Here is a 56,381-nt window from a genome sequence, read left to right as displayed (position 1 = left end):
TGGTGGACGCGGTCGGCGGGCACGCCGAGGCCGGCCAGGACCTGCTGGGCGGCGCGGACCATGCCGTGCGGGCCGCACAGCCACCAGTGGTCGGCGGAGTCCACGTCCACCAGCGCGTCGACGAGAGCCGACAGCCGGTCGGCGTCGAGGCGGCCGGAGAGCACCTCGGCCTCGCGGGGCTCGCGGGAGAGGACATGGGCGAGCTGGAACCGCGTCGGGTGGAGGTCCTTCAGGTCGGCCAGTTCGTCGGCGAACATCACGGTGCCGGTGCGGCGGTTGCCGTAGAGGAGGGTGACCGTCGAGCGGGAGTCGGCGGCCAGGACGGACTCGGCGATGGAGACCATGGGCGTGATGCCGGAGCCGGCCGCGATCAGGACGTGGTGGCCGGGGGTGGTGAGGTCGGGTGTGAAGGCGCCGGTGGGTGCCATCACCTCGACGGTGTCGCCGGGGCGTACGTCGCGCACCAGCCAGGAGGAGAACAGGCCGCCCGGTACGACCCGGACGCCGATGCGCGGGGCGGTGCCGGCGGGTGAGCAGATCGAGTACGAACGGCGCTCGTCCCGGCCGTCGATCTCGCGCCGCAGGGTGAGCGACTGGCCCGGCTCGAAGGCGAACTCCTCGGCCAGTTCGGCCGGGATGTCGAAGCTGACGGCCGCCGCGTCCTCGCACAGCGGCCGCACGGCGGCGACCCGCAGGCGGTGGAAGACCGGACGCCGACGGGCCCGCGCGCGTGCCGCCGGGACGGGGGCCGGCTCCATCAGGTCGTCCATCAGATCTCCTTGACGTACTCGAACGGCTCGCGGCAGGCGAGGCAGCGCCACAGGGACTTGCAGGACGTGGCGGCGAAGCGGGAGGTCTCCTCGGTGTCGTGGAACCCGCAGCGCGGGCAGGGCACCGAGCGGCGGGTCGGCGACAGCACGAGCGGGACCGGGCCGGTGGTGCGCGCGGGCGCCGCCCCGGGCGGGGCGATGCCGTGCTCGGCGAGCTTGCGCCGGCCGTCCGGCGTAATCCAGTCGCTGGTCCAGGGCGGGTCGAGGACGGTGCGGATCTCCACGCGCGCGTAGCCCGCGTCCCGGAGCCGGGCGGCCACGCCTGCGCGCATCTCCGCCATCGCCGGGCAGCCCGAGTAGGTCGGGGTCAAACTCGCGACCACCGTCCCGTCCGGGGTCAGGGCCACGTCGCGCAACACTCCGAGGTCGGCCAGGGTGAGCATGGGCAGCTCGGGGTCGGGCACCTGCTCGGCGATGCGCCGGGCCCGCCGCGCGTCCAGGAGCGTCGTCACCATGTCGCCTCCGGGTGGGCGCGGGCGATGCCCTGCAACTCGGCCAGCAGCGGGGCGAGATGCTCGGTGTGCTCCCCGGTGCGGCCCGAGCCGGGCAGCGGCCGGTACACGGGCATGGGCAGTCCGGCCGCGTCTGTGACCTGGCGCAGGACGGCAACGACCTCGTCCCGTACGTCGTACGCCGTGAACAGCTCGCCCAGGTAGGGCGCCGCCTGTTCCAGCGCCCTGCGCGTCCGGCGGTGCGACTCCTCGGTGCCGTCGCCGAGGCGCACCACCCACTCGGCCGCGTACTGCCGGTGGTACGCCAGCTCCTTCACGCCCTTGGCGGCGATCGCCGCGAGCACCGGGTCCGGGTGGGCGGTGAGCCGCTCGAAGTACGCGAGTCGCCAGGTGGCGAACACCAGCAGCCGTACGGTCGAGAACGCGAAGTCGCCGTTGGGCAGTTCGGCCAGGCGTACGTTGCGGAAGTCGCCGGCGTCCCGGAAGTAGGCGTAGGCGTCCTCGCCGCGGCCGGTGCCGTCGACCTGGCCCGCGCGGGCGTAGAGCAGACGGGCCTGGCCGAGCAGATCGAGTCCGATGTTGGCCAGGGCCACCTCCTCCTCCAGCTCGGGGGCCCGGGTGGTCCACTCGGCGAGGCGCTGGGCCGAGACCAGGGCGTCGTCGGCCAGGGTGACGCAGAGGGCGGCCAGCTCACCGGCGTCGACGCCGTCGGGCACGGCCGTGTCCACGCCGTGCAGGGGGTCCTCGAAGCCGGTGCCGTAAGCCCAGCGGGTGTCGTCCTCGTGTCCCTCGGCGAGGGTCATGTAGACGTGGTCGTCGCTCATGCCCTCTCCTTCAGATGTGGGGGACGTCGTCGGGGATGTCGTAGAAGGTCGGGTGCCGGTAGACCTTGTCGGCGCTGGGCGCGAAGAACGGGTCCTTCTCGTCGCGGGTGGAGGCGGCGATGTGCTCCGAGCGCACCACCCAGATGCTCACGCCCTCGTTGCGCCGGGTGTACAGGTCGCGGGCGTGGGTGAGGGCCATGCGGTCGTCGGCGGCGTGCAGCGAGCCCACGTGGACGTGGTTCAGGCCGCGCTTGCCGCGCACGAACACCTCGTACAGCGGCCAGTCCTGCTTGCCGGACGGTTGCCCGGAAAGCTTCTCGGGGGTCATGCCACCGCTCCCTTCTCCGCACGGGCGGCCTGCTTGGCCGCGTGGGCGGTGGCCGCCTCGCGGACCCAGGCGCCCTCTTCGTGGGCGCTTCTGCGCCGCTCCATCCGCTGGTCGTTGCACGGACCGTCGCCCTTGATGACCCGCATCAGCTCGTCCCAGTCGGGGGTGCCGAAGTCATGGCGTCCCCGCTCGTCGTTCCAGCGCAGCTCCGGGTCCGGGAGCGTCACGCCGAGCTTCTCGGCCTGCGGGACGGTCATATCGACGAAACGCTGACGCAGTTCGTCGTTGCTGTGCCGCTTGATCTTCCAGGCCATCGACTGCGCGGAGTTGGGCGAGGCGTCGTCGGGCGGGCCGAACATCATCAGGGACGGCCACCACCAGCGGTCCACGGCGTCCTGCACCATCTCGCGCTGTGCCGCCGTGCCGCGCATCATCGTCATCAGCAGCTCGTAGCCCTGCCGCTGGTGGAACGACTCCTCCTTGCAGATCCGCACCATCGCGCGCGCGTACGGCCCGTACGAGGACCTGCACAGCGGCACCTGGTTGCAGATGGCGGCACCGTCCACGAACCAGCCGATCACCCCGACGTCCGCGAAGCTCAGCGTGGGGTAGTTGAAGATCGACGAGTACTTCTGGCGGCCCTCGATGAGCCGGTCCGTGAGATCCGCGCGGTCCGCGCCCAGCGTCTCCGCCGCCGAGTACAGATACAGCCCGTGCCCGGCCTCGTCCTGGACCTTCGCGAACAGAATGGCCTTGCGGCGCAGCGACGGCGCGCGCGTGATCCACTCGCCCTCCGGCTGCATGCCGATGATCTCCGAGTGCGCGTGCTGCGCGATCTGACGGATCAGTGTCTTCCGGTAGCCCTCTGGCATCCAGTCGCGCGGCTCGATCCGCTGGTCCCGCGCGATCGTCGCGTCGAAGTGCTGCTGGAGAACCGGCTCGGCGCCGTCCGCCCCCGCGGGGCTGGAGCGTGTCGTATCCATCCGTCCCACTTCCCAACCGACCATTCGTTCGGTCCATCATAGGACAGGCCCGGGCGCCTTGGTAAGCCCTCGACCCTTGACATGCGCGGAGCGGATGGGATTACTTGGCAACGCCGAAGCTAACCGAATGTTCGGTCGGTAGACAAGGTGGTGCGAGAGGTGACCCATACCGCTGACGCGATGCCGGCCGCGGAGGCGATGTTCGCCGCGGACCAGGCCTCACGCGGGCTCGGTGTCGAGCTGCTCGAGCAGGGCGAAGGAACCGCCGTGCTCCGGATGACCGTGACCCCGGGGATGGTGAACGGGCACGGCATCGCCCACGGGGGCTACCTCTTCCTGCTCGCCGACAGCGCCTTCGCCTGCGCCTGCAACAGCCACGGCCCGGTGACCGTCGCGGCCGGGGCCGACGTCACCTTCGTGGCCCCGGCGTACGAGGGCGATGTGCTCGTGGCGCGGGCCGAGGAACGCACCCGGTTCGGCCGCAGCGGCCTCTACGACGTGAGCGTCCTGCGGGGCGACGAGGTGATCGCGGAGTTCCGGGGCCGCAGCCGGACCCTCGGGAGCGCGGGTACGACGTCGAAGGAGTCGCGATGACCGGCGAGCCCCTCCCCCAGGATCTTTTGGACGACGATCTGCTGGACGCCGAGCGCCTCACCCGCGAGGAGCTGCGCGTGCTCCAGCTGGACCGGCTGCGCCGGAGCCTGCGGCACGCCTACGACAACGTGGAGACGTACCGGAAGAAGTTCGACGCCGCCGGGGTCACGCCCGAGGACTGCCGGTCGCTGGAGGACCTCTCCCGGTTCCCCTTCACGACCAAGGCCGATCTGCGCGACACCTACCCGTTCGGCATGTTCGCCGTCCCCATGGACCAGGTCCGCCGGGTCCACGCCTCCAGCGGCACCACGGGCCGCCCCACGGTCGTCGGCTACACCGAGAACGACATCTCGATGTGGGCGGACCTCGTCGCCCGCTCGATCCGCGCCGCCGGCGGGCGACCGGGACACAAGGTGCACATCTCCTACGGCTACGGGCTGTTCACCGGAGGCCTCGGCGCGCACTACGGCGCCGAGCGCGCCGGCTGTCTGGTGATCCCGGCCTCCGGGGGCATGACCGCCCGCCAGGTGCAGATCATCCAGGACTTCGAGCCCGAGATCATCATGGTCACGCCGTCCTACATGCTGACGCTCCTGGACGAGTTCGAGCGTCAGGGCGTCGACCCGCGCTCCACCTCGCTGAGGGTCGGAATCTTCGGTGCCGAGCCGTGGACGGAGGAGATGCGCCGCGAGATCGAGGAGCGCATGGACATCCACGCGGTCGACATATACGGCCTGTCCGAGGTGATCGGCCCGGGAGTCGCGCAGGAGTGTGTGGAGACCAAGGACGGGCTGCACGTATGGGAGGACCATTTCCTTCCCGAGGTCGTCGACCCGATCACGGGTGAGGTGCTGCCCGAGGGCGAGGAGGGCGAGCTGGTCTTCACGTCCCTGACCAAGGAGGCGTTGCCGGTCGTCCGCTACCGCACCCGCGACCTGACCCGGCTGCTGCCCGGCACGGCCCGGCCCGCCTTCCGCCGCATCCAGAAGATCACCGGCCGCTGCGACGACATGATCATCCTGCGCGGGGTGAACGTCTTCCCCAGCCAGATCGAGGAGATCGTCCTGCGCACGCCCGGCGTCGCCCCGCACTTCCAGATCCAGCTGACCCGGCGCGGCCGCATGGACCACATGACCGTCCACATCGAGAGCCGCCCGGGCACACCCACCGACCGACGTGAGGCCGCCGCCCGCTCAATCGCCCAGGACGTCAAGGACGGCGTCGGCGTCACGGTCGACGTGACGATCGTCGAACCGGAGACGCTGGAGCGGTCGGTCGGCAAGCTCCGGCGGGTGAAGGATCTGCGGTGAAGTCCTATCGCCCGGCCGCGGGGCAGCCGGTTTCAGCGTCCTGGTCAGGCAGATAGCGGGACCGTTCCAGCGGGGTGAGCGTGGTGTCGACGGCCCCGCAGATGTCGCGGATCGCGCGGGCCGGGTCGGGGAGGTCGATGTTCCACAGCTCGACGGAGGGGCCCGTGCTGACGGCAAGGGTGTGCCCGTCCGGGCTGAACGTCACCGCCGCTGCGCGCGAGCGGGTCGGCAGGGTTCTTCTGATCTGGCTGGTGGAGAGGTCCCAGAGGTGGACTCCTTTTGCATGGCTCGCGGCCAGGGTGCGTCCATCGGTGCTGAAGGCCAGCGCCGCCACTTCACCGCTGACGTTGAAGCTGTCTTGGAGCTGACCGGTGCGTGCGTTCCACGTCTTCACGGTTCCCTTGGGGCTGCCTGCAGTGGCCAGAGTGTGGCCGTTCGGGCTGAACACGAGGGACAGCAGGTCCCCGGCGCTCGGCTTGATGGTGCGATGGGTCCGGCCAGTGGCTGCGTCGAGCAGCTTGACCTGTTCGTGGCCTTCCCTGATGTGCGCGACGGCGAGTGTGCGGCCGTCCGGGGCGAACGCCAGCGTCCTGACGGGTTCGCCGTGGCCCGGGTAGGCGGTGCGCAGTGCGCCGGTCGACAGGTTCCAGATCCGTACCGATCCGTCGTGGCCGACGACGGCGAGCCGTCTCCCATCGGGGCTGAAGACCGCCGTGTCGATGTTGCGCAGGGCACGGCTTTGAAGAAGGCGGCCTGTGGTGACCTCCCGGACTTCGATCACCTCGTTCTTGGTGGCCCGTGCGGCCAGGGCGCGTCCGGCCGGGCTGAATCCCACAGCTCCGAAGCGGTGAACCGTGTCTGACAGCTGCTTTCCCCGGGGAGCCGGTTCGGTGTCGAGCGTCAGTGTGCCGTCGCGATCGCCGGTCCTGGCCTCCCAGAGCTGTACCGCCCCACGGCCGGGCGGTGCTTGACGAACCGCGGTCACCGTGTTTCCGTCCGGACTGAATGCGATGTCGGTGATGAACGTACCGGCATGGCCTGGCAGCGTGCGTTGCGGGTGATCGGCGGACAGGCGGTGGATACGGATGCCGGGGTCCCGTCTGCTACGGGTCACCACAGTGCGGCCGTCCGCGCCGAGGGCCACGTTCGTCAACCACCGTCCACGATGTCCTGCGGTCATGGTGCCAAGCGCCGCGCCGGACGCGATATCCCACAGTCGCACTGTGTCCTCACCGCCCCTGATGGCGAGTGTGCGCCCGTCCGGACCGAAGGCCACCTCGTTCACGCCGATGGGACCGTCATTGATGGTGCGCCGGACTCTGCCGGTGACCACGTCCCGCAGTTGCACCGACCTGTCGGTGCGGACTACAGCGTAGGTCCGGCCGTCAGGGCTGACGGCCACGGCAGAGCCATCGATTGGGCTCTCGTGGGCGGTCCGAGCGCGTCCGGTGACCACGTCCCATGTCCGCACCTGTCCGCTGTAGCTTGCCGCCACGACAGTGTGTCCGTCGGAGCCGAAGGCGACCGCCTTTGGGGAGTCGCTGGTGAAGCTGTGCCGCGAGCGGCCGGTGGCCACGTCCCACGTCCGTACCGCCGTCGCGGATGCGGCTGCCACGATACGCCCGTCAGGGCTGAACACCATGTGGCCTACGGTCTCGTCGAGGACGGTGAACGTACTGATTCTCCTGCCGGTGGCCGGATCCCACAGACCGATCACCGTGTCGGCGCCACTGAGGGTCGCGACGGCGAGCGTGCGTCCGTCGGAGCTGAGCGCCACGACTTCACTGCTGCCGGGGCCAGTGAACGTATGTCTGAGCCGCCCCCCGGGCAGTTCCCAGATCCGCACTTTGCCGTCCTTGCTGTGAGTGGCGACGGCACGTCCGTCCGTGCTGACGGCGAGCGAATGCACGGGTTCGTTGCCGCTGACGAGGCGCTTGCGCAACGGTAACGCCGCGGCGTCATACAGAGCGGCGACTGCTTCCCGCGTCGGACTGGTGCGGTAGGCATGGACAGCAAGAAGCGAGGCGCGATCGGGGTCAGAGTCCAGCAGAGCACCGGACTCGGCAGCCAACTGCCGTGACTGCGCCACATGCTGCGCACTCACCGCACTCTCCCACTGCCCCACGGCGAGCCCCGCGGCGACGAGCGCAAAGCACAGCGCGGCGGTGACCGCGCCAAGCACCAACCGGTACCGGCGACGGCCCTTCTGCTCATGCACACGACTGGCGTCGAAGAAGGCCTGCTCCAGGTCGGTCAGATCCTCGCGCTGCGCATCACCAAAGTGCTCCCGGGCGGCGGCGAGCCGGCTGCCCCGGCACAACGCGCCCTCTTCGCGACCCAGTTCCTGCCAGGCGTGGGCCGCTTCGGTCAGGTCCCGGTGCACACGCAGGCGTTCGCGGTCATCCCCGATCCAGGCCCGCAGTCGGGGCCAGGCCGTGATCAGGGCCTCGTGGGCCATCTCGACCGTGTCGCCGTCCAGGGTGAGCAGCCGCGCCCCGGCCAGTGCGTCGACCACCCTGGCCGTGTCGTCCCGGCCGGTGCCAAGCAGTTCCGCGCGGTCGACGGGACGGCGGGTGTCGGGGGTGTCGTCACCGGGGGCAACCAGACGCAGCAACACCCGGCGGGCGGCAGCCGCCTGGCGTTCGGTGAACCGGCCGTAGATCTCCTCGGCCGTCCTGGCGATCGCACCGTCCAGGCATCCGGCCGCCTCGTACCCCGCCAGGGTCAGCGTCTTGCCGCGGCGGCGGCGCCAGGTCTCCAGCAACGCGTGGGACAGCAGCGGCAGTCCGCCCGGCGCGTCGGCGACCTGCTCGACCAGCCGGGCGGTGAGGGCGCGTTCCACGGTCAGTCCGGCGGCCTTGGCCGGCTTGACGACAGCGGCCCGCAGTTCGGTCCGGCTCATCGCTCCGGCCAGGAGATTGGCATCGCGCAGCGCGTCGGACAGGTCGCGGTGCTCGGCGCAGCGGCCGTAGAAGTCGCCGCGCACCGCCAGCAGCACCCGCAGGCGGCTCTCCGGCTGCCGGGCCCTCAGCAGCAGGTCGATGAAGCGCGCGCGTTCGGCCGGGTCGTGGCAGAGCGTGAAGACCTCCTCGAACTGGTCGACGATCACGAACGTGTCCGCTACGGCGCTGCCGTCGTGGGGCGGTGCGGGAGTCAACAGGGTCGCGTGGCTGCGCGCGGGGCGTTCGCCCGGGGTCAGGATCCGGATCGCGGCCGGGCGCAGCTCCGGCTCCTGGGCGTGCCGGAGCACGGGTATCAGGCCGGCCCGCAACAGAGAGGATTTGCCGCTGCCGGAGGGGCCGAAGACCGCGGCGAACCGCCGTCGGCGCAACAGCTCGACCAGGTCGGCGGTGAGCTGTTCCCGGCCGAAGAACAGGCCGCTGTCCCCGGGCTCGAACCGTGCCAGCCCCCGGTACGGGGTGAGGGATCGGTCGTCGTCCTGGGAGTCGTCACGGGCGGACTCCTCCACCGCCTCCTTCCACCGGGCCTCCCATTCCGCCAGGTCTCCGCCGCACGCCTGCGCATAGGCGAGGGCCACCGGCAGCGTCGGCAGCCGCTCACCTCCTGCCGCCTGGGACAGCGTGGTCACCGAGTAGCCCGCCCGCCGGGCCAGCGCCCGGTAGGTGATGCCGTCCGCCTCCGCCCGAAGCTTGCGCAACTCGAACGCGAACCGCTGCACCGGACCCGCCGCCGGATCCACCGGCACCTCATGCCGCCCCGCCACGCCCACACCCCCTCCGGCCCGCTCATTGTCAGGCCGCCAGAACGGTACTGCCGAACAATGATCCAGCCGCTGAACTCGGCCGCATGGAATCCCCACCCCTCGTCCCCGCCGTCCCGACGCATCCCTCGCGGTTGGGCTGGCTGGACGCGTTGCGCGGCATCGCCGCACTCGTCGTGGTGTTCGACCACTCGTCGTACACCTTCATGCCGGAGCTCCGGCGGGAGCTGATGCCCGAGTTCAACACCAGCCGCTACGGGATCATGGTGTTCTTCCTGGTGAGCGGCTACATCATCCCCGCCTCGCTGGAGCGCCGGGGCTGTGTCCGGACGTTCTGGATCGGACGGATCTTCCGCGTGTATCCGCTGTGGGCAGCCGTCGTCGCCGTGCTTTTCGCCCTCGGCCTCATAGGCGTCGCGGAGTTGCGTGACTTCGGTGAGCAGGGCGCCGTCGCCGTGGCGGTCGCCCACACCACGATGCTCCAGGAGTTGCTGGGGACGCCCAATCTCCTGCTCGTCCTGTGGACGCTCTCGTACGAGATGTCCTTCTACCTGCTGGTCGTCGCCCTGTTCACGGTCCGTCTGCACCAGCGGTCCTCGGCGGTCTCGGTCGTCCTGGCCGGGCTCGCCGCCGTGAGCGTGGCGGCGGGGGTCGTACTGCCGGTCTCCGCCCTGTCCGGCGTCGTAGGCACCGGCCCACTGATCGCGTTTGTCTCGATCGCCATGGTGGTCGCCATCGGCTGCGCGAGTTCCGGCTCACCCGCACTGCGGGTGCTCGGGGGTGTGCTGGGCGGGGTCCTGGCGTTCGTCCTGGTCCTGTTCAACGGCACGGTCCCGCTGTGGGAGGGTCTGGTGATTCTCGCCGTGATGTTCCTCGGCACCGCCGTCCACCGTGCCGAGCATGGTCGGAGCACCTGGCGCGCTGCGGCCGTTACTGCCGTCCTCGTGGTCGCTTGTGCCGTGGGGAGTGCCCACCGCTACGGCGACGGCAACCACTTCACGCGGCGCGGCTGGATCGTCGCGTTCCTGCTGGCCGTGCTCACCTTCGGCGCCGGACTGTGGTCGCGCCGCCGGCGCGTACCCCGGATACTGACCGTCTTGGGAACGATCAGCTACTCGGTCTATCTGGTGCACCCCGTGCTGCTGGCGGTGATCGACGGCACGATGGGCCGACGGCGGCAGGACAGTCTCGCGTTGGAGATGGCGTTCTTCGCCGTGCTGCTGCCCCTGTGCCTGCTGACCCACCGTTGCGTCGAAGTGCCCGGCCAGACCTGGGGCCGTCAGCAGGCACGCCGCCTCCGGTCACGCGACGAGCGTCACCGGCACCCCGCCTCGCACACCGGAACCTGAGCCGTATTGCCCGGCTCGATCGCCGCCGCGACGTCCGCCTCGGACGCGGTCGGCTTGCGGATCAGGAGCAGGGCCGCGTCGTCGTGGAGCCGTCCGCCGACGTGGGCCAGCAGTTCGTCGTGGAGTGCGCCGAGGGTGCGGGCCGGCTCGTGGGAGACATGGCGCTCCAGCCCTTCGGCGAGCGGGTAGAAGGTCCGGCCGTGGTCGCGGGCCTCGGTGACGCCGTCGGTGTAGAGGAGCAGCTGGTCGCCGTCGGCGAACGGGAGCGACTGGAGGCCGGGTGCGTGGCCGGCGAGGGCGCGCAGTCCGAGGGGCGGGGACGGCAGGTCGGGCTCGACGGGTGTGACGCTCCCCGAGGCGCTCACCAGCAGCGGGGGCGTGTGCCCGCAGTTCACGACCTCCAGCTGTCCGGGCTCCGGGTATCCGGCGACGATGGCGGTCACGAAGTCGTCGTGGCCGAGATTGCGCGCCAGGCTGCGCTCGATCCTCTCGACCACGGCGAGCAGGTCGGCCTCGTCATGGGCGGCCTCACGGAAGACACCCAGCACCAGCGCGGCCGTCCCCACGGCGGGCAGTCCCTTGCCGCGCACATCGCCGACGATCAGCCGCACCCCGTGCCGGGTGGGTATCAGGGCGTAGAGGTCGCCGCCGATGCGGGCCTCGGCGGCCGCTGCGCTGTAGCGGACGGCCACCTGAAAGGGACCGACGTTCGCCGGTACGGGCCTGAGCAGCGCGTGCTGGGCGGTCTCCGCGACCGAGCGGACGGCCGCGAGCACCCGTTCGCGGCGCCCGCGCAGAACACTGGCCAGGCCGCTCGCGAGCGTGACGGCCATCAGGGCCGACAGCACCGCGGCCAGCTCACGGCTCGGAACGCCGTCCCGGACGCCGAGCAGCGCGCCGAGCACCGCGGCGAGGACGCCCACGCAGACGACACCGCGGGGCCCGTTGGTCGTGGCCGCGAGGGCGGGACCGGCGGCGAGCAGGGGCAGCCAGATCATCCCGGCGCCGACGGCGAGATCGGCGAGCAGGACGGCTGTGACGACCAGTACGGGCAGCACGGGCATACCGGCGGCCAGCTGCGCCAGGGCGCGCCTGCGGGCCGAATCCCCGGCACCGGCCACTCGGCTGCTGGACGGCCCCGCAGGCCGGTGGTCGGCACCAAGGTCACGCGCATGGCTCATGTTTGTATCCGGGTCCCTCACCTGTGCGCGGGGCGCGGGTCTGGAAGCGCACCCCTGAAATGTCTGTTTCATCCAGAAAAAGGGGTGGCCTGGGGCACCGGCAAGAAGCGGATTTTCAGATAGTGAGCGAGAGGCTCCGGGTCACCCGGCTCGCGGTCGGCAGCAGCCGCTCCCGGGCCTCCGACAGCCGGGAGAGCCGGTTCACCGGGAGTGAGACGCCGAGGGAACCGATGGTGTCGCCGCTGTAGACCGGGACGGCGACACAGACCGTGCCGAGGGAGTACTCCTCCAGGTCCGTGACGGCCGGGGCCATGGGGGCGGTTTCCAGCCGCCGGAGCAGCTCCGGCAGGCTGGTGATCGTCCGTGGCGTGAGGTCGGCGAGCTGGTGGCGGGAGAGGTAGTCCTTGCGGGCCTCGACGTCCAGTTCCCGCAGCACGGACTTGCCGAGCGCGGTCGCGTGCCCCGCGTCCTCGAAGCCCACCCAGAGGTCGACACGGGGCGTCCCGGGGCCGTCGACGATCTCGGCGACCCGGATCTCGCCGTCCTCGTAGAAGGTGAGGTAGGCGGCGGACGTGAGCTCGTCCCGCAGCGCGGCGAGCGTGGGCCGGACCCGGTTCAGCAGCGCCTGGGCACGGCCGGTGGACTTCAGCGTCTGCAGCTTGTCGCCGAGGACGAACCCGCCGTCGTCCAGTTTCCGCACGTACCCGTCGTGGACCAGTGTCCGCAGCAGGTGATAGGCGGTGGCCAGGGGCAGGCCCGTCTCCCGCGCCAGCTGCTTCGCCGGGGCGCCGTTCTCGTGCGCGCTGACCGCCTCCAGCAGACGCATGGCCCGCTGGACGGACGTGATCAGCGTAGGGCCGGCTTGCTCAGCCATAGGACCAGCCTGCGTCAGGCACACGGAGGGGGCAAGGCGGCCGGACATCCGGCCCGGCTCACCCCGCCCCCCGGGGCCGCCGTTGCGTTTGTAACGACTTCTTCACAGCCGAAGGGTTGGCCTGAAACCGCCTGCTCGCTATCGTTCACGGAATTCACTCAATCGTTCAGCGTACGAATAGCGACAGGGAAGGTCGGTTCATGTCCGGCACGCATCACCCAGGGCGCCGCTCGGTGCTAGCCGCGGGCACCGCCTGTGCGGCCTCGCTCGGCGCGTCCTGGCTGCTGACCGGCTGCTCGGGCGCCACCGCCGCACCCGTCCTGCCGGCCGTCGCCCAGCGCGGCGCGCCCGACCGCGGCGGGACCCTGCGGATCGCCCGTCCGCCCGCCTCCGACGCGGAGACCCTCGACCCGGCGAGCTCCCTGTCCGCCTACGAATACCTGGGCGCCCTCTACAACCGGCTGGTCCGCATCGGCACGGACGGCGAGGTGGCTCCCGACCTCGCCGAGTCCTGGGAACCGGACGGCGCGGCGCGCACCTGGACCTTCCGGCTCCGCAAGGGCGTCACCTTCCACGACGGCCGGGTCTTCACCTCCGCCGACGCCGCCTACACGCTGCGGCACATCCTGGACAAGGCGACGGCGTCCCCGCAGGCCGGCGTCCTCGCCCCGCTCGTCGACCCCGGGCGGCTGCGCACCCCCGACGCACACACCCTCGTGGTGCCGCTGAAGTCGCCGAACGCCGAGTTCCCGAGCCTGCTCACGCACTACAACTGCTACGTCGTCCCCGAGGGCAGCGGGAAGTCCATCGGCCGCACCGGCATCGGCACCGGCCCCTTCAAGCTGGAGTCCTTCGCACCGGCCGGCCCCGGCCGCGTCACCGCGTACCGGGACCACTGGGCGGGCCGTCCGGTGCTCGACGCGATCGCCTTCTACTCGGTCGCGGACATGTCCGCCCGCTCCAACGCCCTGCTCGCCGGGCAGGTCGACCTGCTGTCCCAGACCAATCTGGACTTCGCGACCGCCCGGGTCGTGGCCGCCTCCGACCGCGCCACCATCGCCCGGGTGAAGAACGGCCAGTGGTACGTGCTGCCGATGCTCACCACCGACAAGCCCTTCACCGACGTCCGGGTCCGCCGGGCCATGAAGCTCGCCTACGACCCCGAGCACATCGTGAAGGCCGCGCTGCAGGGCGCGGGCAGGCCCGGCTGGGACAACCCGGTGCCTCCGGACGACCCGGCGCACATCGCCGCGCACCCCGAGCACGATCCGGAGCAGGCCCGGTACCTGCTGCGGAAGGCGGGCCACGAGGACCTGGCCGTCGACCTGTACACCTCCGCGTACGACCCCCTCTTCACGCCCATGGCGCTCGCCTACCAGGAGTCGGCGAAGCGGGCCGGCATCCGGATCCGCGTCAAGACGGCGTCGGCGGACTCGTACTACACACAGATCTGGATGAAGCAGCCGCTGATGGCCACCTACTGGTACACCGGCCGGCCCGTCGACCAGCTCTTCAACCAGGTCTTCCGCAGCGGGTCCTCGTACAACGAGACCGCCTGGTCCGACCAGGGCTTCGACGCGCTGCTCGACCGGGCGCGGGCCGAGACCGACGACGCCAGGCGCCGTGACCTCTACGGCGAGGCGCAGACCTGGGTGATCGACAAGGGCGGTGCGATGACCCCGATGTTCGCCGACCGGCTCGTGGGCATCTCGCGCAAGGTGCGCGGCTACGCCGAGCACGGCTTCGAGTTCGACTACCTCGGCATCGGCCTGAAGGGGGCCTGACCATGCTCTCTTTCGTCGCCCGCCGGATCGCGGCCGCGCTCGGCACGCTGCTGCTCTCCTCGCTGCTGGTCTTCCTCGCCGTCCAGGCCCTGCCCGGGGACGTCGCCACCCAGGTCCTCGGCAAGGACGCGACCCCGGAGGCGGTGGCCGAGCTGCGCGGCAGCCTCGGCCTCGACCGGCCCGCCTTCGAACGCTACGGCGACTGGATGTGGGGTGCCCTGCACGGCGACTTCGGCACGTCCCTGGTCTCCGGGACGGCTGTCGGCGGTGAAGTCACCCAGTATCTGGGCAACTCCATGCTCATCGCCGGCCTCACGATCCTGTTCGCGGTGACCGGCTCACTGCTGCTGGGCATCGTCGCCGGGCTCTACCGCGACCGCTGGCCCGACCACCTCATCTCGACGGTCAGTCTCGTCGGCATGAGCGTCCCCGAGTTCGTCGTGGCCACCGTCCTCGTGCTGTGCTTCTCGGTCGCGCTGCCGTGGTTCCCCGCGGTCGTCCTCTACGGCCCCGACGCCACGGTCGGCCAGCTGCTGCCCGCCGTGTGGCTCCCGGCCCTCGCCCTCGCGGTGGTGATGGCCGCCTACATCGTCCGCATGGCCCGCACCTCGGTGATCGACGTGATGGCGAGCGAGTACGTCACCACCGCACGCCTCAAGGGCCTGTCCACCTGGCGGGTCGTCACCCGGCACGCCCTGCCCAGCGCCCTGCTGCCGGTCCTGCACGTGATCGCGCTCAACGTGGCCTGGCTGCTGGGCGGCGTCGCCGTCGTCGAGAACGTCTTCAACTATCCGGGCATCGGCAAGCTGATGCTCTCCTCGGTGCAGAACCGGGACCTGCCCGTCATCCAGGCCATCGCCCTGATCAGCGCCGTCGTCTACGTCGCGTGCAACCTCGCCGCCGACCTCGGCGCCATGGCCCTCGATCCCAGGCTCCGCACCCGAGGGAGGACCCGATGACCACGGTCGACACCGTCCGGGCCGACGCCCCGGCCCCGCGCGCCGCCCGTGCGTGGCGCACCCTGCGCTCCTCGCGCGCGGCCGTCGTGGGGCTCGCGATCGTCGCCGTCCATGTCGTGATCGCGCTGCTGGCCCCGCTGCTCACCTCCTACGACCCGATCGCGGGCAACGCCTCGCAGGCCCTGCTCGGTGCGGGCGGGGAGCACTGGGCGGGCACCGACCAGTACGGCCGCGACGTCCTCGCGCGTGTCCTGTACGGCGGCCGGTACGCGCTCGGCGTGTCCGTCGCCGCCACCGTCGTGAGCGTCGCCCTCGGCACGGTCATCGGCTGCGGGACCGCCTTGCGCGGCGGCTGGTTCGACGACCTGATCGGGCGGGTGCTGGACGCCGTGCTGGCCATACCGGCGGTGCTGGCGCTGCTCGTGGTCGTGACCGCGCTCGGCACCGGACCTGCCGTCATCGTCCTCGCCGTCGCCGTCGTGTTCGTCCCGCAGGTGGTGCGGGTGGTGCGCGGGGCCGCCCTCGCGGTGGTGCCCGCCGATTATGTGACCGCCGCCCGGGCCCGCGGGGAGGGCACCTGGTCGATCCTGCGCCGGGAGGTCCTGCCGAACATCGTGGACGTCGTGTGCGTCGAGTTCGCGATGCGTGCCTCCTGGGTCGTGCTGCTGATCTCCTCGCTGTCCTTCCTGGGCTTCGGAGCCGACCCGCCGACGCCGGACTGGGGACTGATGGTCGCCGAGAACCGCACCGCCATCACCGTCGTGCCGATGGCGAGCGTCGCGCCGATCATCGCCCTGGCCACGCTCGTGATCGGACTCAACCTCGCGGCCGACGGCCTCTCCAAGGCCTGGGGCGTCGACCGGATCAGGGAGGGCTCCTGATGACCCCGCTCGTCTCCGTGAACTCCCTGTCCGTGGCCTACCGCTCCGGGGGCCGTCAGGTACCCGTGGTGCACGAGGTGTCGGTCGAGGCCGCAGCGGGCCGGACCCTCGCGCTGGTCGGCGAGTCCGGCAGCGGCAAGTCGACCCTCGCCGCGGCCCTGCTCGGGCATCTGCGGCACGGCTCCGAGGTCACCGGCGGTTCGGTGACGGTGGACGGACAGGACGTCTTCGCCCTGTCCGCTCCCGAGCTGCGGCGGCTGCGCGGCCGGACGGTCGCCATGGTCGCCCAGAACGCGGGCCAGGCGCTGACCCCGTCCATGCGCGTCGGCCGGCAGATCGCGGAGGCGGGCGGCGACATCCCCGTCACCGATCTGCTCGACCAGGTCCGGCTGCCGCGCCCCGCCGAGCTGGCCCGCCGCTATCCGCACGAGCTGTCCGGCGGCCAGCAGCAGCGCGTCGCCCTCGCCATGGCGATCGCCGCCCGTCCCAAGGTGCTGGTCCTCGACGAGCCGACGACCGGCCTGGACGTCGTCACCCAGCGGGGCGTGCTGGACCTGATCGCCGCCCTGCGCGACGAACTGGGCCTGGCGGCCGTGCTGGTGAGTCACGATCTTGGCGTCGTGGCGCACCTGGCCGACGAGGTGTGTGTGCTCAAGTCGGGCCGGGTGGTGGAGTCGGCGCCCACGCGGGAGTTGTTCGCGCTGCCCCGGGAGCCGTACACGAAGCGGCTGCTGGCGAGCGTGCCGCGGCTGGACGACGCCGGTCTCGCCCTCGTCAGGGAGACGGGCGAGCGCGAGATCCGCCCGAGAGCCGTGGTGCCCGAGGACGCGCGGGTCGCCGTCTCGGCCCGGGACGTCACCGTCGACTACGGCAGCTCCCGTGCCGTGGACGGAGTCTCCTTCGAGGTCCGGCGCGGTGAGGTCCTGGCTCTCGTAGGCGAGTCGGGCAGCGGCAAGTCCACGCTGGCCTGGACCCTCGCGGGGCTGCGGGCCCCGTCCGGTGGCACCATGACCCACGAGTCGGGCGATCTGGCCCGGCCCGCGCAGCGGCGGCCGATGTCCCTGCGGCGGCGGGTGCAACTGGTCTTCCAGAACGCGGACACCTCGCTCAACCCCCGGCGCTCGGTCGGTGACGCCATCCGGCGTCCGCTGCGGTTCTTCGGCACGGCCGGCGGCCGGGCGGAGTCGGCCGAGCGGGCCCGGCGGCTCATCGCCGACGTACGGCTGGACCCGGCCTTCGCCGACCGGCTGCCCGCCCAGCTCTCCGGCGGTCAGCGGCAGCGCATCGGCATCGCACGGGCGCTGGCGGGCGAACCGGACGTCCTCATCGCCGACGAGATCACCACCGCGCTGGACGTCTCCGTCCAGGCCGATGTGCTGCACCTGGTCGACGACCTGCGCCGGGAACGCGACCTGGCCTGTCTGTTCATCAGCCATGACCTGGCCGTCGTGCGCGGCATCGCGGACCGCGTCGTCGTCCTGCGCGGCGGTGTCGTCGTCGAGGAGGGCCCGACGGAAGCCGTCTTCTCGGATCCCCGGCACCCGTACACACGGCAGCTGATGGCGGCCGCCCTCGAACCCGACCCCGACGCACAACCGCCGGTCGAGGCGGCCCCCGACTGGGCCGACACGGCCCAGGAGGGCGAGATGTGGACCGACCACGGCGCCGGCCACCGCGTCCGCCGCTGGCGGCCCGCCGGCACCCCCGACGACAACCCGACCGCCCCCGTCGCAGAAGGAGTTTCGTGAAGTACCGCGACCGGTTCGAACGCCAGGTCGTCCGCGAGGACGTGTGGATCCCCACCCGGGACGGCACGACCCGCCTGCACGCCCGGATCTGGCGCCCGGCCGACGCCGAGTCGGACCCCGTGCCCGCGCTGCTCGAGTACCTGCCGTACCGCAAGAGCGACTGGACCGCTCCGCGCGACGCCCAGCGCCACCCCTGGTACGCCGGTCACGGCTACGCCTCCGTCCGGGTCGACGTCCGCGGCCACGGCGACAGCGAGGGCAGGCCCGGCGACGAGTACGACGCCCAGGAACTCGCGGACGGCGTGGACGTCGTCAACTGGCTTGCCGCGCAGCCCTGGTGCACCGGCAAGGTCGGGATGTTCGGCATCTCCTGGGGCGGCTTCAACTCCCTCCAGATCGCCGCCCTCGCCCCCGAACCGCTCAAGGCGGTCGTGACGGTCTGCTCCACGGACGACCGCTACGACAACGACGTGCACTACACGGGCGGCGCCGTCCTCGGCATCGACATGCTCGCCTGGGCCGGCACCATGCTCGCCTTCACCGCACGCCCGCCGGACCCCTCGAACGTCGGCGCGGACCGCTGGCTGCCGATGTGGCGCGAGCGCCTCGACTCGCTCGAACCCTTTCTGCACACCTGGCTGGAGCACCAGCAGCGGGACGACTACTGGCGGCACGGCAGCGTCTGCGAGGACTACACGGCGATCGACGCGGCCGTCCTCGCGGTCGGCGGCTGGAACGACCCGTACCGGGACACCGTGCTGCGACTCGTGGAGCACCTCCCCGGCGAACGGGTGCGGGGGATCATCGGCCCCTGGTCGCACCAGTACCCCGACCGCGGACTGCCGCCCGGCCCGGCCATCGGGTTCCTCCAGGAGACCCTGCGCTGGTGGGACCAGCACCTCAAGGACACCGACACGGGCGTCATGGCGGAGCCGCTGCTGCGCGCCTGGCTGAACGACCCCGTACCGCCCTCCCCCAGGCACGAGGAGATGCCCGGCCGCTGGGTGAGCGACGCCGAGTGGCCCAGCCCGGACGTCACCTGGGACACCCGGCCGCTCGGCGAGGGCCGTGACCCGGTCCTCGTGCGCTCCCCGCAGCACACCGGCCTCGACGCCGGCCGCTTCTTCCCGTTCGGCAACGCCGCCGACCTGCCGCCCGACCAGCGCGAGGAGGACGGCAGGTCCGTCTGCTTCGACTCCGCGCCCCTGGACCGGCGCGTGGAGATCCTCGGCCGGCCGCGTGTCCGGCTCCGCCTCGACAGCGACACCCCGCGGGCCCATGTCATCGCGCGCGTGTGCGATGTCGCTCCCGACGGCTCGTCCACGCTCGTCACCCGGGGCGTGCTCAACCTGCTCAGCAGGAAGGGCCGCGAACACGCCGTCGAATGGACTCCGGGGACGTACGAGGACGTCGAGTTCGAGCTCAACGGCATCGGCTACGCCTTCCCGCCCGGCCACCGCGTCCGTGTCGCCGTCTCCGACACGTACTGGCCCTGGGTGTGGCCGCACGGCGAACGCGGGGCGCTGTATGTCGTCCCGGCCGGCAGCGCGGTCCTGCTGCCCGTGCGCGAGGGCGCCGACGAGGTCGCCGTCCGCTTCGAGGAGCCGGAGCAGGCGGTACCGATGCCGGTCACGTACGACACTCCCCCGGACCCCCGCCCCGAGCGGCTGGTCACGCACGACGTCGCCAAGGGCGAGTGGACCCTGGAGGTCGACCCCGGCTACGGGGGGTCCCGGACTTACCCGGACGGGCTGCGCTACGAGGAGAGCGCCCGCGAGACCTACACCATCCGCACCGACGACCCGCTGTCGGCGCGAGCCGTCTCCGAGTGGCGCATCCGGCTGCGGCGCGGGGACGACTGGGACGCTGAGATCATGGCCCGGACCGAGCTGCGCGCCACGGCCGCGGAGTTCATCATGGACAGCCGTATCGAGGCACGGGGGAACGGAGAGACAGTGGCCGAGCGCGCATGGCACCGCACCACCCCGAGGACGTCGGGATGACGGGCGCCGAGCAGCCGCGGCAGGGCGCGAAGAGCCCGCGCCGTGCCGTCGCCGCCCGCGACCGGACCCGGCAGCCCACCGAGGTGCGGCGGCGTCTCATCGTCGACGCGGCCGTGCCGCTGATCGCGGAGCGCGGCTACAAGTCGGTCGGCGTGCGCGACGTGGCGGCCGCGGCCGGGGTGTCCGTCGGCACGGTCACCTACCACTTCGACAGTGTGCAGGAGGTCCTCTCCGAGGCCATGGTGCTGCACATCGAGCAGTACTACGCGGCGCTCAGCGAGGCCGCCGAGCACGCGACCAGCGGGGCCGAGGCGCTCAGACTGCTCGTCGACGCGCTGTTCACCGAGGACACCGACCGGCACTGGCGGATGTGGTTCGACTTCTGGCACGTGGGCGAGCAGAGCACGGACGAGGCATTCGCTCGGGGGCAGGCCGACCGGTACGCGGCCTGGCACCGGCAGATCCGTGCCCTGGCCGAACGGGGCGTCGCCGACGGCGAGTTCAGCGGTGACGACCTCGACGGTTTCACGGCCCGCTTCGCCGCCCTCGCCGACGGCCTCGCCCTGCAACGCCTGCGCCAGGCACCGCCCCTGACCACTCAGCAGGCACGGCACCACCTCAACCGGTTCATCGAACGGGAACTCGTTCCCCGATCACCCGCGTGAGGGTGCCCCCAGCCGGCCCACAGAGGGAGCGGATCTGTCCGTCCTCGATGTGCTCGGCGTGCTGGGCCACCCCTCGTCGTCCACGGTGACGTACAGGTACACACTGGGCATGACCAGAGCACAGAAGTTCACCTGGAACGCCGACCGTACGCCGAACTTCGGCACTCCGGTGGGCCTGGGGGTCCCGCTGACGGCACCGTCGGGAGAGTAGCCCGGAAGCGGACGAGGGCCGCGAAACGCCGCGGTGGTCCTTCTCGGCCCTCGTCCGAGCGGCGAGCATGCCATGTCATGGACATCTTGCTCGTCGTCAGCGCGTTCAACAGCCTGTCCCAGCGTGTGTACGCGGAACTGTCGGATGAGGGACACCGGGTCGACGTCGTCCTCGCCTCGCACGGCGCCGACGCGGTCCGGGCCGCCGTACAGGAGGTGCGCCCGGACCTGGTCGTCGCCCCGATGCTGAAGTCGGCCCTGCCGGAGGATGTGTGGCAGCAGCACACCTGCCTCATCGTGCACCCCGGACCACCCGGCGACCGGGGGCCGTCCTCCCTGGACTGGGCGATCGCCGGGGAGTCGCCCGAATGGGGCGTGACGGTGCTTCAGGCCGAGGCGGCGATGGACGCGGGCGACGTGTGGGCGGACGGGGTCTTCCCCGTGCCGCCGGTGGGCAAGAGCGACATGTACCGCAACGAGGTCGCCGACGCCGCGACAGCCGCGGTACTCCAGGCCGTGCGGCGCTACGCCGACGGCTCGTACAAACCACGCCCGCAGAGCGAGCCCGGGATCAACGTGGTGTGGCGGGACTTCTTCCGCCAGGAGCAGCGGCGGATCGACTGGGAGCGGGACAGCACGGCCACGGTGCTGCGCAAGCTCCGCGGGGCCGACTCGCAGCCCGGCGTCCGGGACGAGCTCTGCGGCCGGGAGGTGTTCCTGCACGGCGGGCACCCCGAGGACCGGCTGCGGGGTGAGCCCGGGGAGCTGCTCGCGACCCGGTCCGGCGCGGTGTGCCGGGCCACCCGGGACGGCGCGGTGTGGATCCCGGAGCTGCGCCCCCGCAAGAGCTCGGGCGACCCGGCGCCGTTCCGCCGCCCGGCGGCCTCCGTCCTCGCCACCTTCCCGGCCCCGCCCGGATCCCACGGCCTGCCGAACTCGAGCGACCGCCCGCACTGGCTGCCCGAGATCGCCGCCCCGCTCGAACTGCCCCCGGACCGCACGACCTGGACCGACATCCGCTACCGGCAGCACGGTGCGGTCGGCTTCGTGACCTTCTCGTTCCCCGGCGGGGCGATGAGCACGACCCACTGCCGCAGGCTGCTCGCCGCCTACCGGTACGCGCTCAGCCGCCCCACCTCGGTGCTGGTGCTCGGCGGCGCCCGCGACTTCTTCTCCAACGGCATCCATCTCAACGTCATCGAGGCGTCGAGCGACCCGGCAGGCGAGTCCTGGTCCAACCTCAACGCCATGAACGACCTGGTCGAAGCCGTGCTGCGCACCACCGACCGGCTGGTGGTGGCGGCGCTCGGCGGCAACGCGGCGGCCGGCGGCGTCATGCTCGCCCTGGCCGCGGACGAGGTCTGGTGCCGCACGGGCGGCGTCCTCAATCCGCACTACCGCAACATGGGCCTGTACGGCTCGGAGTACTGGACGTACTCGCTGCCGCGCCGGGTGGGAGCCGAGACGGCCGAGCGGCTGACGAGCCAGGCGCTGCCGGTGAGCGCCGCGACGGCTGAGCGGATCGGGCTGGTGGACCGTCTGGTGCCCGCCCGGGCACAGGAGTTCACGGCCGAGGTCGAGCGGCTGGCCGCGGCACTCGCCGACGACCCCGACCTGGCGACCCGGATCACCGTCAAGACGACGGCCCGTCACGCGGACGAGCTCCAGCGCCCCCTCGCCGAATACCGGCGGACCGAACTCGCCCGCATGCGCGCCATCCTCTTCGACCGGGACGCGCCGTACCACGCGCTGCGGTCCGCCTTCGTCCGCAAGCTCCCGACCGGTTCCCCCAGGCCGCTGGCGGGTGCGCGATGAGTGCGCGGCTGCTCGTCGCCGGTGTCGGCAACATCTTCCTCGCGGACGACGCCTTCGGCCCCGAGGTGATCCGCGCCTTGGAGCGGAACCCGCTGCCGCCTCAGGTGCGGGTGCGGGACTTCGGCATCCGCGGGATGGACCTGGCGTACGAACTGCTCGACGGCTACGACACGGCCGTCCTGGTGGACGCGGCGGTACGGGGGCACGAGCCCGGCACCCTGTCGCTGGTCGAGCCGGACCTGCCGGACGGCGGCACGGCGGGCGCCCCGCCCGAGGCGCACGGCATGGACCCGGCGAAGGTCCTCGCCCTGGCCGCCCACCTGGGCGACGAGCCGCTGCCGCGCGTCCTCGTCCTCGCCTGCGAGCCCGAGCTGAGGACACCCGCCGACGAGGACATCGCGCCGGGCATCAGCGCGACGGTGCGCGAGGCGGTCGGGCGGGCCGTCGAAGCGCTGCACACCATGGTTCCGGTGCTGCTCTCCGACCCGGCGGCCATGCCCCCGTTGAGCCGCCCGGACGAATCCACCGCCCTGTCGTCGGCCGGGCTGCCGGGCACGGTGAGCGGCGGCGCGGAGGATCGGTAGCGGACTGATTTCCCTACCGATGCCCTACCGACCGCGAGGAGCGGCCCCATGTGCGATTCCGTGGACGAGGTCACCCAGGCCGTCCTGGCGAAGAACGACTCCCTGGCCGCGGGGCTGCGCGAGGAGCTGGCCCGGCGGGGCGTGAGCGTGGTCAACCTGCTGTCCAGCCCGGGCAGCGGCAAGACGGAGCTGCTCGGTCGGGTGCTGGCCAGGGCGGTGGAGCGGGGCCTTCCGGTGGCCGCGCTCACCGCCGACCTGGCGACGGAGAACGACGCCGACCGGCTCGCCCGTTCGGGAGCCCCCGTCAAGCAGCTGCTGACGGACGGTCTGTGCCATCTGGAGGCGCGGCAGTTGCGCGGCCATGTGGAGAGCTGGCTGCCCGGGGACACCTCGCTGCTGTTCGTCGAGAACGTCGGCAACCTCGTCTGCCCTGCCTCCTACGACCTCGGCGAGAGCCTGCGGATCGTACTCATGGCGGTGACCGAGGGCGAGGACAAGCCGCTGAAGTACCCGACGGCCTTCGGGTCCGCCCATCTGGTGGTGCTCACCAAGATCGATCTGGCCGGGCCCGCCGGGTTCGACCAGGCCGCGTTCGCCGCCAACGTACAGCGCGTCAATCCCGGGGTGGAGCTGCTGTTCTCCTGTGCCCGGACCGACGACGGTGTCGACACCCTCCTGGAGCGGGTGCTCGCCGTACGGGACGGGGCCGCCGTGCACCGGCCTCCCCTGGCACCCAGGCCGCACTCCCATTCCCACTCCCACGAGGGCGCCGAAGCCGGCCTCGTCCCGTGACGGCCCCCGCCGCTCAGGCGGTGCGCCGCCGCGTCACCGTGCGCGGCACGGTGCAGGGCGTGGGGTTCCGCCCCTTCGTGCACCGGCTGGCCACCGATCTCGCGCTCGCGGGGTTCGTGAGCAACACGGCGAGCGGTGTCCTCATCGAGGTGCAGGGACCGCCGCAGGGCATCGCCGAGTTCTGCGACCGGCTGGCTCAGCAGCCGCCGCCGTTGGCCACGGTCACCGGTGTCGGGTTGGAGGACCTGCCGGTCAGCGGCGCCGACGACACGTTCCGCATCCGTTCCTCCGACGGCTCCCCCGGCCGCACCCTCCTCCCGCCCGACACGGCGACCTGCCCCGACTGCCTGCGGGAACTGGCCGACCCGGCCGACCGCCGCCACCGGCACCCGTTCGTCACGTGCACCCACTGCGGGCCCCGCTTCACCATCGCCACGGGCATGCCGTACGACCGGGCGGTCACGACCATGGCCGGCTTCCCGATGTGTGCCGGCTGCGCCCGGGAGTACGGCGATCCCGGCGACCGGCGCTTCCACGCCCAGCCGGTGGCCTGCCCCGACTGCGGCCCCCGGCTGCGCCTGGTGCCCGCCTCGGGCAGCGATGTCCGCCCGGCGCGGGACGCCGACGCGCTGGCCTCTGCGCGGGCGCTGCTGGCCGCCGGGCGGATCGTCGCCGTCAAGGGCCTCGGCGGCTACCACCTGGCGTGTGACGCCACCGACGCGCGGGCCGTCGAGACGCTGCGCACCCGCAAGGCGCGCGGTGGCAAGCCGTTCGCGGTGATGTGCGCGGACCTCGACGCCGTACGGCGGATCGCCGCCCCCTCCACGGCTGAACTGGCCGCCCTCACCGGCGCGCGCCGCCCCATCGTCCTGCTGCGGCGGCGAGCGGAGCGGGCGGGCCTCGCGCCCGGCGTCTGTCCCGGCAGCCCGCACCTCGGCGTCATGCTGCCCTACACGCCCGTGCACACCCTGCTGTTCGGCCTGCCCGGCGATCCGCCGGGCCCTCGTGTGCTGGTCATGACGAGCGGCAACCGCTCCGGCGAACCGATCGTCACGGACGACGACGAGGCTCTGACCCGGCTGGCAGGTCTGGCCGATGCCTGGCTCGCCCACGACCGGCCCATCTCCTCGCCCTGCGACGACTCGCTGCTGCGGGTACGCCCCGACGGCACCGAGCAGGTGCTGCGCCGGTCCCGGGGGTACGTGCCCCGCCCGCTGCGGCTGCCGATCCCGGTGCGGCCGACACTCGCCGTGGGCGGGGACCTGAAGAACGCCCTGTGCCTCGGCGAGGGCGACCACGCCTGGTTCGGCCCGCACATCGGCGACATGGGTGATCTGACCACCCTGGAGGCGGCCCGGCGGGCCGAGGCGCACCTGCGGGCGCTGACCGGCATCACCCCCGAACTCGTCGCCGCCGACCGGCATCCGGGGTACCAGTCCGCGCGGTGGGCCCGTCGGCGGGCCCACCGGGTCGCGCCCGTCTTCGTCCAGCACCACCACGCGCACATCGCCTCGGCGATGGCCCAGCACGGCCTCGACGGCACCGCGCCCGTGATCGGCGTCGCCTTCGACGGCACGGGCTACGGCGACGACGGCACCGTCTGGGGTGGCGAGATCCTGCTCGCCGACTACAGCGGCTACCGGCGCTTCGCCCGCCTGGCCCCCGCCCCGCTGCCCGGCGGGGACGCGGGCGTGGCCAACCCGTGCCGGCTGGCCCTGGCCCGGCTGTGGGCGGCGGGTCTGCCGTGGGACGCGGATCTGCCCAGTGTGACCGCCTGCGCGGCCGACGAACTTGCCGTTCTGCGGCAGCAGTTGACGCGCGGAGTGGCCTGTGCGGCGACCTCCAGCATGGGCCGGCTCTTCGACGCCGTGTCGTCCCTGGTGGGCGTGTGCCATCGCGCGGGGTACGAGGCCCAGGCGGCCCTGGAGCTGGAGGCCGCCGCCGCTTCGGCCTGGGGCGAGGGCACCTCGGCCTACGACTTCGGCTTCGCCGCCGGTACGTACGACCCGGCGCCCGTGCTGAACGCACTCGTCGCCGATCTGCGGCGCGGTACCCCGGCCCCCGTGCTCGCCGCCCGCTTCCACCGCGCGGTGGCGAGGGCCGTCGCGGAGATCTGCCGGCGTGCGCGTCAGGACACCGGCCTGGCCGCCGTCGCCCTCAGCGGCGGGGTCTTCGCCAACGCGCTGCTGGAGGAGGAGTGCGCGCGGCTGCTGTCCGAAGACGGCTTCGCGGTTCTCCGCCACGGCGAAGTCCCGCCGAACGACGGCGGGTTGGCCCTCGGCCAGCTGGTGGTCGCGGCGCACCTACGACAGGAGGAGTGACCCATGTGTTTGGCAGTGCCCGGCAAGGTCGTGGCCATCGACGACGGTGCGGAACCGCTCACCGGGCTGATCGATTTCGGCGGAGTGCAGAAGCAGGCGTGCCTGGAGTACGTCTCCGATGTGCGGGTGGGTGAGTACGTCATCGTGCACGTCGGCTTCGCGCTCCAGCGTCTCGACGAGGAGTCGGCCCTTGCCTCGCTGAAGCTGTTCGAGGAACTGGGGCTGCTGGAGGAGGAGTTCGGGGACGCCTGGGAGCAGGCGGCGAAGGAGGCGGGAACGGCGTGAAGTACATCGACGAGTTCAACGACCCCGATCTGGCCCGGCGGCTGCTGGACGAGATCCGTGCCACGGCCACCCGGCCGTGGGCCCTGATGGAGGTGTGCGGCGGTCAGACCCACTCGATCATCCGGCACGGCATCGACCAGCTGCTGCCCGAGCAGGTGGAGTTGATCCACGGCCCCGGCTGCCCGGTCTGTGTCACTCCGCTGGAGGTCATCGACAAGGCGCTGGAGATCGCCTCGCGGCCCGGCGTGATCTTCTGCTCCTTCGGCGACATGCTCCGGGTGCCGGGCACCGACCGCGACCTGTTCCGGGTCAAGGGCGAGGGCGGCGACGTACGGGTGGTCTACTCGCCGCTCGACGCCCTGGAGCTGGCCCGCCGCCACCCGGACCGGGAGGTGGTGTTCTTCGCGATCGGCTTCGAGACCACGGCCCCGGCCAACGCGATGGCCGTGCACCAGGCGAGGCGTCTGGGCCTGACCAACTTCAGCCTGCTGGTGTCCCATGTGCGGGTCCCCCCGGCCGTCGAGGCGATCATGACGGCGCCCGAATGCCGGGTGCAGGGCTTTCTGGCCGCGGGCCATGTGTGCAGCGTGATGGGCATGGCGGAGTACCCGGAGCTGGCCGAGCGGTTCCGGGTGCCGATGGTGGTGACCGGCTTCGAGCCGCTGGACATCCTGGAGGGCATCCGCCTGGCGGTCCGGCAGCTGGAGCGCGGTGAGCACCGGGTGGAGAACGCGTATCCGCGTGCCGTGCGCGAGGAGGGCAATCCGGCAGCGGTGCGCATGATCGAGGAGGTGTTCGAGGTCACCGACCGGAACTGGCGCGGCATCGGGCCGATCCCGCTGAGCGGCTGGCGGCTGACCGACGCCTTCCGCTCCTACGACGCCGAGCACCGCTTCGACGTCAGCGGGATCCGCACCGAGGAACCCGCCGAGTGCCGTAGCGGCGAGGTGCTTCAGGGGCTGATCAAGCCGACCGAGTGCGAGGCGTTCGGCACCACCTGCACCCCGCGCAACCCGCTCGGCGCCACCATGGTCTCCAGCGAGGGCGCCTGCGCGGCCTACTACCTGTACCGCCGGATGAACGCCGCGACACCGCAGGCCGAGCGGGCCGCGCGGGAGGAGATGAACCCCGTTGCCTGAACAACTCGCCGACACCGTCGACCCGGCGAACTGGACCTGCCCCGCTCCCCTGCGCGACCAGCCGGTCGTGGTGATGGGCCACGGCGGCGGAGGCGCGCTGTCGGCGGAGCTGATGGAGCAGGTCTTCGTCCCCGCCTACGGCAACGCCACCCTGGCAGGTCTCGCCGACTCCGCCGTCCTCGAACTGGGCGGCGCGCGGCTGGCGTTCTCCACCGACTCGTACGTGGTCAGGCCGCTGTTCTTCCCGGGCGGCTGCCTGGGCGACCTCGCGGTCAACGGCACGGTCAACGATCTCGCGATGAGCGGCGCCCGGCCGGCCTACCTGTCCGCCGCCTTCGTACTGGAGGAGGGCGTGGAGCTGACCGTCGTCGGACGGATCGCGCGCGCCATGGGTGCGGCGGCCGAGGCCGCCGGGGTCACGATCGCCACCGGTGACACCAAGGTCGTCGAGACCGGGCACGGCGACGGGGTGTACGTCACCACCGCCGGGGTGGGGCTCGTGCCCGAGGGCGTGGACATCCGGCCGCAGCGCGCGCGGCCGGGTGACGCGGTGATCGTCAGCGGGCCGATCGGTCTGCACGGGGTGGCGATCATGAGTGTGCGGGAGGGGCTGGAGTTCGGGGCCGAGGTCGCCAGCGACACCGCGCCGCTGGCGGATCTGGTGGCGGCGATGCTGGCCGTCACACCGGACATCCATGTGCTGCGCGACCCCACCCGGGGTGGCCTGGCGGCGTCGCTCAACGAGATCGCCCGAGCCTCCGGGACCGGCGTACGGCTCCAGGAGCGGGCCGTTCCGGTGCCGGACGCGGTGGCGAACGCCTGCGGCTTCCTCGGTCTCGACCCCCTGTACGTCGCCAACGAGGGCCGGCTGGTGGCCTTCGTGCCCCCGTCGGCGGCGGACGGGGTGCTCGCGGCGATGCGCGCCCATCCGCAGGGTTCCGGGGCCGCGCTGATCGGCGAGTGCGTCGCCGAGCACCCCGGGATGGTGGTGGTCGCCACCGGTCTGGGCGGCACGCGGGTGGTGGATCTGCCGCTCGGCGAGCAGTTGCCGCGCATCTGCTGACCGGGCATGCGAGTGGGCCCCGCCGAAGGTGTCGGCGGGGCCCAGTCGCGCTATGCGGAGGCCGGTGACGGCTCGATGCCCGTGATCTCCAGCTCCCGGCCGCTGCGCAGATCGTTGGAGGGCTGATCGCAGCGGGGGCACCAGAAGAACGGGGGCATGCCCACCGGGAACTCCTCGGCGCACGGGCCGCACCAGGCCTGTCCGGGGATCTGCTCGACCACGAGCGTGGCCCCGGCGAGGGCGGTGCCGTCGCGGGCCACCTCGAAGGCGAAACCGAGGGCGTCGGGGACGACGCCCGCCAGTTCGCCGACCCGGACGGTCACGGTCGAGACGGCGTCCGTCCCGTCCGCCCGGGCCAGCTCGTCGGCCCGCTCGATGATCGCGGTCGCGATCGACAGTTCGTGCACGGCCGGATCACGGATACCGGTTGCCCGCGCGGAACCCGCCGGCCATCCGCCAGATCCGCGCCTCCCGCCTCAGGCTGGGCCACTCCCAGCACAACAGTGCCAGGACCAGACCGCCCGCCAGGGCGGCCTCGGCCTTCAGCACCCGCTGTCCGCTCATCCCGCCTCGCCTGCGCGCGACGGGTCTGCGTACTCGTTTGACCTTCATTGCGGCGACTCCCTGCTCTGTCCGAGACCGGCTCTCATCCCGGCGAGATGTTCGGCATGCCCTCCACGAGGGCGTCATGCCGCTTCCAGTGGATACCCGTGGAGCGGCGCGCGTCGGCGGTGCCGTCCTCGTGGTGGCCCTTCTGCTCCGCGTACCGTCCCTTGTTGCCCTGGTGCATGCCGGCGACGTGCCCGGGGGTGTCGGGCTTCGCCTGGGGCCGGCCCACTCTGATGCTGCCCATGGGGTGCTCTCCTTCCTCGCCTCCGACCTGCGGAGTGCGTGCTCATGGCCGCTCGGTGAGGTCCTCGAAGAACTGTTCGACGACCGGCCAGACCCGGCCGCCGCCGGAGAGGCCGCGCCACTCCCGGCGTACGACGGCGACCATCCGGTAGCAGTCGTCGACCGGCACGATCCAGTGGTGGTCGAGACCGTGGACCGTGTTGACCAGCAGGGCCTCCACCTCGGGTTCCACGGTGGCGAGCTGTGGAACCGTGCCGGCCAGTTCCCGCCAGGCCGCAGCGTCCACCTCCCACCGCATGGCCCCCGCCGGGCTCGGGCCCTGCGCGGTGACGGTGCCGTCCGCCCGGGGCACGAAGAAGACCAGACCCACCGGTACGCCCAGCACCGCCGTGTCGACGTGCGGCAGCCGGAGCCGGCGCCGGGGCACGAGCCGGTACTGGCCGTCACCCGCCCCGGCCTCGGCGAACAGCACCGAGCAGGGCCGGCAGGCGCAGCGCACCTCCTCCTGCCCGGCGTCATGGAGGTGGGCGTGCTCCTCGGCGAGGGGCGCGGCGCACAGGTCGCACACCTCCTCCGCGGCCGCCGCCGTACGGTCGGCCGAGGAGCGGATGAGGCGGGCCAGGGCCCCTTCGGTGGTCACCGTGCGTCCCGGGTCGTCAGCGTGGTCAGCGGTACGAACGCGGGGGCCGGCGTGCTCGGCAGCGGCTCCACCGCCGTCAGCTCGGGAGCCACGGCGAGGACCGCCGCGCGGACCGCGTCGGTGACCTCGGAGCCTCCGCCACCACAGCCGGAGCCGCACCCGCCGCCCGCCGTCAGGCGCACCCGGGCGACCTGTCCCTCCACCCCGGCCCACTCCACGTCGCCGCCGCGCTCCTGGACGGCGGGCCGCAGCCGCTCGACGGCGCGGGCCGCCCGGCGCTCGGCGGGCTCGGGGTGGATGTCGTGCAGGACCAGCAGATGGCCCAGCAACTCGTCGCCGGCCAGGTTCCCGGCCAGCGTCCCGTCCGCGTGGTCCATGACGCGGGCCAGTGCCTCGCCGTAGACCTCGGTCAGCAGCGCGACCGCCTCGGTGGCGGAGCGGGTGGTGGGGCCGGGCGCGGACTCGAGGCCTTCCAGCAGATCGTCGAGCCGGGCGAGCCGGGCCTCGACGTCCGGGTCGGCCAGCCGCGCGCCGGCGGCCTCAGCCATGGTTCGCCCCGTACGTCGGCGAGTGCAGGGTGGTCAGCGTCTTGCCCTTGCCGACGTACATGTGCACACCGCACGGCAGACAGGGGTCGAAGCTGCGGACGGTGCGCATGATGTCGACGCCCTTGAAGTCGTCCGGCCCGTTCTCCTCGAAGATGGGCTGGCCCTGGACGGCGTCCTCGTACGGCCCGGGGGTGCCGTAGATGTCGCGGGGGCTGGCGTTCCACGGGGTGGGCGGGTACGGGTGGTAGTTGGCGATCTTCTTGTCCTTGATCACCAGGTGGTGGGAGAGGACGCCGCGCACGGCCTCGTGGAAGCCGCAGCCGATCGCCTCGTCGGGCACCTCGTAGTTCTCGAACACCTTGGTCTCGCCCGCGCGCACCATCCCCATGGCCTCCTCCAGGAACTGGAGGGCCATCGCGGCCGCGTACGCGACGAAGTACGGCCGGGCGCGGTCGCGCTCGATGGTGTTGCTCCACTTCGGGATGCGCCACTCCAGGGTGGTCTCCGGCAGCGACTCGCCCTTGGGCAGCGAGATGCGCACGCTGTGGCCGGTGGACTTGACGTACGGGGTGTCGACGAGGCCGCTGAGCGCGGTCGACCACAGGCGGGCGAGCGGGCCGCCGCCGGTGTCGAGGGCGAGGTGCGCGTCGGTCCGCTTGTCGTACCAGCGCGGGCTCATCACCCAGCTGTACTTGTCGTCGAAGTCGCGCTTCTGCGGCACCGGGACGGTCGTCTGGTTCCACGGGTGGCGCATGTCGACGGGGTTGCCCAGCGGGTCGTGCGTGACGAAGGGCTGTTCGTTCACCCAGTCCTCGTAGTACGAGCTGCCCAGCATGATGCGCAGACCGAGGTTGATGTCGATGAGGTTGTTGGTGACCAGCTCGCCGTCGACGATGATGCCCGGGGTGACGTACATCTGCTTGCCCCAGGTGTTCATCGTCTCGTAGCGGTAGTCGACGGTCATGGGGTCCTGGAAGGCGCCCCAGCAGCCCAGCAGGGTGCGGCGGCGGCCGACCTCCTCGTAGCCGGGCAGCGCCTCGTAGAAGAAGTCGAAGACGTCGTCGTTCATGGCGACGGCCTTCTTCACGAAGTCGATGACCCGCATGAGCCGGCTGAGGTAGTCGGTGAAGGCGGTCGGCTGCGGCATGGTGCCGACGCCGCCCGGGTACAGCGTGGACGGGTGGACGTGCCGCCCCTCCATCAGGCAGAACATCTCGCGGGTGATGCGGCTGACCTTCAGGGCCTCCTTGTACACCTCGCCCTCGAAGGGGTTGAAGGCCCGCATGATCTCGGCGATGGTGCGGTAGCCGTGGATCTCGCCGCGGGGTGCGTCGGTGCGCTCGGCGCGGGCCAGGAGGCTGGGGTTGGTGGACTTGACCATCGCCTCGCAGAAGTCCACGAAGACCAGGTTGTCCTGGAAGATCGTGTGGTCGAAGATGTACTCCGCCGCTTCGCCGAGGTTGACGATGTAGTCGGCCAGCGGGGGAGGCTTGACGCCGTAGGCCATCTGCTGCGCGTAGTCGGAGCAGGTGGTGTGGTTGTCGCCGCAGATGCCGCAGATCCGGGACGTGATGAAGCCCGCGTCGCGCGGGTCCTTGCCCTTCATGAACACCGAGTAGCCGCGGAAGAGCGACGAGGTGCTGTGGCATTCCACGACTTCCCGGTTGGCGAAGTCGATCTTCGTGTAGATGCCCAGGTTGCCGATGATCCGGGTGATCGGATCCCAGGACATGTCCACGAGTTGTGGCGGCTTGCGCTCCGTGGGCCGGGCCTCGGTGGTGGTCATCTGTGGTACTGCCCCTCGCTGTCGGTGTTCCGGTGGGTGGTGGGGTGCGCGCCGGTGCGCGCGGCGGGCCTCACGAGGACCGCCAGTGCGGGTCGTAGCCGCTGGTCAGCTTGCGCTTGTTGTGGCGCCACCTGGGTTCGTGGTTGACCAACTCGTTGGTCATGCCGCGCAGACGGCGGATGACGGCCCCGTAGGGCCTGATGGCCAGGGACGACAGGGTTCCGCCCGGGGGCTCGTCCATGAACGGCATGAACGCGTCGGGGAAGCCGGGCATCGTGCACCCGATGCAGATGCCGCCGACGTTCGGGCAGCCGCCGATGCCGGCCATCCAGCCGCGCTTGGGCACGTTGCAGTTGACGACCGGACCCCAACAGCCCGTCTTGACCAGGCACTTGGGCGAGTTGTAGTCCTTGGCGAAGCTGGCCTGCTCGTAGTACGAGCCGCGGTCGCAGCCCTCGTGGACCGTCTTCCCGAACAGCCACTGCGGGCGCAGCATGTGGTCCAGCGGCGGCGGGGGCGCGGAGCCGGCCGCGTGGTAGAGGACCCAGACCAGGGTCTCCATGAAGTTCTCGGGCTGGATCGGGCAGCCGGGCACGTTGACGACGGGCAGCCCGCCCTGCGAGGTGTAGTCCCAGCCGAGGTAGTCGGCGAGGCCCATGCAGCCGGTGGGGTTGCCGGACATGGCGTGGATGCCGCCGAAGGTGGCGCAGGTGCCGGCCGCCACCACCGCCCAGGCCTTGGGGGCCAGTTGGTCGATCCACCAGTTCAGGGGCTGCGGCTCGCCGGTCTCCGGGTCGTTGCCGAAGGACGTCCAGTAGCCGTCGCCCTCGATGATGTTCTGGTTGGGGACCGAGCCCTCGATGACGAGGATGAACGGGGCGAGGTCGCCGCGTACGGCGGCCCGGTAGGGGGCGAGGAAGTCCTCGCCGCCCAGGCTCGGGGAGAGCACCTTGTTGACGAGGTTCACCTTCGGCAGGCCCGGGATCAGGCCGAGCACCAGGTCCTCGATGGAGGGCTGGTCGGCGGCGGTCAGCGACACGGTGTCGCCGTCGCAGCTCATACCCTCGGAGATCCAGAGGATGGTGATCTCGTCGAAGCCCTGACGGTCCTCGGCGCGACTGGGTTCCTTGCTGACCTCGGCTGTACTGCTGTTCGTTGTCATGTCACTCGGCCTCCGCTGCGGGGGTCTCGGAGTCGGTTGTGTGCCGGGCTGGTGCCGCGGCGGGAGCCGGTGCCGACGGCTCGTCCGGGGTTCCGGCGGGCTCGAGCGGTTCGAGCTCGTCGGGCCGGAAGTAGTGGAAGCGGCCGTACCAGGTGTGCAGTTCGGACGCGGGGTCGTCGTCGAGGGTGACGGCGAGGTGGACGCTGCCGTCCACGTCGTGGAAGACGGCGGCGACCTCGGCGGTCCGGCCGGCCAGGAACATGTCCTGGGCGTCGGCGCCCCGTCCGCGGGGACGGAGCCGGACGCGGCTGCCGCCACCGAGGGGCACGCCGTCGACGAGGACGGTGTCGGTGGTCGGGGAGAGACCGTCGTCGGCGCCCTCCTGCCACCAGGCGGGGCGTTCGGCGGCTGCCCGCGCGGTCGCCGGGGCGACCGGTGCCAGGGAGCGGACGGCGCCGTGCAGCCGTTCGAAGACCTCCTGCGGCATGGTGTCGACCCGGTCGAGGATCGCGGCCGCCCTGGGGTCGGTGGCCCGCGCCTCACGCTTCTCCTCGTCGGTCAGCAGCATGGTGCGCAGGGTGAGGATCTCGTCGATCTCGGCGGCGTCGTGCAGGTCGCCGGGGCTCTCGGGGGCGACCTGGGGATGGTCGGGCAGGATGATCGGCGCGGACAGCAGGATGCGTCCGGCGTCATCGGCTTCGCCGCCGAGGACGGGGAAGGTGAACTCGTTCCGGCAGTCGCGCGCGGGTGCCGCCAGGTCCGCCGGCGGATCGGTCAGCGAGCCGAACTCCACTCCGTCGCCGCCGATGAGGGTGTGGGTGGCGACGAGGGCCCGGCGCAGTGCCTCTTCACGCGTGGTCCGTGCCGCCGGTGCGGGCCCGGTGTTGGCCGTGCGGACCCGAAGCCGGCAGAGGTCGTCGGTGAGGCGCTCGGCGGTGAGGGTGGTTTCGGCCCGTACCTCGTCGCGGTGCCGTACCACCCGCCCGGCGCCCGCGGGCAGTGGCTCGATGTCCATGCCGGCCGCCGCGCCCACGGGAACGGTGCGTCCCCTGTCGAGGAGCTCGTCGAGGGGGACCACGATTTCGTGTTCGCGCGGTACGGCCTCGTCGAAGGTCAGGTGCACGGTGCCGTCGTCGGTGCGCAGTGAGGCCACGGGACGGTGGCCGGAGTCCTCGGAGCCCGCGGGTTCCTCCACCTGCTTGCGCTGTGTCTGGAGGTAGCGGATCCGCACACGGACGGAGGGGTCGCCGGGCCGCCGGATACGCAGCAGACACTCGGTCTGCTGGTACCAGGAGTCGGCGGAGCCCGACACACCGGGGACGACGGGGCCGTCCGACTCCACCCAGTCCCGGGGGAACAGCACCCCGAACTGCCATCGGACGCGGTTCTTGGCCGATGACCGGCGGTAGGGGTAGAGGAGGTAGCCCTCGTAGAGGACGGCGTCGGCGACGGCGCTCAGCTGCTCGAAGACGTCCCGGGACCGTCCCGGCGGCCGTTCCGCCGCGCCCGTGGTGGCAGCGCACGCCCTGCCGCCCTCGACCAGTCCCTCCGCCATCGCGCCTCCTCGTCGTCCGTGTGTGTACGCGCATCCCTTCCACCACGGTCACACCGCTCATCCGCCCCCGCCTCCTCCGGCCTATTCGGTTGGGCCGTTCGGGGTGGGGAAGTCGTCACCTCATGGACCAGCCCATGAATCACCACCCCCGTACGACCACGAGCCCCGCCGTCACGACCCTGGCCGACCCGCTGGTCAACAAGGGCACAGCGTTCAGCCGTCAGGAGCGCGCGGAGCTGGGGCTCGACGGGCTGCTGCCGCCCGCGGTGGAGACCCTGGACGAGCAGGTCGCCCGCGCCTACGAGGCGTTCCACGGCTACGACAAGCCCCTCAACCGGCACATCTATCTGCGGCAGTTGCAGGACACCAACGAGGTGCTCTTCTACCGCCTGGTCACCGAGTACCTGGAGGAACTGCTGCCCGTCGTCTACACGCCGACGGTGGGTGAGGCCTGTCAGCGATTCAGCGAGATCTACCGGCGCCCGCGCGGGCTGTTCCTGAGCTGGGAGGACCGCCACCGCTTCCGGGACATCCTGCGCAACCGCCCGTACCCGGACCACGACGTGGACGTCATCGTGGTCACCGACGGACAGCGCATCCTCGGGCTGGGCGACCAGGGCGTCGGCGGCATGGGCATCCCGATCGGCAAGCTCAGCCTCTACACGGCGATCGGCGGCATCCACCCCGCCCGTACGCTGCCGATCCTGCTCGACGTCGGCACGGACAACGAGGCCCTGCTGGACAACCCGCGCTACCTGGGCCGGCGTGAGCGCAGGCTGACCGGCGCCGAGTACGACGAGATGATCGAGGCCTTCGTGTCGGCGGTCGAGGCGGAGCTGCCCGGCACGCTGCTCCAGTGGGAGGACTTCGCCACCGCCCACGCCCATCCGATCCTCGCCCGCTACCGCGACCGGCTGCTCACGTTCAACGACGACATCCAGGGCACCGCGGCCGTCGCGCTCGGTGCCCTGTCCACCGCGGCCGACGTGGCGGGCACCCCGCTGCCCGAGCAGCGGCTGGTGATCCTGGGCGCGGGGTCGGCGGCCATCGGTGTCGCCGACATGATCCGTACGGCCATGGTCGACGAGGGACTGCCGGAGGACGAGGCCACGGCACGGTTCTGGATCCTCGACGTCGACGGCCTGCTGGTGCGCTCCCGCGACGAACTGACGCCGCAGCAGCGGAAGTTCGCCCGCGACGACAGCGAGGTGGCCGGCTGGGACGGCACCGGGCTCGCCGAGGTGGTGCGCCGCGTCGAGCCGACGGCGCTGATCGGGCTGTCGACGGCGCACGGCGCGTTCACCGAGGAGATCGTGCGGCAGATGGCTCGACCTGCGAGCGGCCTGTCGTCTTCCCGCTCTCCAACCCCACCTCCCACTCCGAGGCGGAGCCCGCCGACCTCACCCGGTGGACCGACGGCCGGGCCCTGATCGCCACCGGTTCGCCCTTCCCGCCGCTGACGGTGGACGGGCACGAGGTGCCGGTGGCGCAGTCCAACAACGTGTACGTCTTCCCGGCCATGGGGCTCGCGGTGACGGCGAGCCGCGCCACGCGCGTCACCGACCGCATGCTCGTGGCCGCCGCCCGTGCCGTCGCCGAGTGCGCGGTGCGCGCGGCGGACGGCGAGGACGGGCCCGTGCCGCTGCTGCCGCCCCTGACCGGGATGCGGGACTCCGCCCGTGAGATCGCCCTGGCCGCGGCCCTCGCCGCCGTCGAGGACGGGGTGGCCCCGCGAGCGACGGAGGAGGAACTGCGCAAGGCGGTCGCGCAGGCGCAGTGGACACCCCGCTACGAGGGCTAGGACGTATCCGGGCGCTCCCGGGGACGTACTGTCGGAGACACGACGGTCGATCCCGGAGGCGTCCACGCCATGGAGCAGCGAGAGTCCCCCACCGACGACGCACTGAACGCGGCGGCGGACGCCTTCGAGCGCTTGCGTCCACGGCTGTTCGGTATCGCCTACCGCGTCCTGGGCAGCGTGTCCGAGGCCGAGGATGTGGTGCAGGACGTGTGGCTGCGCTGGCAGGGCGCCGACCGGAGCGCGGTGCTGGATCACGGGGCGTTCCTGGCGAAGATCACCACCCGGCTGGCGATCAATGTGGCGCGGTCGGCGCGGGTGCGCCGCGAGGCCTATGTCGGGCCGTGGCTGCCCGAGCCCGTGGACACGAGCGTCGATCCACAGGTCGGCGCGGAGCGCGGCGAGGCGCTGGAGCTGGCCGTGCTGCTGGTCCTGGCGCGGCTGAACCCGGTGGAGCGGGCGGCGTACGTGCTGCGGGAGGCGTTCGACTACGCGTACGACGAGATCGCGGGCATGCTGGAGCTGAGCCAGGCCAACACGCGGCAGATCGTCAGCCGGGCCCGCAAGCGCCTGTCCGCCGAGCGCCGGGAACCGGTCGACACGGCTCAGCACCGGCGTCTGCTCGACGCCTTCGTGGCCGCCGCGCGACACGGTGACGTGGACGCGCTGGAGAACGTGCTGTCGGCCGACGTCGTCGCCTACGCGGACGGCAACGGCATGCGCGGCGTGGCCAGGCTGGAGATCGTGGGGGCCGGGCGTGTGGCCAAGGTGACGGCCTTCGCCCAGAAGTTCTTCCCCGGGGCCGAGTACGGCATCGTCGAGGCCAACGGGCAGCCCAGTGTGCTGCTCGCCCAGGACGGGGCCGCCGTGGCGCTGGTGAGCGCCACCGTGGGTCCTGACGGCATCGACGGGCTCTACTGGGTCCTGACACCGGACAAGCTGAGGGCGTACGAGCGGTCGGCACGCAGGCTCACCGACCGCCCGTAACCCCGGCCTCAGTGCTGCTTGAGCCACTCCTCGTAGCGGGTGGCCGCGAGGTGCGCGGTCTCGTCGCCGGTGAGGACGTCGGGCATGCCCGCGAACAGGCCTGCGGTGTCATCGGTGACGACGGTCCGGCCGTCCGGCTTCGCCGCGAGGGTGAGCTCGCCGAGCCGGTCCAGGCCGTGCGTCTCGGGGCCGGCGATGTCACGGACGCCGTTCGACGGCTCGCCCTGCGCCGCCTCGGCGACGGCGGCGGCGACCTCGGCGGAGGCGATCGGACGCAGTCGCAGGGACGGCAGGCGCACCTGCCCGTCCTCGGTGGACATGTCCATCACCGGGGCGATGAACTCGAAGAACTGGGTGGCGCGCACGATGCTGTAGGGCACGCCGCTGCCGCGCACGGCGTTCTCCTGGGCGACCTTGGCCTCGTAGTAGCCGTAGCCGGGCACCTGGTCGACGCCGACGATGGACAGTCCGACATGGTGCCGGACGCCGGCCTCCTTCTCGGCGGCGAACAGGTTCCGCGCCGAGCGGGTGAAGAAGTCCAAAGCCGGCGCGGTGTCGAAGGACGGCGAGTTCGACACGTCCACGACCACGTCCGCGCCCTTGAGGACCTCGGCGAGGCCCTCGCCGGTAAGGGTGTCGACGCCCGTGGAGGGGGCGGCGGCCACGGCCTCGTGACCCCTGTCGCGCAGCAGCGCGACCACCTGTGAGCCGATGAGGCCCGTACCGCCGACGACCACGATCTTCATCACTGTCTCCGTTCGCTGGTTGGCTGACTCACCAGAGAGACAGGGCGGCGTCCGGGTCTGTGACAGCGGGCGGGGATTCACTCCGTCGGAACGGTGTCCGGCAGGCCGAGTGCGGTGGAGACATGGCGCCATACGGAGCTGAGCGCCGAGTCGAGGGTGACCGTCGGGTCGCGCAGCATGAGGCGGATGCCGTAGCCGTCGCTCAGGGACAGCACGAGCGTGCTGAGGTCGTCGACGTCGGTCGGCGTGAACTCGCCCGAGTCGATGCCGCGCCGTACCGCGTCCCCCACCCAGGCGTGCAGCTGCGCGTAGAGGTCCACGGCGAAAACCCGGGTGGCCTCGTCGCGCAGCGCCCTGACCCACAGTTCCTGCCAGAGCCGCCAGTCCTGGTGGAGCTGGGGATCGGTCGGCAGCAGATTGCGCAGGATGCGGGCCAGGATGACCGCCGCCGGGGCCGTTTCCGCGTCACGTTCGAGGTCGACGGCGGTGTGGGCGAAGGAGTGGGTCATCGCCTCGGTGAACAGCTTCTCGCGTGTGTCGAAGTGGTAGTGGAGCAGCGCCGTCGACACTCCGGCGCGCTCGGCGACCATGCGCATGCGGATCTTCTCGAAGCCGATGTCGGCGATGACCTCGCACGCCGCGGTCAGGATGCGCTCGCGCGTGTCTGCCGTGCGCACCTTGGTGGACACCCTGCGGCTCCCCTCGTTCGGTGGTCGTGGGCCGTGACCATCTTCCCTCACGCCCGCCCCGCCGGTACCGGGGCCTCACGCCGCGGCTCCTCGTCGTACGTGTGGAAGCCCCGACCGGACTTCCGGCCCAGCAGACCGGCCTCCACCATCCGGGACAGCAACGGGGGCGGGGAGTACTGAGGCTCGCGGAACTCGGCGTACAGCGACTCTGCGATGGCCCGCGTGGTGTCGAGGCCGATCAGGTCCGTGAGGGCCAGCGGGCCGAGCGGGTGCGCGCAGCCGAGGACCATGCCCCGGTCGACGTCCTCGACGGTGGCGCTGCCCGACTCCACCATGCGGATCGCGGCCAGCAGATACGGCACGAGCAGCGCGTTGACGACGAACCCGGCCTTGTCCCGGGTCCGGACCACCTCCTTGCCGAGGGTGCCGGTCACGAACTCCTCGGCCCGTGCCGCGGTGGCGGGCGAGGTGAGCAGCGACGGCACGAGCTCGACGAGGCGCAGGACCGGCACGGGGTTGAAGAAGTGCACGCCGACGACCCGGTCGGGGCGGGTCGTCGCGGCCGCGAGCCTGATGACCGGGATGGAGGAGGTGTTGGTCGCCAGGATGGTGCGGTCGCCGGCGAGCACGGAGTCGAGGCGGGTGAAGACGTCGACCTTGAGGGCCTCGTCCTCGGCGACCGCTTCTATCACCAGGTCGTGGTCGTGCAGCGCTTCGAGTTCATGGACGACGGTGATCAGGGGGTCCGCGTTCTCCCGTCGTTCGTCGGTCAGTCCGCCGTGTGCGGTGGCCCGGTCGAGCGAGCGGGTGATGCGGAGGCGGCCGGCCCGGGCCGCCTCCGCGTCGCGCTCAACGACCGTGACCGGTACGCCGGCCCGTGCGCAGACCTCGGCGATGCCGGCGCCCATCAGCCCGCAGCCGACGATTCCCACGCGCTTGATGTCGGTCATCCGTATCCCTCTCTCCGGGTCTGCGGCGGTACGGGTCAGGCGCCGGGCAGGTCCAGGACGCCCGTGCCGCGCTTGACGATTTCGTTGGCGATGATCAGCCGCTGGATCTCGGAGGTGCCCTCCCAGATGCGGTCCACGCGCAGCTCGCGGTAGAGCCGCTCGACGGCGTACGAGCGGTCGTAGCCCCGGCCGCCGTGGATCTGGAGACACCGGTCGATCACCCGGCCCGAGGCCTCGCTCGCCGAGAGCTTGGCGATGGCCGCCTTGGCGTGCAGGGTCTTGCGGTCCTCGGCCGAGGCCTGGTCGATCTCCCAGGCGACCTGGTGGGTGTAGGCGCGGTTGACGGCGATGTCCACGGCGCAGTCGGCGAGCATGCCCTGGATCAGCTGGTACGAGGAGATCGGCGCCCCGAACTGCTCGCGCTCCACGGCCCAGTCCCGGGACAGCTCCAGCGCCCGTTCGGCCGCGCCGATGGTGCGGGCGGCGATCATCAGGCGCTCCTCGGTGAACCACGAGCGTGTGATGTCGTAGCCCTCGCCGATGCCGCCGAGCACGGCGTCATCGCCGACCTGGACGTCGGTGAAGGTGAACTCGGGGTGCTCGTAGACGAAGGTGTGCATCCAGCGCGGGACACGCGTCATCTCGATGCCGGGGGTGTCCTTGTCGACCAGGAAGAGGGTCGGTGCGCGCTCCGGGCCGGCGGCCGCGAGCACGATCATGAAGTCGCCGTGGTCGCCGACGGTCACGAACCACTTCTCGCCGTTGAGCACCCAGCCCTGGTCGTTCTTCGTCGCCGTGGTGGCGAGGTTCTGCGGGTCGGACCCGGCTCCGGGCTCGGTGACGGCGTAGCAGTCGCGCCGCTCGCCGTTGATCACCGGGACGAGGAAGCGCTCGCGCTGCTCGGGGGTGCAGAACCGCAGCGCGTTCGCGGGCCGCCACACCATGTCCCACAGGGCGCCGGTGAGTCGCCCCAACTCCTCCTGCACGGTGACCTGTTCGGCGATGGTGAGTCCGGCGCCGCCCCACTCGGCCGGCATGTTGACGGCCTGGAGTCCGGCGTCGAGGACGGCGTCACGGACCTTGGCGTGCGCGTCGGCGGGGAGGCCGTTGTCCTCCTCGCACTGCGTCTCGTACGTGGCGATGAAGTCGGTGAGGGCACGCGCGTCGGCCTTGAGCTGAACCTGGCGCGGGGTGAGGCGGAAGTCCATGGAAGTCCTCGCTGATGAAGGGTGGGGAGTCAGGGCGTGGGCAGGGCAAGGGCGCGCGTGCCGCGCTTGATGAGCTCGTTGGCGATGATCAGCCGCTGGATCTCGGAGGTGCCCTCCCAGATCCGGTCGACGCGCAGCTCGCGGTACATGCGCTCGACGGGGTAGGTGCGGTCGTAGCCCCGGCCGCCGAAGATCTGGAGGCAGCGGTCGGCGACCCGGCCGGCGGCCTCGCTGGCGGCGAGCTTGGCGGTGGAGGCCTTGGCGTGCAGCGTCTTGCGGTCGGTGCCCGGTTGGTCGGCCTCCCAGGCGACCTGGTGGGTGTAGGCGCGGTTGACGGCGATGTCCACGGCGCAGTCGGCGAGCATGCCCTGGATCAGCTGGTACGAGGCGATGGGCGCCCCGAACTGCTCACGCTCCACGGCCCAGTCACGGGCCAGTTGGAGAGCACGCTCGGCGGCGCCGACGGTGCGGGCCGCGATCATCAGGCGTTCGTCGGTGAACCATTCCTTGGTGAGCTCGTAGCCGTTGCCGACGCCGCCGAGCACGTCCTCGTCGGCCACGAAGACGTCGGTGAAGGTGAACTCGGGGTGCCCGTTGACGGCGGAGTGCATGAAGTGCGGGACCCTGGTCATCTCCACACCGGGCGCGGCCCGGTCCACGAAGAACAGCGTGGGCCGCCGCTCGGGTCCGGCGTCCGCCTGCACCAGCAGGAAGTCGGCGATGTCGCCGCAGGTGACGAACCACTTCTCGCCGTTGAGCACCCAGCCGCCGTCGGTGCGGTCGGCCGTGGAGGTGCCTGAGGACGGGTCGGATCCCGCGCCCGGCTCGGTCACCGCGAACGCGTCGAACTTCTCCGCGCGGATCACGGGCAGCAGGTACTTCTCGCACTGCCGCTCGTCGCCGTAGGCCAGCACATTGGCGGGCCGCCAGGGAATGTCCCACAGGCAGTTGGTGACCTTGCCGAACTCCTCCTCGACGATGACCTGGTCGAGCAGGCTGAGTCCGGCGCCGCCCCACTCGGCGGGCATGTTGATGGCGTAGACACCGGCATCCATGGCGGCCCGGGTCAGTTCGGTGACGAGCTGCTGCGGCAGGGGTCCGCCGGCCTGCTCGGACTGGTCCTCGTACCGCATGAGCAGCCGGGCGTAGTCGGCGGCGCGACGCTTGAGGTCGGCCTGCTCAGGGGTGTAGCGCATGTCCATGGGGGCCTCTTCCAGTGGGTCAGGCGAGTACGGCTCGGGAGTCGAGGGCGAGCACGCCGTCGGGGCGTACGAGAAGGGGGTTGACCTCGATCTCGGCGATCTCCGGGTGGGCGGCGGCGAAGGCCGTGATCGTCTCGACGGCCTTCGCGGCGGCGGCGACGTCGACGGGTGGCCTGCCCCGCACCCCGTCGATCAGGGCGGCGGTGCGCAGTCCGCGCAGCAGGCTCTCGGCCCGGTCGGCGGAGACGGGGGCGAGGGTGAAGGCGACGTCGTGCAGTGCCTCCGCCAGCACTCCGCCCAGACCTACCATGGCGACGGGACCGAAGCGCGGATCCTGGTTGACGCCCACGATCAGCTCGATGCCGTCGGTCAGGTCGGCCATGGCCTCCACGGAGTAGGAGGAGGCTCCGAGCCGGGCGTGCATCTCGCGGAAGGCGGCGAGCAGTTCGCCGGGTCCGGCCAGGCCGAGTGCCACTCCCCCGGCGTCGGACTTGTGCAGGAGGTGGAGGGCCTTGAGGACGTACGGGCCTCCGAACTTCTCGGTGACGGCCAGGAGTTCTGCCTCGTCGTGGACCTCACGGGCGGCGGGGAAGGCGAGTCCGGCCTCCTCCAGGGCTCTGCGGGTCTCCAGATAGCCGCTCTTGCGGAGCTGGGGTGCCGGCCGGGGAAGAGGAGTGACCCCGGTGCGCCGTCCGGCGGGAGCCGTCGTGGCGAGGGCGCGGGCCGCGTCCTCGGTGGCGGCGAAGACCGGTATGCCGAAGGCGGCGAGCGTGCGGCAGCTCGGGGACTCGGGGTACATCGACTGCACGACGATGGGTTTGGCGGTGGCCCGGTACCGTGCGGCGATGAGGCGTGCGGCGTCCTGTTCCCCGGCCGCGAGGGCAGCACCACCACCGCCGAGTCCGCCCTCGGCGGCCGCGTAGCCGCCGAAGTAGCCGGTCATCAGCACGGCGTCGACCTCCTCGGCCGCCAGCAGCGCGGCGACGGTCTCCGCGTACGAGCCGGGGTCCTGCTCGCCCATCCCGGCGAGGTCCACCGGGTTGGCGACGGCCGACTGTTCCCACAGGGCTTCACGAAGCCGTTGCCTGGTGGGCTCCCGGAGTTCGGGTACGGCAAGTCCGGCGGCCTCGACGGCGTCGGCGGCGACGACACCGTGCCCGCCGCCGTCCGTGAGCACCGCGACCCGGTCTCCCTTCGCCCGCCGTCCGCCGCCCAACGCTGCGATCGCGACAGTGAGTTCACGAGGGCTGGCGACCAGTTCCACACCGGCGTCCCGGCACGCCGCGCTCACCACGTCGGCCGAGGTGGTGAGCGCACCGGTGTGCGACTGCGCGCTGCGCGCCGAGGCGTCCCCGCGCCCGGCGGTGAGGAGCACCACCGGCTTTCCGGCGTCGGCGGCCGCCTCGGCGAAGGCCCGTCCGTCACCGAAGTCCTCGGCGTAGACCGCGATGGCCCGGGTGCCCTCGTGCCGGGCGCAGTCGGCGAGCAGGTCGACGAGGGTGACGTCGGCCTGGTTGCCGAGCGACACGAACCGGGAGAAGCCGAGGCCGTGCGGGCGGAAACGGAGCTGGAGTTCGAGGGCGAGGTTGCCGCTCTGGCTGAGCAGCGCGACACCGCCGGGGGTGAAGGTGTCGGAGGCCAGGAAGAGGTCGGTGGTGTTGTCGGCGATCCCCAGGCAGTTGGGCCCGACCATCACGGCACCGGCGGCACGGACACGTTCGGCGACGGCCTGCTGCCGTGTCCGCCCCGCCTCGCCGGTCTCGGCGAATCCGGCCGTGATGGCGACGATCGCCCGGGCCCCGCACCGCAGGGCCTCGTCGACGGCGTCCTCGAAGCCGGCGGCGGGCACGGAGACGACCGCCAGGTCGACGGGTTCGCCGACCGCGCTCAGGCTGGGGGCGACGGTACGGCCGAGCACGGTGCCGCCGCGGCGGTTGACCAGGTGGACGGGGCGGCGACCGTCGGCGCGGACGGCCTGGGCGGCTATCGCGTGGCCGTACTTGGCCGGGTCGTCGCTGGCTCCGACGACGGCGACGGAGACGGGGTCGAAGAGGGCCGAGAGGTCACGTCCCATGTCACTTCTCCAGCCGCAGCGCGGAGTTGGGGCAGGCGGCGACGGCGGCCTCGGCGCTGTCCTCGGCGCCGTCCGGCACCTCGGCGGGGCGGACCTGCGCGTAGCCCCACTCGTCGAGTTCGATCAGCTCGGGTGCGGGTTCCTGGCAGAGGCCGTAGCCATGGCAGCGGGTGGAGTCCAGCAGGAGTTTCATGGCGGGTCCTTTCAGAGCGGCCGGAGGCCGGGGCCATAGCGGGGGCGGGGTGGGGTTCAGGGCACCGGCACGGTGAAGCGGCGCCCGTCCTCGGGTGCGGTGCCCGCGCAGGCGGGGCAGCCGGGGCGGCGGTGGGTGTCGATCCGGTCCGGGAAGTGGGTGAGGAGGGTGCCCGCGATACGGACGGCGGCATCGAGCAGCCCGCAGGCCCCGCGGCCAGGCAGTTGCTCCGACCAGCGGCGCAGCTTGCCGACCGCGTCATGGCCGGCCTCGCCGCGTGCGACGGCCGCGAGGGTCCTGGCCAGTGCCCCGGTGCCGGAGACGCACACCCCGCACTGCCGGGCGCTCTGTGCCGCGAGATAGGCGACGGCCTCGACGGCCACGGCGAGCGGGCAGTCCTCCGGACCGGGGAAGTGCAGCGCCCCGCAGCCGAGCGCGCCGCCGGCCGCGCGCAGGTGGTCCTGGTCGAGCGGCAGGTCCGTCCAGCCCTCGCCGTACAGACCGCCGAACAGGCCGCCCAGCAGGACCGCTTCCGCCCTGCCGTATCCGCGGAGGTCGGCGAGGACCTTCAGATGCGTACCGGCCGGCACCTCGACGAGCGCCGCGTCGGCGGCACCCGAGAGGGTCACCAGGTGAGCGCCGGCGACGAGGGCCGTGGCGTCGGGCCGCGCGTGCATCAGCGCGATACGGGCCAGGGTCTCCACGTTGGCGACGAGGGTGGGCGCACCGCCGACACCGCTTTCGAACGGGCGCGGTGGTTTCGCGGTCGGCAGGGCCGGGCCGCCGTCGATGCGGCGTACGACCGCTGTCTCCTCCCCCGCGACGTAGGTGTGCTCCGTCCGTACGACGTCGAGGCGCAGGTCGAAGGGACGCTCGGCGAGCGCGCGCCGGACGGCCTGCTCGGCCGGGGCGTCGGAGACGTACACGTAGCCGCGTCCGGCCCGGGTGACGGCCGCGGCCAGCCGCAGTCCGTCCAGGACCGTGTGCGGCCGGTGCCGCAGCAGCCAGCGGTCCTTGACGGAGCCGGGTTCGCCCTCTTCGCCGTTGGCGACGACGACGTGCGGGCCCGGTGCGTCCCGGACGGCGCGGAGCTTGACGGCGGCGGGGAAGCCGGCGCCACCGCGGCCGCGCAGCCCCGCCGCGCCGATCAGGTCGAGCAGCCGGTCGGGCGCGGGCAACGGCGCGTAGCCGCCCCCGGCGAGATATCGGGAGAGGTCCTCGGCGCCGGAGGGCGAGGGGACGAGGACGCCTTCGGGGAGGAGGGAGAACACGTCGGTCATGGGGTGCTCCGGAGCTCGGAGTGTCCCAGGGCCCCGTGAGACCTCAGCCTGACCAACGCCCGCTCCAGCTCGCGCCGTTGCGTGGCAGTGCGGTCGTAGCCGGACCCGGGCAGGCCGATCAGCATGCGGTGGTGGTCGAGGACGACCTCGCCGGCCAGCAGCGCTGCTCGTGGATCGGCGGTCCCGGATCCGGTGGCGGCTGCTTCGACGACCAGCTCGGTGACCTCGCCGAGGTAGCGCAGCCAGCCGCGCTGTGTGCCGCGCAGCACCAGCCGCTCGACCCGCCGCCGCTCGGCGGCGACGAGGGGCGACGGCGGGCGGCCATCGGCCCGGGCCCGCAGGGCGGCCACCGCGGTGGGCAGCTCCTGTTCGGGCTCGGGCGTGAGGCCGAGCCAAACCAGACTTCGGCGAGCGCTCATGCGTGCCTCCGGGGTCGCGCCGTCTCCGGTGATCCGCAGACGGGGGTGGCGCGGCGATGACGTGAGAGGGGATGCTCCGGCGCCGTGGCGAGAGGGGCGGGGGAGCTGTACGGGCGGGGTGTGCGTGGGCATCCGTCCTCGGGTCCCGGCCATCCGCCTGCCACGAGACTAACTAACTAATCAGTCAGCCCACAAGTCTTGACTTGCCCTCCCGGCGGCCCCACTCTGACTAACCAATCAGTCAGCCTGACCTGCCTCACCGCCCATCGCCGCCCATGGCGGCGCGGAGGAGGACCCCTCATGCACCCCTCGACCACCCGGGCAGAGACCGCCGCGTCTCCCCCACCGGAGTCGCCGCTCGAGCACCCCGGGGAAGCGCTGCCCGCCCGCTACTACACCGATCCGGCCATCGCGAAGGCCGAGACCGACCGCATCTTCGCCAAGTCCTGGCAGCTCGTCTGCCACGAGTCCGACCTGCCGGGGCCCGGCGCCCGGCTCGCCGCCACCGCCGCCGGCCGGGAGGTACTGGTCGTCCGGACCGAGGACGGCGGCCTCGCGGCCCATCTCAATGTCTGCCGGCACCGCGGTACCCGCCTGGTCTCCGCCCCCGAGCAGTCGGGCAAGGCGATCCGCTGCCCGTACCACGGCTGGACCTACAAACTGGACGGACGGCTGGTCGGCGCCCCCGAGGCCCGCCGGATCCCCTGCCTCGACAAGCCCGGGCTCGGGCTGTACCCGGTCAATGTCGAGTCCTTCCTCGGCTTCGTCTTCGTGAACCTCGACCTCGAGGCGACTCCGCTCTCCGAGACCTGTGCCGGGCTCGCCGAGGCCGTCGGGCGCTACGCGGGGCCCGGTCTCGTGCCCGTCGGCAAGCACCGCATCCACGATCTGGCCGGCGGCGAGGAGCAGAACGCCAACTGGAAGGTGATCGTCGACAACTATCTGGAGGGCTACCACGTCCCCGTGGCCCACCCCTCCCTCATGCGACTGCTCGACTACCAGGCGTACACGGTGGACGTGCGGGAGAACTACGTACTCTTCGAGTCGCCACTGCGCGACAAGCCGTCCTCGAACTGGACCGAGCGGCTCTACCAGCGGCTGGCGGCTCCCATGCCGGGGCTGGCCGAGGCCGACCGGCGGGTGTGGCGGTACGCCGTGATCTATCCCAACACGCTCATCGACTTCTACCCTGACCACGTGCTCGCGTGGACCGCCCTGCCCACCGCCCAGGACCGGGCGGCGATCCCCGGCGCCTTCTACACCAAGCTCGGCGAGGACGTCCGCACCCGGCTGGCCCGGCGGCTCAACATCCACATCGGCTGGGTCACCAACGACGAGGACGCCGAGCTGGTGGAGCGGGTGCAGGCCGGGATGGGCACCCCCGGTTTCGAGCCGGGTCCCCTGTCGCAGCGCGAGGCGGCGGTCGGCTGGTTCGCCCGCCGGGTCCGGGAGGACCTGGAGGGAACCACCGGGTGAAGCCCTTCGGAGCAGCGAGTTCACCGCATCCGCGCGACGCCGCCTTCCGGCTTCCGTCGTCCTTATCGCGCGCCCTCTGACCTGCGCGTACGCACCTCCCCAGACCGGTCTTCACTGCGGAATCAGGGCCTGAAGTGAGCCGACCAGCCGGTCCCGCCCTGGAGTTGTGCCGTTCCTCGACGGAGAGGACGCTCCATGTTCCCCGAGGCAATACCGCCGTCCCGCCGTGCCGTGCTGCGGGCGGGCGCCTGCGGCCTGCTGGGCGCCGCGGCCGGCGGCTGCGGGTTCATGCCCGCCAAGAAACCCGACGCCGACCGGCTCGCCCCGGTCGAGCCGCGCGTCGACGGTGATCTCGTCTACTTCAACTGGGCCGACTACGTCGACCCGGCCGTGTTCAAGGGCTTCGAGAAGGAGTACGGAGTCAAGGTCGTCCAGTCGAACTTCGACTCGATGGAGGGCATGGTCGCCAAGCTCAACGCCGGCAACCGCTACGACATCGTCTTCCCCTCGGCCAAATGGGCCCAGCGCCTGGTCCGCGGCGGCCGGCTGCGCCGTATCGACCACTCCCACCTCACCAACTCTCAGGCCGTGTTCGGCTCGTACAGCTACTTCGCCGACCCCTGGTACGACCCCGGCTCCGCGCACACGATTCCCTTCACGACGTACAAGACCGGTATCGGCTGGCGTCGCGACCGGATCGGTGAACTCGCCGACAGCTGGCGGGACCTGTGGAGCGACCGCGCCAAGGGCAAGGTCTTCCTGCTGGACGACCGCGACGAGGTGCTCGGCATGGGCGCGCTCACGCTCGGCCTCGACGTCAGTTCCGGTGGCACCGACGACCTCGACCGGATCACCTCGCTGCTGGACACCCTGCGACCGCGGCTGCGCGGTTTCTCCAGCGACAGCTACAACAACCTCCTCAACGGCAACGCGCTGATCCAGCAGGCGTGGAGCGGCGACATGGCCGCCATGCTCAACCAGGCCGAGGACCCGTCCGTGTTCGGATTCCAGGCCCCCAAGGAGGGCTCGCCGGTCAACTCCGACTGCTACGCCATCCCCTGGAACGCGCCCCACCCCGGCACCGCGATGCTGTTCATCGACTACATGCTGCGGCCGGAGAACGTGAAGCGGAACATCGAGTACATCGGCTACCCGATGCCGGTCGCGGGCGCCGAGAAGGTCTACGCCGATCTCGTCGAGCCCTTCCCCGAGTGCCTCGTCACCGAGGCGGACCTGAAGGCCGACCTGTTCTTCCGCAACGGCGGCCGCGCGGCGGAGGACGCCCGCGACACCGCCTGGACCCATGTGAAGGCGGGCTGAGACATGGCACTGCTCCGCCCCTCCTCCCGCACCCGCCGCCGGGATGCCGACGGCACCCGCATCTGGACCTGGCTGATGCTGCCCGGCACCATCTGGATGACCGGCTTCCTGATCGCTTCGCTGATCCTCGTCGCCGTTTTGGCGGTCGGCACCACCGACGAGCTGGGCAACCCGCGCTTCGGCTTCGACCTCGCCGGTGTGCGCGCCCTCGCGGACCCGGCCTACACCGAGGTCCTGGCCCGCTCCCTCGGCTATGCGCTGCTGACCTGTCTGATCTGTCTGCTGATCGCCTATCCGGTGGCGTACACCATCGCCCTGCACGGCGGGCGGTACAAGCACGCGCTGATCGCCGCGATCGTGGTGCCGTTCTTCGCCAACTACCTGGTGCGGATGTACGGCTGGTCGGTGGTCCTCTCCGACGACGGGCCCGTGCTGCGCACCCTGCGCGCAGTGGGTGTCGCCGACGCCGGCACGAAGATCCTCAACAGCGGTTTCGGCGTGGTCGCGGGACTCGTCTACGGCTTCGTCGTCTTCATGATCATCCCGCTGTACGCGGCCCTGGAACGGCTGGACGTCTCCCTCATCGAGGCCGGCCGCGATCTGTACGGCGGACCGGTCCGCACCTTCTTCTTCGTCACCCTGCCCGCGACGAGGCAGGGCGCGGCGGCCGGGCTCGTCCTGGTCTTCCTGCCCGCGATGGGCGACTTCGTCAGCGCACAGCTCATGGGAGGCCCGGACCAGATCATGATCGGCAACCTCATCCAGGACAAGTTCTTCCAGGGCCAGAACTGGCCGCTGGGCTCCGCCCTCACCATGCTGCTGATGCTGGTCCTGCTGATCGGGATGCTCGGCTATCTGCGGCGGACCCGCAAGGACGAGGCGGAGGCACGCCGATGACCCTGCTCCGGCTCCCCTCCCCCACCGCCCCGGCACGACCGGCTGCCCGCACCCGTACGCGACGCGGCCGGGCCCAGCGCAGGCCCCGTGTCCTGGTCGCGGTCACCGGGCTGTTCTTCGCGCTGCTCTACCTGCCCATCGCCGTGGTGGCGCTGTTCTCGTTCAACTCCGTGAAGTCCCTGACGGTGTTCGACGGGTTCAGCCTGCGCTGGTACCGCGCCTTCGCCCACGACGACGTCCTCATCGCGTCCCTCACCACCAGTCTGCGCATCTCCCTGGTGGCGATGGCCGGTTCGCTCGTCCTCGGGGTGGCGCTCGCGCTCGGCCTGGTCCGGTGCCGCACCCGGCTGGGCTCGCTGGCCGGCCTGATCATGCTGGTGCCGCTGATCACGCCGGAGATCGTCACGGGCGTGGCGTCGATGCTCCTGTTCAAGGGACTGGGCGTGCCGCTGTCCACGGGCACGGTGATGCTCGCCGAGATCACCTTCTCCATCTCGTACGTCACGGTCGTCCTGCGCTCGCGGGTCGCCGCGCTGAACCCGGAGGTGGAGGAGGCCGCGATGGACCTCGGTGCCACGCGGTGGCAGGCGGTCCGGCTGGTGACCCTGCCGGCGCTGCTGCCCGCGGTGCTGGCGAGTGCCGTACTGATCTTCGCGCTGGTCTTCGACGACTTCGTGCTCGCCTACTTCACCACCGGCGTCGACCCGCAGCCCCTCTCGGTGCGGATCTACTCGGCGATCCGTTTCGGGGTGCAGCCCACCATCAACGCGGTCGGCACCCTGATGCTCGCGGGATCCATCGCCCTGATCGCCCTGGCCCTGTTCATCCCGCGCCTCTTCGGCCGCCGCGGCGGCCTCGACCTCTTCTCCGGGAAGTGATCCATGGACGCGACCCCCGCCGTCCGGCTCGACGGCGTCTCCAAGCAGTTCGCCGACTCCTACGCCGTCCACCAGCTCGATCTCGACATCGAGGCCGGCCATTTCTTCTCCCTGCTCGGCCCTTCCGGCTGCGGCAAGACCACGACGCTCCGAATGATCGGCGGGTTCAGCGACCCCACCGAGGGATCGGTGCTGCTCGGCGGCGAGGACGTGACGGCGCTGCCGCCGAACAAGCGCAACGTCAACACGGTCTTCCAGAGCTACGCCCTCTTCGACCATCTGAGCATCGCCGACAACGTGGGCTTCGGCCTCAAGCGCAAGGGCGTCGCCAAGGCGGAGATCCGGCGGCGGGTCGGCGAGATGCTGGAGCTGATCCAGCTCGCCGGGCTGGCCGACCGCAAGCCCGGCACGCTCTCCGGCGGTCAGCGGCAGCGCGTGGCGCTGGCCCGCGCGCTGGTCAACCGTCCGGCCGTCCTGCTCCTCGACGAGCCACTGGCCGCCCTGGACCTGAAGCTGCGCCGGCAGATGCAGGTCGAGCTGAAGCAGATCCAGCGTGAGGTCGGCATCACCTTCGTCTTCGTCACCCACGACCAGGACGAGGCGCTGACCATGTCCGACCGGATCGCCGTGATGAACGGGGGCCGCATCGAGCAGTGCGGCACGCCCGAGGACATCTACGAGCACCCCGCCACCGGCTTCGTCGCCTCCTTCATGGGGACCTCCAACCTGATGACCGGCACCTACCGGGGCGGTGAGGTGGCCCTGGAGAAGGGGCCCGCCCTGCCCGTCGGCCCCCGTTCCGAGATCGCGGACGGCACCGCCGTCAGCGTGTCCGTACGCCCCGAGAAGATCTGGCTGTCGGACTTCGAGCCCGGTATGTCGATGCTGAGCGGTGTAGTCCGCGAGACCGTCTACAGCGGCCCGACCACGACCTATCTGATCGAACTCGCCCCGGGCGTCACGCTGTCGGTGCTGGAGCAGAACACGGACCGTGCGCGCATGGAGGACCGCTGGTGCGGCGGCGAGACGGTGGAGTTCGGGTGGCGGCCCGAGCACTGCCTGGTCCTGGCCTGAACGCCCCGGCATCCGAGACGAAAGCGAACCCATGCATCACGACGTGATCGTGCTGGGTGCCGGGTTGGCGGGACTCTCCGCCGCCCGGGACCTGGCCGCCGCCGGTACCGACGTGCTCGTCCTGGAGGCCCGGGACCGGGTCGGCGGCCGGGTCGAGCAGACCCGCACGCCCGACGGCCGTACCGTCCAGCTGGGCGGTGAGGTCGTCGGCCACGGGCACTCCGCCTATCTCCGGCTCGCAGAGGAGCTGGGCCTGAAACTGGTTCCCAGCTATGTCGCCGAACCAGGCCGCATGACCCGGGCCACTCCGGAGGGCCATTCGGCCGGTGATCCGCCGCACTGGTTCGGTCCTGGCGACACGGCCCTGCACCAGCGCCTGAGCGCCGAGTTCAGCGCCCTGGCCGCCACCGTCGACCCCGACGATCCCTGGTCCCATCCGGAAGCGACCGCACTGGACCGGCTGTCGGTCGCCGACTGGCTGCGCTCCCGGCAGGCCACGCCCGCCGTGGTGCGCCTGTGGGACATCGGCCAGCTCGCCCTGGCCGGCGGCTCCTACGAGCGGATCTCCCTGCTGGCTGCACTGCGCAAGAGCGCGGCGGTCCCCGGGCCGGGCACGGGCGACTACGACTACGAGGACTGGGAGGGACTGCGACTGGCCGACGGCTCGGCGACGCTCGCCGAGGTCATGGGCCGCGAGCTGGGAGGCCGCATCCGGCTCGGCTCCCCCGTCGCCGCCCTGGACATCCGCCCGGACCGCTGCACCGTACGCCTGGCCACCGGCGAGATCCTCACCGCGAACGCCGTGGTGAGCGCCCTCCCGGTGGGCCCGCTGCGGTCCGTCGCGATCAGCGGCGTCAGCGAGGCCAGGCTCGCCTCCCTGCACCGGCAACGCCACGCGACTGCGGCGAAGTTCGCCGCCGTCTACGACCGTCCCTTCTGGCGGGAGGCCGATCTGAACGGACTGTCGGAGGCCGAGGGCGTGCTGGGCAGCACCTGGCCGCAGAACGAGGGCGTCCTGTCGGCCCTGATCCCGCCCGAGCGCTACGGCGTCCTGCTCGGCACCCCGCCCCAGCTCCGCACGCCCGAGCTGCTCGCCGAGATGGCCGGCATGTTCGGCGACGAGGCGCTCCGCCCGGCCTCCTGCCATCTGCGGCTGTGGGGCACCGACCCGTGGACCCAGGGTTATGTCACCCAGTGGCCGCCGGGCGAGGTCATGGCGGTCGGCCCGCTGCACGGCACCCATGAACCGCCGTTCTACGTCTGCGGCTCCGACCAGTGGGTCGCCGGATACATGGAGGGCGCCGTCCGCACCGGCCGCGCCGCCGCCGAGGAGGCACTGCGACGTGGGTGACAACGACCGCCTGAACCATATCGGCGGCAAGGAGGTACCGGCGGCCTCCGGCGCCACCCTGCGGCTGATCGACCCGGCCACCGGACTCCCGCACGGCACGGCCCCGCTCTCCGGCCCCGAGGACGTGGACGCGGCCTGCCGGGCGGCCGAAGACGCCTTTCCCGGCTGGTCGGTGACGACTCCGGCGCAGCGGCAGGCCGCGCTGCTGCGGATCGCCGACGCGCTGGAGCGGGACGCCGGTGCGGTGGCGAGCGCCGAGGTGGCCGACACGGGCAAGCCGCGCGCCCTGTTCCTGGGTGACGAACTGCCCGCCATCGTGGACGTGTTGCGGTACTTCGCGGGAGCCGCCCGCAATCTGCCGGGCGCGGCGGCCGCCGAGTACACGCCGGGCCGTACCTCCGTGCTGCGCCGTGAGCCGGTCGGCGTCTGTGCCCAGATCACCCCGTGGAACTATCCCCTGATGATGGCCGTGTGGAAGATCGCCCCGGCGCTGGCCGCCGGCAACACGGTCGTCCTGAAACCGTCCGACACCACGCCCTCCTCGGCCGTGCTCCTGGCCCGGGTGGCCGCCGAGCACCTGCCGCCCGGTGTGCTCAACGTCGTGTGCGGTGACCGCGACACCGGGCGGTCCCTCGTCGGCCATCCCGACGTGCGGCTGGTGGCCGTCACGGGCAGTGTCCGCGCGGGGCAGGAGATCGCCGCCGCGGCGGCCACTGACCTGAAGCGGCTGCACCTGGAGCTCGGCGGCAACGCGCCGGTGCTGATCCACGCGGACGCCGATCTCGACGACGCGGTGGAGCAGTTGGCGTCGCTGTCGTTCTACAACGCGGGGCAGGACTGCACGGCCGCGACCAGGATCCTGGTCGACCGGCGGATCCACGACGGCTTCCTGGCCCGCTTCGCCGAACGGGCCGCCGACCTGCGGCCCGGAGCGCCGGACGACGAGCGGGCCGCGTTCGGCCCGCTCGCCAATGCAGCGCAACTAGCCCAAGTTCGAGGCCTGTTGGACAGGCTTCCGGACCACGCCGAGATCGTCACCGGCGGCACGGCCCTGCCCCGCTCCGGCTACTTCCACCGGGCCACGGTGGTCGCCGGAGCGCGGCAGGAGGACGAGATCGTACAGAGCGAGGTGTTCGGCCCGGTCGTCACGGTCCAGCCCTTCGCCGACGAGTCCGAGGCCTTCCGCCTGGCCAACGGCGTCCCCCAAGGGCTCGCCGCGAGCGTCTGGACCCGCGACCACGACCGGGCCATGCGGGCGAGCCGCGCGCTGCGGACCGGCATCGTCTGGGTCAACACCCATGGCACGACGGTGTCGGAGATGCCGCACGGCGGCGTGCGGCACTCCGGGTACGGCAGCGATCTCTCGCTCACCGGTCTGCTCGACTACACGCAGGTCAAGCATGTGATGCTGTGACCGAGGAGAGGTCGATCGCCCGGTCGACGTCCTGTGGCCGCAGGACCCGCAGGATGCCCTCCAGCAGGTAGTAGTCGGCGTAAGGGAGGGAGACCTCGATGCCGTCCTCGTTCGGGCGGTGGCGGGTACAGCGGGCCACCACCGCTTCCGCTCGGGCCGAGTTCCGCGTCAAGCAGGTCTCCGAGAGGCCGGTGAGCAGCCGTAACGCCACCTCGCGATAGGCCTGTCGGCCGGTGGCGGCGGAGAGGTCGAGGAGACCGCAGGCCGTGATCGCTCCGGCCGACGCGTCCTTGATGTCGTGCGGCTGCTGGGGAGCCCGGTAGTCCCACACCGGGACGTGGTCCGGGGTGAGTGCTCCGATCGCGAAGTCCGCGAGCTTGCGGGCGGTGGCCAGGAAGTCCCGGTTCCCGGTCCTCCGGTACATCGTGGTGAATCCATACAGGCCCCACGCCTGCCCGCGCGACCAGCACGACGTGGGGCTGTACCCCTGCACGGTGTTCGGGCCGAGCGGCGCGCCGCTCTTGGGGTCGAAGTCGTAGACGTGCGGGGTCGATCCGTCCGGGCGCGGGAAGACCCGCCGGGTCGTCTTCGCGTGCTCCACGGCGATGTCCAGGTACTTCGCATCGCCGGTCTGGCGGCTCGCGAACGCCAGCAGGTCGAGGTTCATCATCGTGTCGACGATGACCCGGCCGGCGTTCTTCTCGTCGTTCAGCGCGCCCCACGCCCGGATGAAGCGGCCCTGCGGGTTGTACCGCAGGATCAGGGAGTCGGCCGCCCGCAAGGCGCCCGCCCGCCAGGCTTCGTCGCCCGTGAGCCGCCAGGCGGTGACCCAGGACGGGTAGAAGAGGAAGCCGAGGTCGTGGGTGCCGGTGTCGTACTGGCGTGGGGCCAGCTTCCGCGCCGAGGCCAGTGCCAGCGTGCGGAAGGCCTCGTCCTCGCTGTGGAGCCATGCCATCCACAGCGTGCCCGGCCAGAACCCGCCGACCCAGTCGCCGCTCTGCGAGTAGGTCCACGTCTCGAACTTCGTGCCGACGGGGAAGGCGGTCACAGTCGGTGCGACGGCGTGGAGCTTCTCCACGGCGTAGTCGGCGGCCGCTCGGAGCTTGCGCAGGGTCGGTACCGGGATCTTGCCGCCGGCGGCCACGGCGGCCGGTGTCGCGGAAGCGCCGGTCGCCACGGCACCGGCC

50 protein-coding genes and 1 pseudogene (1 of these 51 running past the window's edge) are annotated in these 56,381 nt (G+C 71.9%); 25 read left to right on the top strand and 26 right to left on the bottom strand.

The window, feature by feature from the left end; all coding sequences use genetic code 11:
* The 5 genes in view from paaE to paaA are tightly spaced (at most 10 nt apart) and all read right to left on the bottom strand, a layout consistent with a single transcriptional unit that may run on beyond the window.
* Positions 1-770, bottom strand: partial view of a 1,2-phenylacetyl-CoA epoxidase subunit PaaE gene (paaE, locus tag ACWIF2_RS18820; protein ID WP_454361634.1) — the 5' portion only. Its footprint begins 346 nt before the window's first position; 770 of the gene's 1,116 nt are visible here — the first part of the coding sequence; its start codon is at positions 768-770; its stop codon lies off the left edge, out of view.
* Complete coding sequence (paaD, locus tag ACWIF2_RS18815; protein WP_454361633.1) at positions 770-1,285, bottom strand: 1,2-phenylacetyl-CoA epoxidase subunit PaaD; 516 nt, start codon at positions 1,283-1,285, stop codon at positions 770-772. Before paaD ends, paaE begins: the two co-directional genes overlap by 1 nt.
* Positions 1,279-2,106, bottom strand: coding sequence for a 1,2-phenylacetyl-CoA epoxidase subunit PaaC (paaC, locus tag ACWIF2_RS18810; RefSeq protein ID WP_454361632.1), 828 nt, complete (start codon positions 2,104-2,106; stop codon positions 1,279-1,281). Before paaC ends, paaD begins: the two co-directional genes overlap by 7 nt.
* A gap of 10 nt (positions 2,107-2,116) precedes the next feature.
* Positions 2,117-2,434 (bottom strand): 1,2-phenylacetyl-CoA epoxidase subunit PaaB, encoded by a 318-nt coding sequence (gene paaB, locus ACWIF2_RS18805; RefSeq protein ID WP_454361631.1) that lies wholly within the window; start codon positions 2,432-2,434, stop codon positions 2,117-2,119.
* Complete coding sequence (gene paaA, locus ACWIF2_RS18800; protein WP_454361630.1) at positions 2,431-3,417, bottom strand: 1,2-phenylacetyl-CoA epoxidase subunit PaaA; 987 nt, start codon at positions 3,415-3,417, stop codon at positions 2,431-2,433. The genes paaB and paaA overlap by 4 nt, the downstream gene beginning before the upstream one ends.
* 180 nt (positions 3,418-3,597) lie before the next feature.
* Here paaA and paaI point away from each other — a divergent pair, with 180 nt between their 5' ends.
* Positions 3,598-4,011 (top strand): hydroxyphenylacetyl-CoA thioesterase PaaI, encoded by a 414-nt coding sequence (gene paaI / locus ACWIF2_RS18795; protein ID WP_454361639.1) that lies wholly within the window; start codon positions 3,598-3,600, stop codon positions 4,009-4,011.
* Complete coding sequence (gene paaK, locus ACWIF2_RS18790; RefSeq protein WP_454361629.1) at positions 4,008-5,321, top strand: phenylacetate--CoA ligase PaaK; 1,314 nt, start codon at positions 4,008-4,010, stop codon at positions 5,319-5,321. Before paaI ends, paaK begins: the two co-directional genes overlap by 4 nt.
* A 4-nt stretch (positions 5,322-5,325) precedes the next feature.
* Here paaK and ACWIF2_RS18785 read toward each other — a convergent pair whose 3' ends face one another.
* Positions 5,326-9,141 (bottom strand): nSTAND1 domain-containing NTPase, encoded by a 3,816-nt coding sequence (locus ACWIF2_RS18785; protein WP_454361628.1) that lies wholly within the window; start codon positions 9,139-9,141, stop codon positions 5,326-5,328.
* Between ACWIF2_RS18785 and ACWIF2_RS18780 the strand changes: the two genes are divergently transcribed.
* Positions 9,129-10,391, top strand: a complete 1,263-nt coding sequence (locus ACWIF2_RS18780; RefSeq protein ID WP_454361627.1) for an acyltransferase family protein — start codon at positions 9,129-9,131, stop codon at positions 10,389-10,391. The genes ACWIF2_RS18785 and ACWIF2_RS18780 overlap by 13 nt on opposite strands.
* Here the strand turns inward: ACWIF2_RS18780 and ACWIF2_RS18775 are convergent.
* Complete coding sequence (locus ACWIF2_RS18775; protein ID WP_454361626.1) at positions 10,358-11,572, bottom strand: PP2C family protein-serine/threonine phosphatase; 1,215 nt, start codon at positions 11,570-11,572, stop codon at positions 10,358-10,360. The two genes, ACWIF2_RS18780 and ACWIF2_RS18775, sit on opposite strands and share 34 nt — an antisense overlap.
* Before the next feature lie 115 nt (positions 11,573-11,687).
* The gene (locus ACWIF2_RS18770; protein WP_454361625.1) at positions 11,688-12,446 is read right to left on the bottom strand and encodes an IclR family transcriptional regulator; all 759 of its coding nucleotides are present in this window, start codon (positions 12,444-12,446) and stop codon (positions 11,688-11,690) included.
* Between the two features lie 200 nt (positions 12,447-12,646).
* Between ACWIF2_RS18770 and ACWIF2_RS18765 the strand changes: the two genes are divergently transcribed.
* From ACWIF2_RS18765 to hypE, 13 genes are all read left to right on the top strand, one after another.
* Entirely contained in the window at positions 12,647-14,230 is a 1,584-nt protein-coding gene (locus tag ACWIF2_RS18765) for an ABC transporter substrate-binding protein (protein ID WP_454361624.1), read from the top strand.
* A gap of 2 nt (positions 14,231-14,232) precedes the next feature.
* Positions 14,233-15,189, top strand: a complete 957-nt coding sequence (locus ACWIF2_RS18760) for an ABC transporter permease (protein WP_454361623.1) — start codon at positions 14,233-14,235, stop codon at positions 15,187-15,189.
* Positions 15,186-16,070, top strand: coding sequence for an ABC transporter permease (locus tag ACWIF2_RS18755; protein ID WP_454361622.1), 885 nt, complete (start codon positions 15,186-15,188; stop codon positions 16,068-16,070). The genes ACWIF2_RS18760 and ACWIF2_RS18755 overlap by 4 nt, the downstream gene beginning before the upstream one ends.
* The gene (locus ACWIF2_RS18750) at positions 16,070-17,818 is read left to right on the top strand and encodes a dipeptide ABC transporter ATP-binding protein (protein WP_454361621.1); all 1,749 of its coding nucleotides are present in this window, start codon (positions 16,070-16,072) and stop codon (positions 17,816-17,818) included. The genes ACWIF2_RS18755 and ACWIF2_RS18750 overlap by 1 nt, the downstream gene beginning before the upstream one ends.
* Positions 17,815-19,821: a CocE/NonD family hydrolase gene (locus ACWIF2_RS18745; protein WP_454361620.1), complete on the top strand. Its 2,007-nt coding sequence runs from the start codon at positions 17,815-17,817 to the stop codon at positions 19,819-19,821. The genes ACWIF2_RS18750 and ACWIF2_RS18745 overlap by 4 nt, the downstream gene beginning before the upstream one ends.
* Positions 19,788-20,486 carry a TetR/AcrR family transcriptional regulator gene (locus tag ACWIF2_RS18740; protein WP_454361619.1) on the top strand — a complete coding sequence of 233 codons (699 nt, stop codon included), beginning with the start codon at positions 19,788-19,790 and terminating at the stop codon, positions 20,484-20,486. Before ACWIF2_RS18745 ends, ACWIF2_RS18740 begins: the two co-directional genes overlap by 34 nt.
* Before the next feature lie 288 nt (positions 20,487-20,774).
* Positions 20,775-22,511, top strand: coding sequence for a hydrogenase maturation protein (locus ACWIF2_RS18735; protein WP_454361618.1), 1,737 nt, complete (start codon positions 20,775-20,777; stop codon positions 22,509-22,511).
* Positions 22,508-23,095, top strand: coding sequence for a hydrogenase maturation protease (locus tag ACWIF2_RS18730; protein ID WP_454361617.1), 588 nt, complete (start codon positions 22,508-22,510; stop codon positions 23,093-23,095). Before ACWIF2_RS18735 ends, ACWIF2_RS18730 begins: the two co-directional genes overlap by 4 nt.
* A gap of 48 nt (positions 23,096-23,143) precedes the next feature.
* The gene (gene hypB, locus ACWIF2_RS18725; RefSeq protein WP_454361616.1) at positions 23,144-23,887 is read left to right on the top strand and encodes a hydrogenase nickel incorporation protein HypB; all 744 of its coding nucleotides are present in this window, start codon (positions 23,144-23,146) and stop codon (positions 23,885-23,887) included.
* Positions 23,884-26,208, top strand: coding sequence for a carbamoyltransferase HypF (hypF, locus tag ACWIF2_RS18720; protein WP_454361615.1), 2,325 nt, complete (start codon positions 23,884-23,886; stop codon positions 26,206-26,208). The genes hypB and hypF overlap by 4 nt, the downstream gene beginning before the upstream one ends.
* Positions 26,209-26,211: 3 nt before the next feature.
* The gene (locus ACWIF2_RS18715) at positions 26,212-26,493 is read left to right on the top strand and encodes a HypC/HybG/HupF family hydrogenase formation chaperone (RefSeq protein ID WP_454361614.1); all 282 of its coding nucleotides are present in this window, start codon (positions 26,212-26,214) and stop codon (positions 26,491-26,493) included.
* Positions 26,490-27,632: a hydrogenase formation protein HypD gene (hypD, locus tag ACWIF2_RS18710; RefSeq protein WP_454361613.1), complete on the top strand. Its 1,143-nt coding sequence runs from the start codon at positions 26,490-26,492 to the stop codon at positions 27,630-27,632. Before ACWIF2_RS18715 ends, hypD begins: the two co-directional genes overlap by 4 nt.
* Positions 27,625-28,695 (top strand): hydrogenase expression/formation protein HypE, encoded by a 1,071-nt coding sequence (hypE, locus tag ACWIF2_RS18705; RefSeq protein ID WP_454361612.1) that lies wholly within the window; start codon positions 27,625-27,627, stop codon positions 28,693-28,695. Before hypD ends, hypE begins: the two co-directional genes overlap by 8 nt.
* Before the next feature lie 50 nt (positions 28,696-28,745).
* On the opposite strand, the gene hypA is transcribed toward hypE, so the two are convergent.
* From hypA to ACWIF2_RS18665, 8 genes are all read right to left on the bottom strand, one after another.
* Positions 28,746-29,102: a hydrogenase maturation nickel metallochaperone HypA gene (gene hypA / locus ACWIF2_RS18700; protein ID WP_454361611.1), complete on the bottom strand. Its 357-nt coding sequence runs from the start codon at positions 29,100-29,102 to the stop codon at positions 28,746-28,748.
* A 7-nt stretch (positions 29,103-29,109) separates the two neighbouring features.
* A complete protein-coding gene (locus ACWIF2_RS18695) occupies positions 29,110-29,259 on the bottom strand; it encodes a hypothetical protein (protein ID WP_454361610.1) in 150 nt (49 codons plus the stop codon).
* A gap of 82 nt (positions 29,260-29,341) precedes the next feature.
* Positions 29,342-29,548 (bottom strand): hypothetical protein, encoded by a 207-nt coding sequence (locus ACWIF2_RS18690; protein WP_382488246.1) that lies wholly within the window; start codon positions 29,546-29,548, stop codon positions 29,342-29,344.
* Between the two features lie 42 nt (positions 29,549-29,590).
* A complete protein-coding gene (locus ACWIF2_RS18685) occupies positions 29,591-30,187 on the bottom strand; it encodes a DUF5947 family protein (RefSeq protein WP_454361609.1) in 597 nt (198 codons plus the stop codon).
* Positions 30,184-30,735 carry a NifU family protein gene (locus tag ACWIF2_RS18680; RefSeq protein WP_454361608.1) on the bottom strand — a complete coding sequence of 184 codons (552 nt, stop codon included), beginning with the start codon at positions 30,733-30,735 and terminating at the stop codon, positions 30,184-30,186. Before ACWIF2_RS18680 ends, ACWIF2_RS18685 begins: the two co-directional genes overlap by 4 nt.
* Positions 30,728-32,521, bottom strand: coding sequence for a nickel-dependent hydrogenase large subunit (locus ACWIF2_RS18675; protein WP_454361607.1), 1,794 nt, complete (start codon positions 32,519-32,521; stop codon positions 30,728-30,730). Before ACWIF2_RS18675 ends, ACWIF2_RS18680 begins: the two co-directional genes overlap by 8 nt.
* 70 nt (positions 32,522-32,591) lie before the next feature.
* Positions 32,592-33,683 (bottom strand): NADH-quinone oxidoreductase subunit B family protein, encoded by a 1,092-nt coding sequence (locus tag ACWIF2_RS18670; RefSeq protein WP_454361606.1) that lies wholly within the window; start codon positions 33,681-33,683, stop codon positions 32,592-32,594.
* Position 33,684: 1 nt separating this feature from the next.
* Entirely contained in the window at positions 33,685-35,238 is a 1,554-nt protein-coding gene (locus ACWIF2_RS18665; protein ID WP_454361605.1) for a hypothetical protein, read from the bottom strand.
* A gap of 122 nt (positions 35,239-35,360) precedes the next feature.
* Between ACWIF2_RS18665 and ACWIF2_RS18660 the strand changes: the two are divergent.
* Positions 35,361-37,039: pseudogene (locus ACWIF2_RS18660) on the top strand (NAD-dependent malic enzyme).
* A gap of 69 nt (positions 37,040-37,108) precedes the next feature.
* The gene (locus tag ACWIF2_RS18655; RefSeq protein WP_454361604.1) at positions 37,109-38,023 is read left to right on the top strand and encodes an RNA polymerase sigma-70 factor; all 915 of its coding nucleotides are present in this window, start codon (positions 37,109-37,111) and stop codon (positions 38,021-38,023) included.
* Between the two features lie 8 nt (positions 38,024-38,031).
* On the opposite strand, the gene ACWIF2_RS18650 is transcribed toward ACWIF2_RS18655, so the two are convergent.
* The 9 genes from ACWIF2_RS18650 to ACWIF2_RS18610 all read right to left on the bottom strand — a co-directional run bounded on the left by ACWIF2_RS18650 (position 38,032) and on the right by ACWIF2_RS18610 (position 46,784).
* On the bottom strand, positions 38,032-38,769 hold the full coding sequence (locus tag ACWIF2_RS18650; protein WP_454361603.1) for an SDR family oxidoreductase: 738 nt from the start codon (positions 38,767-38,769) through the stop codon (positions 38,032-38,034).
* Between the two features lie 77 nt (positions 38,770-38,846).
* Entirely contained in the window at positions 38,847-39,458 is a 612-nt protein-coding gene (locus ACWIF2_RS18645; protein WP_454361602.1) for a TetR/AcrR family transcriptional regulator, read from the bottom strand.
* 47 nt (positions 39,459-39,505) lie between these two features.
* On the bottom strand, positions 39,506-40,408 hold the full coding sequence (locus ACWIF2_RS18640) for a 3-hydroxybutyryl-CoA dehydrogenase (RefSeq protein ID WP_454361601.1): 903 nt from the start codon (positions 40,406-40,408) through the stop codon (positions 39,506-39,508).
* Between the two features lie 35 nt (positions 40,409-40,443).
* Complete coding sequence (locus ACWIF2_RS18635; protein WP_454361600.1) at positions 40,444-41,616, bottom strand: acyl-CoA dehydrogenase family protein; 1,173 nt, start codon at positions 41,614-41,616, stop codon at positions 40,444-40,446.
* A gap of 29 nt (positions 41,617-41,645) precedes the next feature.
* Positions 41,646-42,818: an acyl-CoA dehydrogenase family protein gene (locus ACWIF2_RS18630; protein ID WP_454361599.1), complete on the bottom strand. Its 1,173-nt coding sequence runs from the start codon at positions 42,816-42,818 to the stop codon at positions 41,646-41,648.
* A 19-nt stretch (positions 42,819-42,837) separates the two neighbouring features.
* Entirely contained in the window at positions 42,838-44,892 is a 2,055-nt protein-coding gene (locus tag ACWIF2_RS18625; RefSeq protein ID WP_454361598.1) for an acetate--CoA ligase family protein, read from the bottom strand.
* A gap of 1 nt (position 44,893) precedes the next feature.
* Entirely contained in the window at positions 44,894-45,085 is a 192-nt protein-coding gene (locus ACWIF2_RS18620) for a ferredoxin (RefSeq protein WP_454361597.1), read from the bottom strand.
* 56 nt (positions 45,086-45,141) lie between these two features.
* The gene (locus ACWIF2_RS18615; protein ID WP_454361596.1) at positions 45,142-46,365 is read right to left on the bottom strand and encodes an NADH-ubiquinone oxidoreductase-F iron-sulfur binding region domain-containing protein; all 1,224 of its coding nucleotides are present in this window, start codon (positions 46,363-46,365) and stop codon (positions 45,142-45,144) included.
* Entirely contained in the window at positions 46,362-46,784 is a 423-nt protein-coding gene (locus ACWIF2_RS18610) for a hypothetical protein (protein WP_454361595.1), read from the bottom strand. The genes ACWIF2_RS18615 and ACWIF2_RS18610 overlap by 4 nt, the downstream gene beginning before the upstream one ends.
* Before the next feature lie 300 nt (positions 46,785-47,084).
* Here ACWIF2_RS18610 and ACWIF2_RS18605 point away from each other — a divergent pair, with 300 nt between their 5' ends.
* The 7 genes from ACWIF2_RS18605 to ACWIF2_RS18575 all read left to right on the top strand — a co-directional run bounded on the left by ACWIF2_RS18605 (position 47,085) and on the right by ACWIF2_RS18575 (position 55,194).
* Positions 47,085-48,260: an aromatic ring-hydroxylating oxygenase subunit alpha gene (locus tag ACWIF2_RS18605; RefSeq protein ID WP_454361594.1), complete on the top strand. Its 1,176-nt coding sequence runs from the start codon at positions 47,085-47,087 to the stop codon at positions 48,258-48,260.
* 195 nt (positions 48,261-48,455) lie between these two features.
* The gene (locus ACWIF2_RS18600) at positions 48,456-49,580 is read left to right on the top strand and encodes a polyamine ABC transporter substrate-binding protein (RefSeq protein WP_454361593.1); all 1,125 of its coding nucleotides are present in this window, start codon (positions 48,456-48,458) and stop codon (positions 49,578-49,580) included.
* Positions 49,581-49,583: 3 nt separating this feature from the next.
* Positions 49,584-50,477 (top strand): ABC transporter permease, encoded by an 894-nt coding sequence (locus tag ACWIF2_RS18595; RefSeq protein ID WP_454361592.1) that lies wholly within the window; start codon positions 49,584-49,586, stop codon positions 50,475-50,477.
* The gene (locus ACWIF2_RS18590; RefSeq protein WP_454361591.1) at positions 50,474-51,355 is read left to right on the top strand and encodes an ABC transporter permease; all 882 of its coding nucleotides are present in this window, start codon (positions 50,474-50,476) and stop codon (positions 51,353-51,355) included. Before ACWIF2_RS18595 ends, ACWIF2_RS18590 begins: the two co-directional genes overlap by 4 nt.
* 3 nt (positions 51,356-51,358) lie before the next feature.
* Positions 51,359-52,429 carry an ABC transporter ATP-binding protein gene (locus ACWIF2_RS18585; RefSeq protein WP_454361590.1) on the top strand — a complete coding sequence of 357 codons (1,071 nt, stop codon included), beginning with the start codon at positions 51,359-51,361 and terminating at the stop codon, positions 52,427-52,429.
* Positions 52,430-52,460: 31 nt separating this feature from the next.
* The gene (locus tag ACWIF2_RS18580; protein ID WP_454361589.1) at positions 52,461-53,780 is read left to right on the top strand and encodes a flavin monoamine oxidase family protein; all 1,320 of its coding nucleotides are present in this window, start codon (positions 52,461-52,463) and stop codon (positions 53,778-53,780) included.
* The gene (locus tag ACWIF2_RS18575; RefSeq protein ID WP_454361588.1) at positions 53,773-55,194 is read left to right on the top strand and encodes an aminobutyraldehyde dehydrogenase; all 1,422 of its coding nucleotides are present in this window, start codon (positions 53,773-53,775) and stop codon (positions 55,192-55,194) included. The genes ACWIF2_RS18580 and ACWIF2_RS18575 overlap by 8 nt, the downstream gene beginning before the upstream one ends.
* Here the strand turns inward: ACWIF2_RS18575 and ACWIF2_RS18570 are convergent.
* Positions 55,175-56,381: glycoside hydrolase family 88 protein (locus tag ACWIF2_RS18570; protein ID WP_454361587.1), on the bottom strand; the 1,207-nt coding region annotated here is incomplete at its 5' end. The two genes, ACWIF2_RS18575 and ACWIF2_RS18570, sit on opposite strands and share 20 nt — an antisense overlap.

Source organism: Streptomyces sp. NPDC055506, assembly GCF_053643595.1.
This window is presented reverse-complemented; position numbering and strand designations above follow the sequence as displayed.

Bases quoted from the DNA above. Each gene is read 5' to 3' on its own strand.
- paaD (WP_454361633.1), bottom strand. From the start codon at position 1,285: ATGGTGACGACGCTCCTGGACGCGCGGCGGGCCCGGCGCATCGCCGAG.
- paaC (WP_454361632.1), bottom strand. From the start codon at position 2,106: ATGAGCGACGACCACGTCTACATGACCCTCGCCGAGGGACACGAGGAC.
- paaB (WP_454361631.1), bottom strand. From the start codon at position 2,434: ATGACCCCCGAGAAGCTTTCCGGGCAACCGTCCGGCAAGCAGGACTGG.
- paaA (WP_454361630.1), bottom strand. From the start codon at position 3,417: ATGGATACGACACGCTCCAGCCCCGCGGGGGCGGACGGCGCCGAGCCG.
- paaI (WP_454361639.1), top strand. From the start codon at position 3,598: ATGCCGGCCGCGGAGGCGATGTTCGCCGCGGACCAGGCCTCACGCGGG.
- paaK (WP_454361629.1), top strand. From the start codon at position 4,008: ATGACCGGCGAGCCCCTCCCCCAGGATCTTTTGGACGACGATCTGCTG.
- ACWIF2_RS18780 (WP_454361627.1), top strand. From the start codon at position 9,129: ATGGAATCCCCACCCCTCGTCCCCGCCGTCCCGACGCATCCCTCGCGG.
- ACWIF2_RS18775 (WP_454361626.1), bottom strand. From the start codon at position 11,572: ATGAGCCATGCGCGTGACCTTGGTGCCGACCACCGGCCTGCGGGGCCG.
- ACWIF2_RS18770 (WP_454361625.1), bottom strand. From the start codon at position 12,446: ATGGCTGAGCAAGCCGGCCCTACGCTGATCACGTCCGTCCAGCGGGCC.
- ACWIF2_RS18765 (WP_454361624.1), top strand. From the start codon at position 12,647: ATGTCCGGCACGCATCACCCAGGGCGCCGCTCGGTGCTAGCCGCGGGC.
- ACWIF2_RS18760 (WP_454361623.1), top strand. From the start codon at position 14,233: ATGCTCTCTTTCGTCGCCCGCCGGATCGCGGCCGCGCTCGGCACGCTG.
- ACWIF2_RS18755 (WP_454361622.1), top strand. From the start codon at position 15,186: ATGACCACGGTCGACACCGTCCGGGCCGACGCCCCGGCCCCGCGCGCC.
- ACWIF2_RS18750 (WP_454361621.1), top strand. From the start codon at position 16,070: ATGACCCCGCTCGTCTCCGTGAACTCCCTGTCCGTGGCCTACCGCTCC.
- ACWIF2_RS18740 (WP_454361619.1), top strand. From the start codon at position 19,788: ATGGCACCGCACCACCCCGAGGACGTCGGGATGACGGGCGCCGAGCAG.
- ACWIF2_RS18735 (WP_454361618.1), top strand. From the start codon at position 20,775: ATGGACATCTTGCTCGTCGTCAGCGCGTTCAACAGCCTGTCCCAGCGT.
- ACWIF2_RS18730 (WP_454361617.1), top strand. From the start codon at position 22,508: ATGAGTGCGCGGCTGCTCGTCGCCGGTGTCGGCAACATCTTCCTCGCG.
- hypB (WP_454361616.1), top strand. From the start codon at position 23,144: ATGTGCGATTCCGTGGACGAGGTCACCCAGGCCGTCCTGGCGAAGAAC.
- ACWIF2_RS18715 (WP_454361614.1), top strand. From the start codon at position 26,212: ATGTGTTTGGCAGTGCCCGGCAAGGTCGTGGCCATCGACGACGGTGCG.
- ACWIF2_RS18695 (WP_454361610.1), bottom strand. From the start codon at position 29,259: ATGAGCGGACAGCGGGTGCTGAAGGCCGAGGCCGCCCTGGCGGGCGGT.
- ACWIF2_RS18690 (WP_382488246.1), bottom strand. From the start codon at position 29,548: ATGGGCAGCATCAGAGTGGGCCGGCCCCAGGCGAAGCCCGACACCCCC.
- ACWIF2_RS18680 (WP_454361608.1), bottom strand. From the start codon at position 30,735: ATGGCTGAGGCCGCCGGCGCGCGGCTGGCCGACCCGGACGTCGAGGCC.
- ACWIF2_RS18675 (WP_454361607.1), bottom strand. From the start codon at position 32,521: ATGACCACCACCGAGGCCCGGCCCACGGAGCGCAAGCCGCCACAACTC.
- ACWIF2_RS18670 (WP_454361606.1), bottom strand. From the start codon at position 33,683: ATGACAACGAACAGCAGTACAGCCGAGGTCAGCAAGGAACCCAGTCGC.
- ACWIF2_RS18665 (WP_454361605.1), bottom strand. From the start codon at position 35,238: ATGGCGGAGGGACTGGTCGAGGGCGGCAGGGCGTGCGCTGCCACCACG.
- ACWIF2_RS18655 (WP_454361604.1), top strand. From the start codon at position 37,109: ATGGAGCAGCGAGAGTCCCCCACCGACGACGCACTGAACGCGGCGGCG.
- ACWIF2_RS18650 (WP_454361603.1), bottom strand. From the start codon at position 38,769: ATGAAGATCGTGGTCGTCGGCGGTACGGGCCTCATCGGCTCACAGGTG.
- ACWIF2_RS18640 (WP_454361601.1), bottom strand. From the start codon at position 40,408: ATGACCGACATCAAGCGCGTGGGAATCGTCGGCTGCGGGCTGATGGGC.
- ACWIF2_RS18635 (WP_454361600.1), bottom strand. From the start codon at position 41,616: ATGGACTTCCGCCTCACCCCGCGCCAGGTTCAGCTCAAGGCCGACGCG.
- ACWIF2_RS18630 (WP_454361599.1), bottom strand. From the start codon at position 42,818: ATGGACATGCGCTACACCCCTGAGCAGGCCGACCTCAAGCGTCGCGCC.
- ACWIF2_RS18625 (WP_454361598.1), bottom strand. From the start codon at position 44,892: ATGGGACGTGACCTCTCGGCCCTCTTCGACCCCGTCTCCGTCGCCGTC.
- ACWIF2_RS18620 (WP_454361597.1), bottom strand. From the start codon at position 45,085: ATGAAACTCCTGCTGGACTCCACCCGCTGCCATGGCTACGGCCTCTGC.
- ACWIF2_RS18615 (WP_454361596.1), bottom strand. From the start codon at position 46,365: ATGACCGACGTGTTCTCCCTCCTCCCCGAAGGCGTCCTCGTCCCCTCG.
- ACWIF2_RS18610 (WP_454361595.1), bottom strand. From the start codon at position 46,784: ATGAGCGCTCGCCGAAGTCTGGTTTGGCTCGGCCTCACGCCCGAGCCC.
- ACWIF2_RS18605 (WP_454361594.1), top strand. From the start codon at position 47,085: ATGCACCCCTCGACCACCCGGGCAGAGACCGCCGCGTCTCCCCCACCG.
- ACWIF2_RS18600 (WP_454361593.1), top strand. From the start codon at position 48,456: ATGTTCCCCGAGGCAATACCGCCGTCCCGCCGTGCCGTGCTGCGGGCG.
- ACWIF2_RS18595 (WP_454361592.1), top strand. From the start codon at position 49,584: ATGGCACTGCTCCGCCCCTCCTCCCGCACCCGCCGCCGGGATGCCGAC.
- ACWIF2_RS18590 (WP_454361591.1), top strand. From the start codon at position 50,474: ATGACCCTGCTCCGGCTCCCCTCCCCCACCGCCCCGGCACGACCGGCT.
- ACWIF2_RS18585 (WP_454361590.1), top strand. From the start codon at position 51,359: ATGGACGCGACCCCCGCCGTCCGGCTCGACGGCGTCTCCAAGCAGTTC.
- ACWIF2_RS18580 (WP_454361589.1), top strand. From the start codon at position 52,461: ATGCATCACGACGTGATCGTGCTGGGTGCCGGGTTGGCGGGACTCTCC.